The organism is Flavonifractor sp. An82 (assembly GCF_002159265.1).
Taxonomy (GTDB): Bacteria; Bacillota; Clostridia; order Oscillospirales; family Oscillospiraceae; genus Flavonifractor.
In genome coordinates, this window is sequence record NZ_NFHG01000022.1 from 1 (window position 1) to 47,546 (window position 47,546).

General features: G+C 62.5%; 43 protein-coding genes. 19 read left to right on the top strand and 24 right to left on the bottom strand.

Features of this window, described 5'->3' with window-relative positions:
* Window positions 1-66: 66 nt before the first annotated feature.
* The 11 genes from B5G34_RS15790 to B5G34_RS15840 all read right to left on the bottom strand — a co-directional run bounded on the left by B5G34_RS15790 (window position 67) and on the right by B5G34_RS15840 (window position 11,108).
* Window positions 67-1,101: an ABC transporter ATP-binding protein gene (locus tag B5G34_RS15790; RefSeq protein ID WP_087339753.1), complete on the bottom strand. Its 1,035-nt coding sequence runs from the start codon at window positions 1,099-1,101 to the stop codon at window positions 67-69.
* Window positions 1,094-2,167 carry an ABC transporter ATP-binding protein gene (locus tag B5G34_RS15795; protein ID WP_087339756.1) on the bottom strand — a complete coding sequence of 358 codons (1,074 nt, stop codon included), beginning with the start codon at window positions 2,165-2,167 and terminating at the stop codon, window positions 1,094-1,096. The genes B5G34_RS15790 and B5G34_RS15795 overlap by 8 nt, the downstream gene beginning before the upstream one ends.
* Window positions 2,168-2,183: 16 nt before the next feature.
* The gene (locus B5G34_RS15800) at window positions 2,184-3,488 is read right to left on the bottom strand and encodes an ABC transporter permease (RefSeq protein WP_087339759.1); all 1,305 of its coding nucleotides are present in this window, start codon (window positions 3,486-3,488) and stop codon (window positions 2,184-2,186) included.
* A gap of 1 nt (window position 3,489) precedes the next feature.
* Window positions 3,490-4,431: an ABC transporter permease gene (locus tag B5G34_RS15805; protein ID WP_087339761.1), complete on the bottom strand. Its 942-nt coding sequence runs from the start codon at window positions 4,429-4,431 to the stop codon at window positions 3,490-3,492.
* A 431-nt stretch (window positions 4,432-4,862) separates the two neighbouring features.
* The gene (locus B5G34_RS15810; protein ID WP_087339763.1) at window positions 4,863-5,741 is read right to left on the bottom strand and encodes a GNAT family N-acetyltransferase; all 879 of its coding nucleotides are present in this window, start codon (window positions 5,739-5,741) and stop codon (window positions 4,863-4,865) included.
* A gap of 252 nt (window positions 5,742-5,993) precedes the next feature.
* A complete protein-coding gene (locus B5G34_RS15815; protein ID WP_087339768.1) occupies window positions 5,994-6,908 on the bottom strand; it encodes a phosphatidylglycerol lysyltransferase domain-containing protein in 915 nt (304 codons plus the stop codon).
* Between the two features lie 161 nt (window positions 6,909-7,069).
* Window positions 7,070-7,282, bottom strand: a complete 213-nt coding sequence (locus B5G34_RS15820) for a PspC domain-containing protein (protein ID WP_087339772.1) — start codon at window positions 7,280-7,282, stop codon at window positions 7,070-7,072.
* A gap of 68 nt (window positions 7,283-7,350) precedes the next feature.
* Window positions 7,351-8,535 carry a DEAD/DEAH box helicase gene (locus B5G34_RS15825; RefSeq protein ID WP_087339776.1) on the bottom strand — a complete coding sequence of 395 codons (1,185 nt, stop codon included), beginning with the start codon at window positions 8,533-8,535 and terminating at the stop codon, window positions 7,351-7,353.
* A gap of 210 nt (window positions 8,536-8,745) precedes the next feature.
* Complete coding sequence (locus tag B5G34_RS15830) at window positions 8,746-9,468, bottom strand: amino acid ABC transporter ATP-binding protein (protein WP_087339779.1); 723 nt, start codon at window positions 9,466-9,468, stop codon at window positions 8,746-8,748.
* A complete protein-coding gene (locus B5G34_RS15835; protein ID WP_087339783.1) occupies window positions 9,455-10,177 on the bottom strand; it encodes an amino acid ABC transporter permease in 723 nt (240 codons plus the stop codon). Before B5G34_RS15835 ends, B5G34_RS15830 begins: the two co-directional genes overlap by 14 nt.
* Before the next feature lie 70 nt (window positions 10,178-10,247).
* Window positions 10,248-11,108: a transporter substrate-binding domain-containing protein gene (locus B5G34_RS15840; RefSeq protein ID WP_242957089.1), complete on the bottom strand. Its 861-nt coding sequence runs from the start codon at window positions 11,106-11,108 to the stop codon at window positions 10,248-10,250.
* Between the two features lie 314 nt (window positions 11,109-11,422).
* Here B5G34_RS15840 and B5G34_RS15845 point away from each other — a divergent pair, with 314 nt between their 5' ends.
* The 3 genes from B5G34_RS15845 to prmA are packed head-to-tail and all read left to right on the top strand — an operon-like array spanning window position 11,423 to window position 13,806.
* On the top strand, window positions 11,423-11,965 hold the full coding sequence (locus tag B5G34_RS15845; RefSeq protein ID WP_087339786.1) for a DUF1836 domain-containing protein: 543 nt from the start codon (window positions 11,423-11,425) through the stop codon (window positions 11,963-11,965).
* 24 nt (window positions 11,966-11,989) lie between these two features.
* Complete coding sequence (locus B5G34_RS15850) at window positions 11,990-12,862, top strand: DegV family protein (protein WP_087339789.1); 873 nt, start codon at window positions 11,990-11,992, stop codon at window positions 12,860-12,862.
* Complete coding sequence (gene prmA, locus B5G34_RS15855) at window positions 12,862-13,806, top strand: 50S ribosomal protein L11 methyltransferase (protein WP_087339793.1); 945 nt, start codon at window positions 12,862-12,864, stop codon at window positions 13,804-13,806. Before B5G34_RS15850 ends, prmA begins: the two co-directional genes overlap by 1 nt.
* 61 nt (window positions 13,807-13,867) lie before the next feature.
* Here the strand turns inward: prmA and B5G34_RS15860 are convergent, their stop codons facing one another.
* Window positions 13,868-14,047, bottom strand: a complete 180-nt coding sequence (locus tag B5G34_RS15860) for a YlcI/YnfO family protein (RefSeq protein ID WP_087339796.1) — start codon at window positions 14,045-14,047, stop codon at window positions 13,868-13,870.
* A 95-nt stretch (window positions 14,048-14,142) separates the two neighbouring features.
* On the opposite strand from B5G34_RS15860, the gene B5G34_RS15865 reads away from it, so the two are divergent.
* Window positions 14,143-14,430: a hypothetical protein gene (locus tag B5G34_RS15865; protein WP_087339801.1), complete on the top strand. Its 288-nt coding sequence runs from the start codon at window positions 14,143-14,145 to the stop codon at window positions 14,428-14,430.
* A 117-nt stretch (window positions 14,431-14,547) separates the two neighbouring features.
* Here B5G34_RS15865 and B5G34_RS15870 read toward each other — a convergent pair whose 3' ends face one another.
* The gene (locus tag B5G34_RS15870; protein ID WP_087339804.1) at window positions 14,548-16,224 is read right to left on the bottom strand and encodes a DAK2 domain-containing protein; all 1,677 of its coding nucleotides are present in this window, start codon (window positions 16,222-16,224) and stop codon (window positions 14,548-14,550) included.
* A gap of 35 nt (window positions 16,225-16,259) precedes the next feature.
* A complete protein-coding gene (locus B5G34_RS15875; protein ID WP_087339807.1) occupies window positions 16,260-16,610 on the bottom strand; it encodes an Asp23/Gls24 family envelope stress response protein in 351 nt (116 codons plus the stop codon).
* A 221-nt stretch (window positions 16,611-16,831) separates the two neighbouring features.
* Here B5G34_RS15875 and B5G34_RS15880 point away from each other — a divergent pair, with 221 nt between their 5' ends.
* A complete protein-coding gene (locus B5G34_RS15880) occupies window positions 16,832-17,020 on the top strand; it encodes a hypothetical protein (protein ID WP_087339812.1) in 189 nt (62 codons plus the stop codon).
* Window positions 17,021-17,253: 233 nt separating this feature from the next.
* Here the strand turns inward: B5G34_RS15880 and B5G34_RS15885 are convergent, their stop codons facing one another.
* The gene (locus tag B5G34_RS15885; RefSeq protein ID WP_087339816.1) at window positions 17,254-18,366 is read right to left on the bottom strand and encodes a metallophosphoesterase; all 1,113 of its coding nucleotides are present in this window, start codon (window positions 18,364-18,366) and stop codon (window positions 17,254-17,256) included.
* A gap of 15 nt (window positions 18,367-18,381) precedes the next feature.
* Window positions 18,382-20,139, bottom strand: a complete 1,758-nt coding sequence (locus B5G34_RS15890) for an ABC transporter ATP-binding protein (protein ID WP_087339820.1) — start codon at window positions 20,137-20,139, stop codon at window positions 18,382-18,384.
* Window positions 20,140-20,454: 315 nt separating this feature from the next.
* Here B5G34_RS15890 and B5G34_RS15895 point away from each other — a divergent pair, with 315 nt between their 5' ends.
* Together B5G34_RS15895 and B5G34_RS15900 are read left to right on the top strand one after the other, a co-directional pair.
* Window positions 20,455-22,011, top strand: a complete 1,557-nt coding sequence (locus B5G34_RS15895) for an S-layer homology domain-containing protein (RefSeq protein WP_162609501.1) — start codon at window positions 20,455-20,457, stop codon at window positions 22,009-22,011.
* Between the two features lie 125 nt (window positions 22,012-22,136).
* Complete coding sequence (locus B5G34_RS15900) at window positions 22,137-22,877, top strand: helix-turn-helix transcriptional regulator (RefSeq protein WP_242957091.1); 741 nt, start codon at window positions 22,137-22,139, stop codon at window positions 22,875-22,877.
* Between the two features lie 80 nt (window positions 22,878-22,957).
* Here B5G34_RS15900 and B5G34_RS15905 read toward each other — a convergent pair whose 3' ends face one another.
* Entirely contained in the window at window positions 22,958-23,410 is a 453-nt protein-coding gene (locus tag B5G34_RS15905; RefSeq protein WP_087339829.1) for a GNAT family N-acetyltransferase, read from the bottom strand.
* Between the two features lie 346 nt (window positions 23,411-23,756).
* Between B5G34_RS15905 and B5G34_RS15910 the strand changes: the two genes are divergently transcribed.
* The 10 genes from B5G34_RS15910 to B5G34_RS15955 all read left to right on the top strand — a co-directional run bounded on the left by B5G34_RS15910 (window position 23,757) and on the right by B5G34_RS15955 (window position 34,925).
* Entirely contained in the window at window positions 23,757-24,689 is a 933-nt protein-coding gene (locus B5G34_RS15910; protein ID WP_087339831.1) for an AEC family transporter, read from the top strand.
* Window positions 24,690-24,817: 128 nt separating this feature from the next.
* Window positions 24,818-25,642 carry a DUF4163 domain-containing protein gene (locus B5G34_RS15915; RefSeq protein WP_087339835.1) on the top strand — a complete coding sequence of 275 codons (825 nt, stop codon included), beginning with the start codon at window positions 24,818-24,820 and terminating at the stop codon, window positions 25,640-25,642.
* On the top strand, window positions 25,629-26,987 hold the full coding sequence (rlmD, locus tag B5G34_RS15920) for a 23S rRNA (uracil(1939)-C(5))-methyltransferase RlmD (RefSeq protein WP_204245968.1): 1,359 nt from the start codon (window positions 25,629-25,631) through the stop codon (window positions 26,985-26,987). Before B5G34_RS15915 ends, rlmD begins: the two co-directional genes overlap by 14 nt.
* Before the next feature lie 132 nt (window positions 26,988-27,119).
* Window positions 27,120-27,494 (top strand): BlaI/MecI/CopY family transcriptional regulator, encoded by a 375-nt coding sequence (locus B5G34_RS15925; RefSeq protein WP_087339837.1) that lies wholly within the window; start codon window positions 27,120-27,122, stop codon window positions 27,492-27,494.
* Window positions 27,487-28,986 carry a M56 family metallopeptidase gene (locus B5G34_RS19305; RefSeq protein WP_242957090.1) on the top strand — a complete coding sequence of 500 codons (1,500 nt, stop codon included), beginning with the start codon at window positions 27,487-27,489 and terminating at the stop codon, window positions 28,984-28,986. Before B5G34_RS15925 ends, B5G34_RS19305 begins: the two co-directional genes overlap by 8 nt.
* 167 nt (window positions 28,987-29,153) lie before the next feature.
* Window positions 29,154-29,594 (top strand): DUF1847 domain-containing protein, encoded by a 441-nt coding sequence (locus B5G34_RS15935; protein ID WP_343286578.1) that lies wholly within the window; start codon window positions 29,154-29,156, stop codon window positions 29,592-29,594.
* Window positions 29,595-29,683: 89 nt separating this feature from the next.
* A complete protein-coding gene (locus B5G34_RS15940) occupies window positions 29,684-30,637 on the top strand; it encodes a diguanylate cyclase (protein ID WP_087339840.1) in 954 nt (317 codons plus the stop codon).
* 130 nt (window positions 30,638-30,767) lie between these two features.
* The gene (locus B5G34_RS15945; RefSeq protein WP_087339843.1) at window positions 30,768-32,132 is read left to right on the top strand and encodes an MATE family efflux transporter; all 1,365 of its coding nucleotides are present in this window, start codon (window positions 30,768-30,770) and stop codon (window positions 32,130-32,132) included.
* Between the two features lie 201 nt (window positions 32,133-32,333).
* Entirely contained in the window at window positions 32,334-32,600 is a 267-nt protein-coding gene (gene rpsO, locus B5G34_RS15950; protein ID WP_087339845.1) for a 30S ribosomal protein S15, read from the top strand.
* Between the two features lie 174 nt (window positions 32,601-32,774).
* The gene (locus B5G34_RS15955; protein ID WP_087339848.1) at window positions 32,775-34,925 is read left to right on the top strand and encodes a polyribonucleotide nucleotidyltransferase; all 2,151 of its coding nucleotides are present in this window, start codon (window positions 32,775-32,777) and stop codon (window positions 34,923-34,925) included.
* 61 nt (window positions 34,926-34,986) lie between these two features.
* Here B5G34_RS15955 and ftsH read toward each other — a convergent pair whose 3' ends face one another.
* The 3 genes from ftsH to B5G34_RS15970 all read right to left on the bottom strand — a co-directional run bounded on the left by ftsH (window position 34,987) and on the right by B5G34_RS15970 (window position 40,171).
* Complete coding sequence (gene ftsH / locus B5G34_RS15960) at window positions 34,987-36,870, bottom strand: ATP-dependent zinc metalloprotease FtsH (RefSeq protein WP_087339850.1); 1,884 nt, start codon at window positions 36,868-36,870, stop codon at window positions 34,987-34,989.
* 153 nt (window positions 36,871-37,023) lie between these two features.
* A complete protein-coding gene (locus B5G34_RS15965; protein ID WP_087339853.1) occupies window positions 37,024-38,394 on the bottom strand; it encodes a penicillin-binding transpeptidase domain-containing protein in 1,371 nt (456 codons plus the stop codon).
* Window positions 38,381-40,171, bottom strand: coding sequence for an FtsW/RodA/SpoVE family cell cycle protein (locus B5G34_RS15970; RefSeq protein ID WP_087339856.1), 1,791 nt, complete (start codon window positions 40,169-40,171; stop codon window positions 38,381-38,383). Before B5G34_RS15970 ends, B5G34_RS15965 begins: the two co-directional genes overlap by 14 nt.
* 480 nt (window positions 40,172-40,651) lie before the next feature.
* Between B5G34_RS15970 and yedF the strand changes: the two genes are divergently transcribed.
* On the top strand, window positions 40,652-41,251 hold the full coding sequence (yedF, locus tag B5G34_RS15975) for a sulfurtransferase-like selenium metabolism protein YedF (protein WP_087339859.1): 600 nt from the start codon (window positions 40,652-40,654) through the stop codon (window positions 41,249-41,251).
* Complete coding sequence (locus B5G34_RS15980) at window positions 41,251-41,508, top strand: DUF3343 domain-containing protein (protein ID WP_087339863.1); 258 nt, start codon at window positions 41,251-41,253, stop codon at window positions 41,506-41,508. The genes yedF and B5G34_RS15980 overlap by 1 nt, the downstream gene beginning before the upstream one ends.
* 57 nt (window positions 41,509-41,565) lie before the next feature.
* On the opposite strand, the gene B5G34_RS15985 is transcribed toward B5G34_RS15980, so the two are convergent.
* The 4 genes from B5G34_RS15985 to B5G34_RS16000 form a co-directional block, all read right to left on the bottom strand.
* On the bottom strand, window positions 41,566-45,237 hold the full coding sequence (locus B5G34_RS15985; RefSeq protein WP_087339867.1) for a phosphoribosylformylglycinamidine synthase: 3,672 nt from the start codon (window positions 45,235-45,237) through the stop codon (window positions 41,566-41,568).
* Between the two features lie 255 nt (window positions 45,238-45,492).
* Complete coding sequence (locus B5G34_RS15990) at window positions 45,493-46,350, bottom strand: DUF3298 and DUF4163 domain-containing protein (RefSeq protein ID WP_087339870.1); 858 nt, start codon at window positions 46,348-46,350, stop codon at window positions 45,493-45,495.
* Window positions 46,347-46,838: a sigma-70 family RNA polymerase sigma factor gene (locus B5G34_RS15995; protein WP_087339873.1), complete on the bottom strand. Its 492-nt coding sequence runs from the start codon at window positions 46,836-46,838 to the stop codon at window positions 46,347-46,349. Before B5G34_RS15995 ends, B5G34_RS15990 begins: the two co-directional genes overlap by 4 nt.
* 19 nt (window positions 46,839-46,857) lie before the next feature.
* A partial coding sequence (locus B5G34_RS16000) for a GDSL-type esterase/lipase family protein (protein WP_087339875.1) occupies window positions 46,858-47,546 on the bottom strand: 689 nt, incomplete at its 5' end.

Sequence of the window (47,546 nt, forward strand, 5' to 3'; positions counted from 1 at the left end):
TGGGCAACGCCCAAAACGCTTGGACGCCGCTTGCGCGGCGGCTCGCCTGCGCTCGCAGGAGCACGCTTAGCCCAGCAGGTGACAGGCCGCGTAGTGACCCGGCGCGTGCTCCTTGAACTGGGGCACCTCCTGCTTGCACTTCTCAGTGGCATAGGGGCAGCGGGTATGGAACCGGCAGCCCGTGGGGGGATTCATGGGGGAGGGGATATCGCCCTGGAGGACGATCCGCTGCCGGGACCGGCTCACCTCGGGATCAGGCACAGGCACAGCGGACAGCAGGGTCTTGGTATAGGGGTGGATGGGGTTCTTGTTGAGCTCATAGCTCTCGGCCAGCTCCACCAGGGTGCCCAGGTACATGACGCCGATGCGGTTGGAGATGTGGCGCACCACGGACAGGTCGTGGGCGATGAACAGGTAGGTCAGGCCCAGGTCCTGCTGCATGTCCTCCAGCATATTGACCACCTGAGACTGGATGGACACGTCCAGAGCGGAGATGGGCTCGTCGCACACGATGAACTCGGGCTTAACCGCCAGGGCGCGGGCAATACCTACGCGCTGCTGCTGGCCGCCGGAGAACTCATGGGGATAGCGGTTGGCGTGCTCGGTGTTCAGACCCACCCGGGCCAGCAACTCCTTGATGCGGTCGGTGCGGTCCTTCTTGTTGGGGCACAGCTTATGGATGTCCAGAGCCTCGCCGATGATCTCGCCCACCGTCATACGGGGGTCCAGGGAGGCGGAGGGGTCCTGGAAGATGATCTGCATCTTCCGGCGGTAGGGCAGCATGTTGGCCACAGTGGGCTTGGGAGTCTTGACGTGGATCAGGTTGCCGTTTTCATCCTTCTGCCAGGGGTCCTCGCCCTCAAAGATGGGCTGACCGTCATAGACGATCTTGCCGGACGTGGGGGGATGGAGCTGGAGGATGGTACGGCCCAGGGTGGTCTTGCCGCAGCCGGACTCGCCCACCAGACCCAGGGTCTCGCCCCGTCTGATGAAGAGGGACACGTCCTCCACGGCCTGGACGCCGGGGCCCTTGACGCCCTTGACGCCAAAGTACTTCTTCAGGTGGTCCACCTGAACGAGGATATCATTTTTCTCACTCATGGTCGCCCGCCTCCTTGTTCTCGGTCTCTGCCGCGGGCTTGGCGTCCGTCTGGCCGGCCTTCTCCTTGGCCATCTGCTCCTGCACCCGCAGCCAGCAGGCGGAGCGGTGGTTGTCGCCCAGCTCCACATAGGGGGGCATCTTCTGCAGGCAGATCTTCATGGCGTACTCGCAGCGGGGGGCGAAGGGGCAGCCCTCGGGAGGATTGAGCATATCCACGGGGGTACCCTCGATGGGGATCAGGCGCTCGTAGCTCTCGGCGTCCACACGGGGCATGGACCGCAGCAGGCCCATGGTGTAGGGATGGCCGGGCTTGTAGAAGATGTCGTCCACGGGGCCCTGCTCCACCATCTTGCCGGCGTACATGACGGAGACCTTGTCGCAGATCTCGGCCACCACGCCCAGGTTGTGGGTGATGAAGATGATGCCCATGTGGGTCTTCTTCTGCAGCTCCTTCATAAGCTCCAGGATCTGAGCCTGGATGGTCACGTCCAGAGCGGTGGTGGGCTCGTCGGCGATGAGCAGCTGGGGATGGCAGATCAGGCCCATGGCGATCATGACGCGCTGACGCATACCGCCGGACAGCTCATGGGGATACTGCTTCATGCGCTTTTCCACGTTGTTGATGCCCACCAGCTCCAGCATCTCCATGGCCCGCTTGGCGGCCTCTTCCTTGGTGACCTTCTTGTCATGGGCCTTCAGGGCCTCCATGAGCTGGTTGCCGATGGTGTACACGGGGTTGAGGCAGGTCATGGGGTTCTGGAAGATCATGGCGATCTTGTTGCCCCGCAGGTCGATCATCTCGTCCTTGCTCTTGGCCAGCATGTCCTCACCCTCGAAGGTGATGGAACCGCCCACCACCTTGCCGGGGGACTGAAGCAGGCCGATGATGGAGTAGGCCTCCACGCTCTTGCCGGAGCCGGACTCGCCCACGATGCCCATGACCTCGTCATAGTTCAGATCATAGCTGATGCCGCCCACGGCCTTCACCTCGCCGGCGGGGGTGAAGAAGGAGACGTGGAGATCCTTGACTTCCAGCAGCTTGCCGCTCTTTTCGTTGTTTTCCATGATGTCTCCTCCTTTCTTACTTCTTCAGCCGGGGATCCAGGGCGTCCCGCAGGCCGTCGCCGAACAGGTTCAGGCACAGGATCATGACGCTCAGGATGGCGGCGGGGATAAACAGACGGTAGGGGTAGCTGGTCAGACCCTTCAGGGCGTCCGAGCACATGGAGCCCAGGCTGGTCATGGGGGCGGAAACGCCCATGCCCAGGAAGGACAGGAAGGACTCGGTGAAGATGGCGGAGGGGATCTGCAGGAAGGTGGTGGTCACGATCTGGCCCACGCAGTTGGGCAGCAGATGGCGCTTGATGATGCGCCCGCCCTTGGCGCCCAGGGCCCGGGCGGCGGTGACATACTCCTGCTGCTTGAGCTGGAGGATCTGGCCGCGGATGATGCGGCTCATGGTCACCCAGTACAGCAGACCGAAAGCGATGAAGATAGAGATCAGGTTGGGGCCCAGCACGGTGACCAGCTCCTGAAGGGGACCGTCACCCGAGTTCTGGAAGTCCTCAAACAGGGGCTTCAGGGTGGCGCCCAGCAGCAGGATGATGAGCACCTCGGGAATGGTGTAGATGATCTCCACGATGCGCTGCATGACAGCGTCCACCTTGCCGCCGAAGTAGCCGGAGATGGAGCCGTAGATGGCGCCGATGATGAGCACAATGATGGCGCAGCAGATACCCACGATCATGGACACACGGGCGCCGATCATGGTACGCACCATGATGTCACGGCCCTGGGTGTCACAGCCGAAGACGTGGGGGAAGACGGACTCGCCGTTGGCGATGCGCTCCAGCTCGTCGTTGGTATAGCCGAAGGGCTTGGCCTTGATGCCCAACTCCTTGCGCAGCTCGTTGACGTCAGTGCTGGCGCCGCTGGTCTTGGCCTGAGCGCGGATGGTGGCCTCCTCCACGCGGCTGAGCTCGCGGCCCTCGGCCGCGGCCTCGGCGCGGGCGGCCTCCACCGCCTCATCCGGGGTCATCTGGGCCTCGGCCAGCTTCTCCTGGTCCTCCAGGGAGTAGTGCCAGGGGTGGATGTTATTGGCGCCGGGGATCACCTGGTCATAGCTGTAGGGCACCAGCAGGGGACCCACAAAGGCGAACAGGCCGATGAGGATGACGATGACCATGGCCACCATGGCCACCTTGTTGTGGCGCAGACGCCGCCAGGCGTCCTTCCAGTAGGACACGCTCTTGCGGTCCTGAATGAAGCTCTCCTTCTCCTGGGTGGTAGCCGGCTCGAAGGCATTCTCCGGCAGGTCGTTCCAGTGCAGGATATCCTCCACGTCGGGCTGAAGGGAGCCGAGGACTTTCTTTCTCTTGTTCTCCAACTCAGTTCCCTCCCTTGCTCAGATTGATACGAGGATCCACCAGCTTGTACAGCAGGTCCACCACCAGGTTCATCACGATGATGAAGGCGGCCAGGAAAATGGTGGTGCCCATGATAATGGGGTAGTCACGGTTCTGGATGGACGAGACAAAGTAGCGGCCCAGGCCGGGGATGGAGAAGACGGTCTCCACCACGAAGCCGCCGCACAGGGTAAAGGCAATCTGGGGGCCCAGGTAGGTGATGACGGGGATCAGAGCGTTGCGCAGGGCATGCTTGAAGATGATCTTCTTGTTCTTCAGACCCTTGGCCCGGGCAGTCTTGATGTACTCCTGGTTGATGGAGTCCAGCATGGCGGTACGGGTCTGCCGGGACAGATAGCACATGGGATAGAAGCCCAGGGCCAGGCAGGGCAGCACATAGCTGCGTATGCTTCCGTCAAAGATGGTGGGGAAGAACTTCATCCCCTCGATGCCGCCTGCAAACACATAGAGCAGCATCGTGGCTACCACGAAGCCTGGCATGGATATGCCTATGGTACAAATGACCCGCAGCAGGCTGTCCACCCACGTTCCCCGCTTGTAGGCGGCCAGACAGCCCAATGGGACGCCCACCAAAATAGCCCACAAAATGGCGATGATACCGATGGTGGCGGAGACGGGGAACATGGTGGTGATGATCTCCAGCACGGGACGGTCCTTCTGCATCTTGATGGAGTTGCCGAAGTCGCCATGGACAATGTTCGCCAGATACTTGCCCAGCTGAACGATGACCGGCTGATCCAGGCCATACTTCTCATTCAGAGCATCGATGGTGGCCTGAGGCGGGGTCTTCTCAGACAGCCAGGGATTGCCCGGAATGGCGTTCATGAGCAAAAAGGTCAGGCAGGTCACGATAAACAGCGTGAGCACTGCCATCAACACTCTTTTCAAAATGTATTTTGCCATTTCTTCACTTCCTATACCATTCTCTGTGCATTCTCGTAAATTGCCCCACAATAAACGTCTGTTTATTTTATCGTAAATACCCCTTTCCGTCAAGAGTTCTACGGCCTGAATTTGATGGAATAGCCGTCAAATCTTGCAGCTGTCCTTGGTAAGAGGACACTTTTCTGCATAATTGTCCATTTTTTCTTTCGAAGGATGGTGCTTTTTTCCCTTGTACCGCCTGCTTTTCGACGCTTTTTCTCACTAGCGCGGTAAAATTCGCTAATAAATATTCATATAAAAGGCCACAATATTCATTTTAACGGAAATCCTGCAAAAGGGCGGCTTTGAATCCCGCCCCACCGCCCGGTTGCAAAACGACCCCGAGGGGATAAAAACGGGGCGGACAGACGCGGGAAACCGCGTCCGTCCGCCCCGTTGCATCTGCTCTTTTAGTCGAAGCCCAGGCCCATATAGCCCTGGGTCTCCTCGCCCCAGAGGGCCCCCTTCTCCCGGTTGTACCACTTGACCATGCCGAAGGGCTGGAGATAGCTGCCCTGCATGCCGTCCCACTGGGCGGGGGTACGCACAAAGCACCGCTGCCCGGGCATTTTGGCCGCCAGGGCGGCCAGCCCCCGGGGCATATGCTCCGGCGGCAGCAGCAGCTCCTTGAAGAGCACGCTCTCTTCATTCAGATACTCCGCGGCGGCGCAGCCCCGGAAATCCCCTACCATAATGCGGTACAGTCCGCCGCCTGACAGCTTGCCCATGCCCTCCTGGTAGCGGATGAGCTCCTCTCCGTAGAGCACAGAGGGGATGCCCTCCAGCGCGCTGCGGCGGATCTCGTTGTACTCCTCCGGTCCGATAGGCTCCACCTTGTCCTCCGGGCGGGAGGGCGTGGTCATGCTGCGCAGCAGCTCCACCTTTCGGGTGAAGAAGCCGGGCAGAAAGCCCACCATGGAGAAGAATTTGAACAGGCTGGCCTCGGCGGGCACCACGGTGACGCAGTCCGCCCCCCGCTGCCGGAGAAACTCGTCCGCATAGAGCAGCAGCTGCCGGCCGTAACCCTTGCTGCGGGCGGCGGGGTCGGTGGCCAGAGCATAGATATACCAGGCGGCGGCGGTACCGCCGCCGGGCAGGGTGACGGTCTGGGGCAGCAGGGCCAGCATGGAGGCCAGCTTTCCGTCCTCCAGCAGCAGGAGCATGTCCTCCGGCCGCCAGCAGCACTGGTAGAACCAGTCGATATAGCGGGGATCATCCCCAAAGGCCGCCTGCCACAGCTCCTTCTGGATCTGTACTTCATCCGGTCGGGACGGACGGATCTCTACCATGAGAACACTCCTCTCATTTCTTGTCCGCATTCACGCTTTCATAATGGCGGCGTACTTCTCCACCAGCAGGTCGGGGTAGTAGGACAGCTTGGCTTTTCTCAGGCCCTCCCACCGCACCTTCGGTGCGGCGGGTACCCCTTTCTTTTACTTCCTCGGGCGGAATCAATCCGCCCTGCGGCAAGCCGCCCTTCCGGGCAGCTTGTTCGCGCAATGCGCGTCCCGCTGCGCGGGTCCCTGTGGAGGGCCTGCCGGTCATTCCTTCATGACAGCGGCGTACTTCTCCACCAGCAGGTCGGGGTAGTAGGACAGCTTGGCTTTTCTCAGGCCCTCCACGCCCATGTCATCCTCCCGGTTGAGGTACTTCACCTCCGGGTGGCGCTGGCGCACCCACCGGGCAAACTCCCGGTTGATCATGGCATAGGCCCCCTGGAGCTCGCCGTAGGCCTTCTCAAAATGGACGTCGTAGGTGTCGGCAGACAGCTTGTCCCCCATGGTGAAGGCCACCACCTCGCCGTACACCCGGATCAGTCCCCCCTCCAGGCCCAGCTCCTGGTAGTGCTCCATGGCGGTACGCAGGGCAATGCCCTCGTCGCCCAGGTCCCGCTCTTCCGCCTCGCCCTCCCGCTGGAGGGAGCGGCGGTACCACTCCCGGTCCATCTCCAGGCACTCGGGCAGGCTCTCCGGGGTGATCTCCTCATAGGTCCAGGTGGGGTTGTTCTCCATGAAGCGGTTGATATGGTTGCGCTTGGCGTGGAGCTTCTTGCCCCCCAGGTCGGCCAGCCGGTCGATCTCATAGAGGTAGTCGTAGCCGTCCCGGTCGGCCACATAGTCAAACTGGTCGGGGAAGAACTCCTCCAGCTCGGCCATCTGGCCCCGGGTCAGGCACACCAGCCGCAGGGGCTGGCCCCGGCCGTCGGCCTCGGCCTTCAGCGTGCGGATGGCCCCGGCAATATCCCCCGCCCCGGCGGGGTACAGGTAGCTGCATCCCATCCGGCCGCAGAGGTGGGTGAACAAAAAGCCGTTCCCCTGGGCAATCTCCACGTTGAAGGCCTTTTTCCATACATAGATATTGGTAAAGTTATAGTCGCAGCCCCGGTAGTTGCCCCGGGCCAGCAGTCCGTCCACCCAGGCCTTGTCCGCCGGGGTGGGCGCTTTGAATTCGATCATGGGGTTTTTCTCTCCTAACCATTTCCCAGTATGCCGACATGATATCACGGCCTTGGGGAATTGGCAAGGGAAATCCGGCGAACGGGCCCGGAAGAGCAAAAACGGGCGGCCAAAAGGCCGCCCGTGGCTGTCTGATGTTGGGACCGGGTGGCAGTACACCCTTACAGCTCAGGATAGATCTGGCTTTTGCGGGGAAGCAGGACTGCTGCCGCCAGATAGATCATACTCCACAGCCCCACGGAGCAGAGGGTCAGGGCGATCCAGCCCAGCCGGACCAGAGTGGGGTCTATGTTCAGGCACTCCGCCAGACCACCGCACACGCCGGCCAGCTTGGCGCCCCGCTCCACACGATAGAACTTCTGATGCCAGTTCATAGACACCCCTCCTTTTTATTAAAATAGCACATCACGGTGCAAAAGTCCAGAATTTTTCCAAGAATCAGTTATGTCCCTTCCTCCACCAGCATGAGGCAGCCGTCGGCGTCATACTTGAGACGCTGGACCTCCGCCTTGGTGTTGCGGATGATGTCGTCCATACGCACACTCTCGGTGACGGTGGCCACAAAGGTATAGGCCACACCGTGGCGCTTGGCCCGGCCGGTACGGCCGATGCGGTGGGTGTAGTTCTCCATCTCGTCGGGCACATCGTAGTTGAACACCGCGTCCACGTCGTCGATGTCCAGGCCCCGGGCAGCCACGTCGGTGGCCACCAGCACCTTGATCTCGCCCTTCTTGAACTTTTCCAGGGTCTTTTCCCGCACCCGCTGCTGGATATCACCGTGGATGGCCTGGCAGGAGATGCCCCGCATCTGGAGCAGGCCGGCCAGCCGGTCGGTCATGTTCTTGGTGTTGCAGAAGGCGATGGCCCGCTCGTACTCCCCGTGGGTGATGAGGGCCACGATGGTGTCCAGCTTCTTCTCCCGGCCGTCCAGGTCGATACGGTACTGGGTGATATCGGGCTTGGACTCCTCCACCGGGCGGACGGTGATCTCAATGGGGTCACGCTGGTACACCCAGGAGATGTCCATGACCTCCCGGCTGATGGTGGCGGAGAACATGCCCAGGTTCTTCCGGTGCTTCAGCTGGTCCAGGATGCGGGTCACGTCCCGGACAAAGCCCATGTCAAGCATGCGGTCGGCCTCGTCCAGCACCACAGTCTCCACCTTGTCCAGGCGCACGGTGCGCCGCTTCATGTGGTCCATGAGCCGGCCGGGGGTGGCCACCACGATCTGGGGGCGTTTCTTCAGGGTGTTGATCTGCTTGTCGATGGGGGCGCCGCCGTAGAGGCACACGGTGCGCACCCCCTCCTTGAATTCGCACAGGTCCCGCAGCTCCTCCTGGATCTGCACCGCCAGCTCCCGGGTGGGGGCCAGCACCAGGGCCTGGACCTCCTCCCGCTCCGGGTCGATGTGCTCCACCATGGGGATGCCGAAGGCAAAGGTCTTGCCGGTGCCGGTGGGGGCCTTGGCAATGACGTCCTTCCACTGCATAAAGTAGGGGATGGCCCCGGCCTGCACCGGGGTGGCCTGGACGTAGCCCTTTTTGTCGATGGCCTTCATCACTTCAGGGGACAGGCCCAGGTCGGCGTAGTTGACGATCTCGTTGACCTGCTCGCCGTTGATTTCCATGGGTACAAAACTTCCTTTCCGTTTCAATCTGCCTGATTCAAGGTCCCCACAGGCATCGAAACTCCCTTTCGTACCCAACGCCCTCTTTCCCCGGGGCGCGACCTCAAATCGTACCGGAAAAGTGTATCATATTCCCCGAAAAATTGCAATCCTTTCCCCTCAGAGGCCAAAAAAGCCCCGGTCCGCCGTCAGGCGGGCCGGGGCTTGGGATCACAGAACCTTGGACAGGAACTCGATGGTGCGGGGCTCCTTGGGGTTGGCAAAGAAGGCGTGGGGCTCGTTCTGCTCCAGGATGTGGCCGCCGTCCATAAACAGGACCCGGCTGCCCACCTCCCGGGCAAAGCCCATCTCGTGGGTGACCACCACCATGGTCATACCCTCGTCAGCCAGCTGCTTCATGACCTCCAGCACCTCGCCCACCATCTCGGGGTCCAGGGCGGAGGTGGGCTCGTCGAACAGCATCACCTTGGGCTTCATGGCCAGGGCCCGGACGATGGCAATGCGCTGCTTCTGGCCGCCGGAGAGCTGGGCGGGGTAGGAATCCGCCTTCTCATCCAGGCCCACCCGCTTGAGCAGGGCGGTGGCCAGATCGTCGGCCTCAGCCTGGCTCATCAGCTTGGTGCGCACGGGAGCCAGGGTGATATTCTTCCGGATGGTCATATTGGGGAAGAGGTTGAAGTGCTGGAACACCATGCCCATGTGCTGGCGGATCTTGTCGATATCCGTCTTGGGATCGGTGATATTGGTACCCTCAAAGCTGATGGTACCGGCGGTGGGGGTCTCCAGCAGGTTGAGGCAGCGCAGGAAGGTGGACTTGCCCGAGCCGGAGGGGCCGATGATGACCACCTTTTCTCCGGGATAAATATGCTCGGAAATGTCGTCCAGCACCAGATGATCCCCAAAGGATTTGGTCAGATGTTTAACGTCGATCACTTTGACGCAGCCTCCTTTCCAGTTTGCCCTGGAGCCAGGTGAGAAGAATGACCACCACCAGATACATGATGGCGATGCCGATGTAGGGGGGCATGTAGTCAAACGTATTGCCGGCAATACGGGCCGCCCGGTAGGTCAGCTCGGTAAGGCCGATAGTGTTGACCAGGGAGGTGTCCTTGAACAGGGTGATGAACTCGTTGCCCAGGGAGGGCAGGATGTTCTTGAAGGCCTGGGGAATGACGATAAAGCGCATGGTATCCAGATAGCCCAGGCCCAGGGACCGGCCCGCCTCCGTCTGGCCCACGTCCACGCTCATCAGGCCGCCCCGGACGATTTCCGCCACGTAGGCGCCCGAGTTGATGCCCAGAGCCACCACGCCCACCATGAACTTGTTCCGGCTGGAAGCAAAGACCACAAAGCCCCAGATCAGGATCTGCACCAGCATGGGGGTACCCCGGATGACGGTGGTGTAGATCTTGCAGATGATGTTGAGGATGCCCAGAGGGATGCTCTTCCGGCGGCCGGGGCGCTGCTGGTCATGGGCGGTACGGATGACCGCCACCAGAACACCCAGGGCAACACCTACGATCAGGGATACCACCGTCAGCTCGATGGTGGTCAGCAGGCCCTGGAGGTAGAGCTGCCAGCGGTCCCCCTCCAAAAAGGCGGCATCCAGCCGGGGCCCCAAATTGTTCAGCCATTCAAACATAATTGCCTCCTTCTCTCAGGCTACGGGAAAAAAGGGCGGCCGGAAAGGCCGCCCTTTCTTGTAGTTGGATTTACTCAGCAGTGATGTACTTGTCCACGATGGACTGGACGGTACCGTCGGCGATCAGCTCGCTCAGAGCGGTGTTCACGGCATCCTTCAGAGCGGTGTTGCCCTTGGCAAAGGCGATGGCGTAGTCCTCCACGGCGAACTCAGTATCCAGGATCTTCAGGCCCTCGTTCTGAGCCACAAAGGACTTGGCGGGCTCGTTGTCGATGACCACAGCATCCACCTGGCCGTTGACCAGAGCCATGACGGCCAGAGCGCCGTTCTCATAGGCGGTGACGTGGTCCTCGCCGTAGCCGCCGTTCTCGGGGGTGTCGGAGCAGTAGATGTAGCCGGTGGTAGCGGTCTGGCAGCCGATCATGTCAGCGTTGGCCAGGTCGTCGATGGTCTGGATGGGGGAGTCCTCCTTGACGATGACCACCTGCACACCGGTGGCATAGCTGTCGGAGAAGTCCATGACCTCCAGGCGCTCATCGGTGACGGTGATGCCGGCCATGGCAATGTCGCTCTGGCCGGTCTGCACGGCGGTGAGAGCGGCGTCAAAGCCCATGTCGTCCACCACCAGCTCCAGGCCCAGCTTCTCGGCGATGGCCTGAGCCACCTCCACGTCGATGCCCTCGAAGCCGCCGTCGTCGGTGGTCATCTCATAGGGAGGGAAGGCGGCGTTGGTGGACATGTGGAGCTTGCCCTCTTCCACGGTGGTGAACTCACCGGTGGCGGCGGGAGTGTTGCTCTCAACAGAAGGGGTATTGCTGTTGCCGGAGGGAGTCTCGGCATTGCCGGCGTTGCCGCCGCCGCAGCCGGCCAGCAGGGACAGAGACATAACCGCGGTCAGGCCCATGAGGGCCAGCTTCTTGAAATTCTTCATACTGTATTCTCTCCTATTCATTGCGTTTGACGCGTTCCTCTTTGTGTTCCTTGAATTAGGTGACTCTTATTATACACCATATGCAAAAAAATGCAATATTTATTCATTCGTCAAACCCAACAAAAAACCGAAAGGTTTTCCCCCGTTCTCTCTCCGCGCTGCTGTGGAAGGGGGTGACAGTCACATAATGCTGTTATGTGAGCAAAGGGGCCTGTTTTCAGCGTTTGAAGGGGTTTACTTCCGGGAAAACAATGTGGTATAATGACGGCGATATGTTCACATATGGTTTTGAAAACCAGAAAGGAGGCATCCTTTTGGAAGAGATCCGCGCATTGAAAGAGCGGCTGGAGGGAGAGCGGCCGGTGGACTGGGAGGGTTTCCCGGATATCGGGCTGTATATGGACCAGCTCATCAGCTATATGCCCCGCCAGCTCATCCACTACGGGGAGGGTGAGGCCCTCACCTCCGCCATGGTGAATAATTATATTAAGGACGGGGCCATGCCCCGGGCGGAGGGCAAGCGGTACTCCCGCACCCACCTGGCCTATCTCACCGCCCTGTGCGCCCTCAAGCAGGTGCTGTCGGTGAAGGACGCCGGCCTGCTGCTGGCCTCGGCGGCCCAGGGCAGGGAGCCCAGCGAACTGTATGAGCAGTTCCGCATGGAGCTGGATCGGGCCCTGGACGTGACCGCCGGTTCCCTGGACCCCACCGCCGGGGAGGAGGACCTGCCCGGCCTGGCTATGGCCCTGGCCCTGCGCAGCTACGCCGACAAGCTGGCCTGCCAGCGCATTCTGGAGCTGCTGCGGGCCAAGCAGCCCCCCAATGAAAAAGAAAAGAAAAAACGCGAAAAAGACTGAATGATACAGGAGGTCCTCTGAACAATGGGAGATTATGTGATTCTGACTGATTCCTCCGCCGACCTGACGGCGGAACTGGTGAAGGAGCTGGGGGTAGAGGTAATCCCCCTGTCCTTCACCATGGAGGATAAGATCTACTACAACTGGCCGGACAACCGGGACATTGACCCGGCGGACTTCTACGCCCGCCTGCGGGGCGGGGCCATGGCCACCACCTCTGCCGTCAACGTGGCCACCTACACCGACGCCATCGAGCCCATGCTGAAGGAGGGCAAGGACGTGCTGGTGCTGGCCTTCTCCTCCGGCCTGTCCACCACCTGCAACTCGGCCCAGATCGCCGCCGGGGAGCTGATGGAGCAGTACCCCGACCGGAAGGTGGCCGTGGTGGATACCCTGTGCGCCTCCCTGGGCCAGGGCCTGCTGGTGTGGTATGCCGCCCGGATGAAGCAGCAGGGCAAGACCATGGAGGAGGTCCGGACCTGGACCGAGGAGCACAAGCTGAACCTGTGCCACTGGTTCACCGTGGACGACCTCCACTTCCTCAAGCGGGGCGGCCGTATCTCCGCCGCCACCGCCGTGCTGGGCACCATGCTGTCCATCAAGCCGGTGATGCATGTGGACAACGAAGGCCACCTCATCAAGGTTGGCACCGCCCGGGGCCGCAACGCCTCCCTGAAGGCCCTGGTGGACCACATGGAGGAGACCGTGCTGGACCTGAAAGACCAGGTCATCTTCATCAGTCACGGCGACTGTTTGGCCGACGCCCAGAAGGTGGCCGATGACGTGAAGAGCCGCTTTGGGGTGGAGACCGTCATCATCAACTACGTGGGTCCCGTCATCGGCGCCCACTCCGGCCCCGGCACCGTGGCCCTGTTCTTCCTGGGGAGTGAGCGGTGATGGAGGATATCAAGTGGCTGGAGGTGGTGCTGGACACCACCGAGGAGGAGCTGGACGGTCTGTGCGCCCGGCTCACCGCCAACGGCGTCACCGGCTTCGCCATTGAGGACGAGGAGGACTTCAAGACCTTCCTGGAGCAGAACCGTCAGTACTGGGACTATGTGGACGAGGACCTGATGGAGCAGATGAAGGGAGTGTGCCGGGTCAAGTTCTATGTCACCGACGACGACCACGGCAAGGCCCAGCTGAAGCAGTGGCTGGAGGGCATCGACAAGCCCTACACCACCGCGTCCCTGGGGGACAACGACTGGGCCCACTCCTGGCAGAAGTACTACAAGCCCATGACGGTGGGGGAGAAGTTGTGGATCGTCCCCGAGTGGGAGAAGGATCAGACCCCGCCGGAGGGCCGCACGCCGGTGTACCTCAACCCCGGCCTCACCTTCGGCACCGGCAACCACGCCTCCACCCAGCTGTGTCTCATGGGGCTGGAGGAATATGTGGTGCCCGGCCAGCCGGTGCTGGACCTGGGCTGCGGCAGCGGCATCCTGTCCATCGCCGCCATGGCCCTGGGGGCCTCCACCGCCGTGGCGGTGGACATTGATCCCAAGGCGGTGGATGTGGCCTATGAGAACGCCGGTCTCAACGGCATCGGCAGAGACCGGTACACCGTCCGGGCGGGGGATGTGCTCTCCGACCAGGCGCTGGTGAAGGAACTGGGGCAGCAGCGCTGCCCCCTGGTGCTGGCCAACATCGTGGCCGACGTCATCATGCCTCTGTCCGCCAAAGCGGGGGAGTGGATGACATCTGACGGCGTATTCCTGTGCTCCGGCATCATTGACACCCGGGCCGACGAGGTCCAGGCCGCTTTGGAGCGCAACGGCCTGCATATCATCCGCCGCCGGGAGCAGAACGGCTGGGTCTCCCTGGCCGCAAAGCTGGCATAATGTGCACGAAAAAGGACGTACCGCAGGCGGTACGTCCTTTTTTGCCTCTCAATGGGGGACTCTATTGGTCCGTCTCTTCCTTCAAATTTTCCAACGCCACCCGGGTGGCCTCGATGACGAACTGGGAGAAGTTGCAGTCCGTGCCCTGAATGGCCTTCTCCACCTCCTCCAGGATCTGATTGGGGAAGCGGATGGTCTTGGAGGTGGTCCCGGGAACGGCGGGCAGCTTGAATTTTGCCATACGATCACCCCGTCTTACATTTTGTCATTTACAATGTAATACGTGCTGTGTTATAAGTATGTAAGACAAAAAGTAAGACACCAGGAGGTAATAGGATGGATTGGGAGAGCGCCTATCAGCAGTGCCCGCCCTTCGGTGTTGGTAAAGGCCCTTATACCTGGGAGACCTGCCGGGTGATGGAGACCGTTCGACAGGACCTGGCGGCACTCCGTCAGGGGCTGACCGGAGAAAAAAGCCGTCTGCTGGAGCAATATCTGGAAAGCGCGGAGCAGTACCTGCACAGCTGTTGCCGCTACTATTATTACCGGGGCATGCTCCATGGAACCAGAGAAGCTCTGGAGATTTGGACGGAGGAATACTGCTCCGGAGGGGAAACCGGATAGGAGGACGGGGCCGCAGCCCGCGTAGGGGCGGCCCTTGCGGCCGCCCGCCGGTCTCCGCCCCATGAAAGCAAAAACCGGCGCCGCCCCAGACAGGGCGGCGCCGGTGTTCGTTTTGGATTACTCCGCGGAGATCATATAGTAGTACACGGGCTGACCACCGGAGAGCAGGGTGATCTCGGCCTTGGGGCAGCACTGGGTGAAGAGCTCCAGCGCCTTCTGGGCCTCTTCCTCAGTAACGTCCTCGCCGTAGAAGATGTTGATGAACTCGGCACTCTGCTGGGCGTCGGCCTCGGCCAGGCGGCGCAGCAGGGCGTCCAGATCGGTATCGGTACCGAAGAGCTGATGCTCGGTGAGGGCCAGATAGTCCCCCTGCTTGATGGCAAAGCCGTCAAAGTCGGAATCCCGGGCAGCATAGGTGATCTCGGAGGTGTGGACGTTGCCGATGGCCTCGGTCATGGCGGCCACGTTGTCCTCCTGGGAGGCCTCCAGGTCCATGACCATCAGGGCGGAAATGCCCTGGGGCACCGTCTTGGTGGGCAGCACCACAACCTGCTTGCCCTCGGCCAGAGGGACGCACTGCTGGGCAGCCATGATGATGTTGCCGTTGTTGGGCAGCACAAAGACGATCTCCGCCGGGGTGGCGTCGATCACCTTCATGATATCATCGGTGGAGGGGTTCATGGTCTGTCCGCCGCTGATGACGCCGTCGGCGCCCAGGTCCCGGAACACGGCGGCCAGGCCCTCGCCGGCGGCTACCGCCACCACGCCGTACTTCTTCTCGGGGGCGGCGATCTTCCGGCCGCCCTCCTGGTGGTCGTGGTCGTCTTCCAGATCGTCGGTGCTCTGGATGTGGCGCCCGGCGGCCAAATCCTCCGCCTGGGTGCGCATGTTCTCGATCTTGGCCAGCTCCAGGGTACCGTACTTCTGGGCCTCGGTCAGGGCGGCGCCGGGGATGTCGGTATGGACGTGGACCTTGAAGCAGTCGTCGTCCTCGCCGATAACCAGGCTGTCGCCGATGCTGTTCAAATAGGCCTCAAAGGACTCCAGGCCCTTGTCGGAGGTCTTGCGGACGATAAACACCGTGTCAAAGGTGAAGGTGATCTCCTCGGCGGCAATGGCGGCATAGTCGGTCTTGTTCTCCGACTTGGCGCTCTCCTCTCCGCCCTCAGGCAGGGGCAGACCCCGCAGGGAGTCCAGCATACCCTGGAGAATCACCAGGAAACCCTTGCCGCCGGCGTCCACCACCCCCGCCTTCTTGAGGACAGGGTTCATCTCGGTGGTGTGCTCCAGGGCCACCTGGCCCTCGGCAATGGCGGCCTCCAGCACGGCCTCGGGGTCGTTGGGGGTCTTGCGGGCGGCGTCGGCCGCCCGGGCGGCGGCCAGACGGGACACGGTAAGAATGGTGCCCTCGGCGGGCTTCATGACTGCCTTATAGGCGGCGGCCACGCCGAAATCCAGGGCGATGGCCAGATCCCGGCCGTCGATCTCGTCCTTGTCCTTCACGGCCTTGGAAAAGCCGCGGAAGAGCAGGGACAGGATGACGCCCGAGTTGCCCCGGGCCCCCCGCAGCAGAGCGGAGGCGGTGGTGCCCGCAGCTTCTCCCACGGTGCGGGGCTGCTTCTTGCGCAGCTCGGTGGCAGCGGTGGAGATGGTCAGGCCCATATTGGTGCCGGTGTCGCCGTCAGGCACGGGGAATACGTTCAGCTCGTTGATCTGCTGTTTCTCAAGATTGATGGAGGCTGCCGCATGGATGATAGCCTGGGCAAAGGACGCTCCGTCAATGCGCTCTCTCATGTCTGTGTTCCTTCCTTTCAATGGGCGGGCCGGCCTCAGCCGATGACCATGGAGTCAATGCAAACGTCCACATTGCGCACCTCTGCGCCGGTGGTACGCTGCACGATATAGCGGACCTCGCTCATGATGGAGCGGCTCACCGCCATCAGATTCACGCCGTTGTCTACGATGATGTGCAGTTCGATGGAGACCGTGGAATCCTCGTTATAGGTGACCTTGACGCCCTTGCCCATGGATTCCCTGCGCAGCAGGTGGACCAGGCCGTCGGTCTTGGAGCGCACAGCCATGCCCTTCACGCCGTAGCAGTTGGTGGCGGCGGCGCCGGTGATATTGGTAAACACTTCGCTGCTGATGGTGATATCGCCCCGTTCGGTTTGCAGCTTCATTGACTGATCCCTTCCTTTCGTGGGGTGTCTTCATGGCATCCCCGTCAAAGCGGGGGAAAAGGTTCCCTTGATTTGTCCTTCTATTGTATTCCATTTCACTCCAAATTACAAGGGAAAAAAGTTTCTGCAAAGTGGGAATGTACACTTGTAATTTCCCCCAAAACCGTGTACACTGTACCCATCGGTATTTTGTTTTTACCACAAAAGGAGGCTGTCGGACGATGAAAAAGTTTTTCTGCTGGATGGTGAAGATCCTGGCCGTACTGGCAATGCTGGGTGCGGTGATCTATGCCGCCGTGGCTTACTGGGATAAAATCATGGAGCTGGTGTGCAAGGTGAAGAGCCTGATCTCCGGCACTGACTGCGATTGCTCCATGGAGGACGTGGACTTCGCCGACTGGGAAGAGTAAAAGTCACCTCCCCAAAGCGGCCCTGCCGCTTTGGGGAACAGGTATTCAGCCCGCCGCGCGCAGAATCTGTCCGCTGTAAGCGGACAAATTCCACACTTGCAGGCTGAGAAGTGTTTTTGCCCACGCACATGTCGCGGTCAAAAACAGATTTGGACTTTTTTCGCGCCTGCGGGCGCGAACTCTGCGAGGCTTTTCAAGTACAAAAAGGCCGCTGCCGTAGGCAGCGGCCTTTTTTATTTCTGAGGCGGGCGGCACAGACGGCCGAAGTACCAGCCGGTGACCCCGTTTTTCTTCACCAGGGCCCGGTCTGCCAGCCGGCGGACGATGGACAAGATGTCCCCCGGCTCCACCGCCGGGCGGTAGTCGGTGGATTCCTTGCACAGGGTATCCTCCCCGGAGCGGTAGAGGTAGTCGGTGAGCACATCCACCTGCCGGCCGCTCTCCAGATGGCGGCAGCGGCACAGGGCCCCGCCCCGCAGCAGCACCTCCACCTGGCTGTGGCCCCAGCGGACGTTCACCGATTCCTTGGTCTCCTCCTGGGGGTCCAGCGCCATGGCGGTGGGCAGGCCGTCGCAGGCAAACCAGGAAAAGCCCTCTCCCGGTTTTTGGGGGAGCACCAGGGCGTTGAGCTGGGCGTCCCGCTGGAGGGCGCATCCCCCGTCGATGGAGACGATGTGCTGCTCCTCACACACCAGGGGATGGGTGGTGGGCACACAGGGGTTATAGAGGGTCACCGGGGTGTGACCCACGATGCACCACCGGCGGAACTTCACGCCCCGGTCCAAAAAGCTGTCGTTCTTCATGCAGTCCCAGGCGGACATATCCTCCAGCCGGTCCTCGTCCCACACCCCGCCGTGGACAAACAGGTAGTCCGGGGTGAGCAGGATCTCGGGCATGGCGTCCAGAAAGCGGAGCTCCGGCTGGAAGTGCTCCAGGATCACCTGCCGCAGGGCGGGCAGGTCGTCGGGGGAGCGGGTCTCAAAGCCCGCCTCCTGGCCCATCTGGAGCAGGGTGCACCGGCTGCGCCACACGTTGAGGTAGTGGTGGAAGAACTCGGGCCGCACCTGGGGGGACTCCACAAACTCGGTGACCAGGTCGTCGCAGTTGCCCCGGACGCAGTACACCGTCCGGCGTCGGGAGAGCTCCATCACATAGCGCAGCACCGACAGGCTGTCCGGGCCCTTTTCCACCAGATCCCCCAGCAGCACCAGGATATCGTCGGGGCCGTAGCCCGCCCGGTCCAGCGCCCCCTGGAACAGGGGCAGGCTGCCGTGGATATCACTGATCACCAGCACCCGCCGTCCGGCGGGGAACTCCAGCCGCTGTATCCGGGCCTTTCGTGCCATGGTGACCACCTCGCTTTATACGGAAACTGATTTCTGAGCCTGATACAACTTAGCGTATTCGCCGCCCTTGGCCATCAGCTCCTCATGGGTGCCCTCCTCGGCGATGCCGCAGCCGTCAATGACCACGATGCGCCCGGCGGAGCGGATGGTGGACAGCCGGTGGGCGATGATGAGGGTGGTGCGGCCCTGGGCCAGGGCGTCAAAGGCGGACTGGATGCGGGCCTCGGTGACGGTGTCCAGGGCGGAGGTGGCCTCATCCAGGATGAGGATGGGCGGGTTTTTCAGGAAGATCCGGGCAATGGACACCCGCTGCTTCTGGCCGCCGGAGAGCATGACGCCCCGCTCGCCCACCTGGGTCTGGAAGCCCTCGGGCATCTCCAGGATATCGTCGTAGATCTCGGCCCGCTTGGCGGCCTCGATGATCTCCGCCTCGGTGGCGTCGGGCCGGCCGTAGCGGATGTTGTCGTAGATGGTGCCGGCAAAGAGGAACACATCCTGCTGAACGATGCCGATGTGCTCCCGCAGGTCGTGCTGCTTGAGCTCCCGCACGTCCTGACCGTCCACCAGCACCCGGCCGTCGGTGACGTCATAGAACCGGGGAATGAGCTGGCACAGGGTGGACTTGCCGCCGCCGGAGGGGCCCACCACCGCCACGGTCTCGCCGGGGCTGACGTGGAGGGTGATGTGCTCCAGCACGGGCTCGGGGGAGGACTCGTACCGGAAGGTCACGTCGTCCACCAGGATGTCGCCCTTCACGTGGTCCAGGGTGCGGGCATCGGGGGCGTCCTGGATGTCAGGCTCCACCCGCATGAGCTCGGTGAACCGCTTGAAGCCTGCCATGCCCTGCATGAACTGCTCCACAAAGGCGGACAGCTTGCGGATGGGGGTAATAAAGGTAGTGACGTACAGGGCGAAGGTGGTCAGGTCGATGAAGTCCATCTGGCCCTCCATGATGAGGAAGCCGCCGAAGGCGATGACCAGCACCGACAGGATGCCCATGAAGAACTCCATACCCGACTGGTAGAAGGCCATGGTCTTGTAGTAGCCCCGCTTGGCCCCCCGGAACTGGTCGTTGGCGGCGTTGAACTTGGCGCTCTCAGCGTCCTCGTTGGCGAAGGCCTTGGCGGTGCGCATGCCGGAGATGGAGGACTCCACCTCGCCGTTGATACCGGCCAGCTTGGCCTTGACCTCGATGGAGGCCCGCATCATTTTCTTCCGGGTGAGAGCGGTGAAGGCGATGAAGATGGGGATGACGGCGAACACCACCAGGGCCAGCTGCCACTGGATGGTGAGCATGATGCAGAAGGCGCCCAGAATGGTCACCGAGGAGATGAACAGGTCCTCCGGGCCGTGGTGGGCCAGCTCGGTGATCTCAAAGAGGTCGCCGGTGACCCGGCTCATGAGCTGGCCGGTGCGGTTCTTGTCGTAGAAGGAGAAGGACAGGTCCTGCATGTGGGAGAACAGGTCCCGGCGGATATCCGCCTCCATGCGCACGCCCAGCAAGTGGCCCCAGTAGGTGACGATGAAGTAGAATACCCCCTTGAGCACATAGGCCAGGGCCAGGGCGGCCATGACCACAAAGAAGGCGGTAAACATCTGGTTGGGCAGCAGGTTCTGCATGGCCTCACGGGACACCATGGGGAAGAGCAGATCCACGATGCAGATCAGCAGGGCGCACACCATATCCAGCAGGAACAGCTTCCAGTGGGGCTTGTAATAGGAAGCGAATATCCGCAGATAGCCCCGGTTTTTAAAGTCTTTTTGGTTGGTCATGACTCTCTCCTCTCAAAAATCCGTTACCTTGTAGTATAGCCCGCCATGGTTGGCTTTGTCAACCGATGGCGCTCACGCAAAAGAAGGCCCAGAATGCCCCATCAACACCAGGGCCAGGAAAAACCGGTTGCACCCTTCCAAGCGTTGCAGTACAATAAAATCAAGCGAATGGAACGGGCGGGCGTGGGAGTATCGCACCCCCTGTCTCTATGGGGGAATACCCCCCACGCAGCAAATCATCCGCGCCATGCTTACTGCCCGCAGATCCATTCATTTTTTGCAAAGGAGTTGGTCCCAGTGGAAGGATGGAAACGAATGTTAGGCGCTTTGCTGGCAATCCTCCTGCTGACAGGCGCCGTCCCGGTCTATGCCGCGGAGCAGACAGAGATGCCGGACTATTTCGGCATTCAGTCTGACGCTGTGAAGACGACAACCGGCCACACCTTTACCCTCAGCTATGGACGGCCCGGCGAAGAGGTCTATGACAGTTTTGAAGTAACGGATGATTTCTATTACGCCATAGAACCAGACGGCCAAATTACAGTGACCAACACCAACCCCTCTGATACCGGGTTTGTGTACATGTACTGTGAGGTATACTATCCCAAGACCTCCATGACGGGCTATGACGGAAGCACGATCCAGATTCCCGGCGGATATTTCTGCGATGTGGATGAGGACCTTTATTATTTGGGCGAAAACGGCCAGTGGATCTCCGTCTGGTACGGCTACTGGCTCCTGGGCGCGGTGACGGAGGATGACCGTCCGGGCAAGCTGCTGGACTACGGGGAGTCCTGTACCTTCCGCCTGCCTGACGCCGGAACCGACGGGGCCTATCTGCTCCACTGCTTCTACTTTGACTCGGCAATCACCAACACCCAGCCCGGCGAGGATGCCGTCTATACCGAGTACCAGCGCAATCTCTACATGTATCAAGATACCGCCGACACTGTGGCCGGCTTTACCGACGTACACGAGAGCGACTATTACGCCGACGCGGTGGTATGGGCCAAGGAAAACGGCGTCACCGGCGGCACCTCCGCCACCACCTTCTCGCCTGCCGCCACCGTTACCCGGGCCGAGGCTGTGACCTTCCTGTGGCGGGCCGCCGGATCGCCGGAGCCCTCCTCCCTGGTCTCCCCCTATACGGACGTGACCAACAAGGGATCTTACTACTATAAGGCCGTCCTGTGGGCGGCGGAGCAGGGGATCACCGGCGGCATCGGCAACAACCAGTTCGGGCCCACCGTTACCCTGGCCTATGACCAGATCCTGACCATGCTCTGCCGGGCCATGGGAGAGAGCGCCGCCGGCAGCGACTGGTCCGCCGCGGCAGTTAGCTGGGCCTCCAAAAACGGCCTCACCGACGGGCTGACCTTCAGTGCCAAAGCAAACTGTCCCCGCTCCGATGTGGTCTACTGCCTGTGGAAGCAGCTGTCCGACGGCACGCCCATTCAGCCCGGCGGCCAGGACCAGACCTCCCAGGGTCCCACGGAGCAGGAGGTCTACAACACCATCGTGGCCCTCAAGGCAGACTATCCCGAGGGGATGCGCTGGACCAACGACAACTACTACCACTCTGACGCCATGCATTTAACCGGCTACGGCTGCGAAGGCTTTGCTCTGATTTGCAGCGATACGGCCTTTGGCGATCTGCCCGCCCGGACCCACACCTCCTTTGACCAGATCCGGGTGGGGGACCTGATCCGGGTGGGGAACTACCACACCATCGTGGTCCTGGAGAAAAAGAGCAACTCGGTGATCGTTACCGAGGGCAACTTCAACAGCTCCATCCACTGGGGGCGGGAAGTGACCCGAGCCAGTCTGGAGCAGTCCGGCTTCTCCGTGCGCACCCGCTATCCTGAGGCATAACACAGCTGCCCCATACACCGCCCCGGAGCTTCCGGGGCGGTTTTTTCCCCACTCTACCGCTGTTCGGTTGCCAAATTTCTGTCCATGAGCTATGCTGAAGAGGAGAGGTGATCCCTGTGTACGACATGGACAAACAGGCCTTTGGCGCCTTTGTGGCCGGGCTGCGGAAGGAAAAGGGCTGGACCCAGCGGGAGCTGGCCGACCAGCTCCACATCACCGACAAGGCGGTGAGCAAGTGGGAGACGGGCGCCAGCATCCCGGACACCGCCCTGCTCATCCCTCTGGCCGAGCTGCTGGGGGTGACGGTGACCGAGCTGCTGCTCTGCCAGCGGCAGGAGAAGCCCATGGAGCCGGAGGCGGTGGAGGATGTGGTCAAGACCGCCATCCGCTACGCCGGGGGCAAGCCCAAGCGGGCCTGGCAGGAGAAGGGGCGCTGGCCCCTGTGGTACGGCCTGTCTCTGGTCATGGGCGTGCTGGGGCTGTGGGCCAACTGGACCTGGACGGGCATCCCCGAGGTGCTGCTGACCCCCGTCCTGCTGGGGGCCATCTTTGGGGCCTGGTTCTGCTTCTTCACCCGGCTCACCCTGCCGGAGCTCTACGACCAGCATCCCATCGGCATGGTGGTGGACGGGCCCTTCCGCATGAACATGCCCGGTCTCACCTTCAACAACCGCAACTGGCCCCACATCGTTACGGCGGGGCGGGTGTGGTCCTGCACCGTCATGGCCGGGCTGCCTCTGCTGTCTCTGGCCCTGGGGCTGCTGGTTCCTGCCCTATGGGAAGTGATCCAGCTGTGGGTGATCCTGGTGCTCACCCTGGGCGGGCTGTTCATCCCCTTCTACCTGGTGGGCAAAAAGTATCAATGATACCGACCGGCAGCCTGTGAGACAGGCTGCCGGTCTTTTTTCCGCCCGAACAGGATGAGGTCCGCCGCTGGCTGGCTTGGCTATCTCTCCGATAAACGGAGCGTCAGCTCTATTTCATCCCCGTCCTCTGCTCCGGTCTCTGTAAAGCCTTTGCTTTTATACAGATTCAGTGCCCGGACATTCTCTCTGTTACAGGTCAAGGTTACCCGATTGGAAGCGCCAAAGGGTTTGGTCCCGATGTAATCCAGTACCCGGTCCAATGCAGCGCTGCCATAGCCCCGGCCCTGATAGGATTCATCCACAACCATATGCCATATGTCATATTCCGGGATATCATAGTCGTAAATCACCATAACATAGCCCACCATGGTGTCACCTTTATAAATTCCAAAAGGCTGGCATTGTTCCCGATAGACGTAGGCTTGTGCAAGGCTGCGGATCGGATGGGAGACAAAACGCTCCTGTCCCGGTGCAAGGTTCAGATGAAATGCGTCGATAAAGTTTTCTTCGGTAATGTTTCTGAGTTGAATCATAAATTCCTCCATAAATCGTCCTGTCTGGTTTGTATGAATATCTATGGAAGAACCAACGATTGCATCAAGACGCAAAAAAGCCGTGGTTGATCCACCACGGCAAAAGAAGTCTATCAAAAGCGATTATACTGCAGCCGAGGCCTTCAAAAGATATTCAGATTTCCTGTTCCCTCTGTTATTTCTCATAATGAAGCACCTCGCTTTCCTTTCAATTTGATATTATCATAATACCGCTCATCCATCCTGTCAATCACTGCTTTTTGCCCAAAACAGGCGGCCGGCTTGCTTCCGTTCCGGTTTGGTGATAGAATGGGCTGGATTTTTTACAGACAAAGAGGGAAAGTCAATGCTGGAATATCTGCTGATGGTGGCCTCCCAGGTGGGCACCATGTTTCTGATGATGGCGGTGGGCTTCGTGCTGGCCAAAATGGGCAAGCTGACCCAGGCGTCCATCCCCCAAATGACCAATCTGCTGCTCACCGTGGTGCTCCCCTGCATGCTCATCAATTCCCTGCAGCTGGAGCGCACCCCCGCCCTGCTGGGGGCCATGGAATACGCCTCTCTGCTGGTGATCGCCCTGTACGCCCTCTACTGCCTGCTGTCCATCCCCCTGTTCCGGAAGCAGCCCGAAGCCACCGCCAAGGCCCTCCGTTTCGGCACTCTGTACGGCAACGCCGGCTTTATGGGCCTGCCCCTGATCCAGCTGGTGCTGGGGGACCACGCCTTGGTGTACGGCGTCATCAATCTGGTCATCTTCAACGTGTATAACTGGAGCCACGGCGTGGTGCTCATGGGAGGCCGCAAGCAGGTCTCCCTGAAGCAGGCCGTCCTCAACCCCGGCATCATCGGCACCATCATCGCCCTGGCCCTCTTCCTGTGCGGCATCATCCTCCCGCCCATGGTGGGCAACGCTGTCAGCTTTCTGGGCAGCATGAACACCCCCCTGGCCATGGTCATCATCGGGGCTCAGATGGCGGCCGCCGACTGGAAGGCGGTCTTCCGCAACCGGTCCATCCTGGCCGCCGCCCTGCTGAAACTGGTGGCCATGCCCCTGCTCACCGCTCTGGTCCTCTTCCCCCTCCATCCCGAGCCCGACCTGTACTGCACTCTGGTGCTGCTGGCCGGGGTGCCCACCGCCAGCATCACCGCCATGTTCGCCCAAAAGTACGGTCAGGACGTGTCCACCAGCGCCCAGCTGGTCACCGTCACCACCCTTTTCTCCGTCCTCACCCTGCCCTGCTGCGGGGTGCTGGCCGCCATTCTCAGCGGGGCGGCCTGAGGGCGAAATAGTTTCAAATGCTTACAAAATGGCTTTTACCATTTACTTCACAGGCGGGCCAGTGTTAAAATATTGGAATCATCCCATACCCCGGGCGGACTGTCGCCCACAGCACAACGGAGGTTACCATGAGAAAGCAGACCATTCTGACCGGGGCGGCCGCCCTGGTTCTGGCCGTTTTTCTGGCCGCCTGCAGCGGACCGGCTCCGGAGGTCACACCCTCCCCCACCGCCGCGGCCACACCCACGGCTACCCCCACGCCCGAACCCACGCCTACCGCCACACCCGCCCCGCCTGCCGAGCCCCCTCAGTGGGGAGAGCAGGTCTTTACCCAGACCTACACCGCCGGAGACGGCACCCAGGTCATGAGCGTGCGCTACACCCTGCCCATGGTGCAGAACACCGATACCTGCCCTGCCGGCGAAGTCATCAACAACTGGTATAAGGAGGACGGCGCCAGCCGCATGGAGGGCGCCGAGGAAAACTACGAGCAGGTGGTGGCCGACTACGACGTGTCCAAGGCCGCCGGCTTTTCCTTCTCTCCCGTCACCGAGGAGATGAGCTACAAGGTGCTCCTCTCCACCGATCAGGTCATCAGTATCCGCCGCACCTGGTACATCAACAGCGGGGGAGCCTACCCCACCGTGTTTGAGCTGGCCGAGAATTTCGACCCCCAGACCGGCATCAAGCTGACCTTCACCGACTTCTTCACCGACGCCCAGGCCGTCCGGGAGCGGGTGGTGGACGCCTTCCTGGCCTCCTCCGAGATCTCCGCCGGCGGCTATACCTGGGCCCAGATCTCCGCCGCCTATCAGCCGGAGCAGTTCTGCCTGTCCTCCGATGGGTACACCTTCTGGATCCAGGGCAACACCCTGAACAATCTCCACTCCCCCGTGGAGGTCACGCTTCCCTATGACACACTGAAGGACGTGAGCTTGTATGCAGCCCAGTAAGCCCCTGGAAGGCCATACTTATCCCCTGCGCATCGAGGGCTACAGCAGCGACGGCGCCGGTGTGGCCCGGCTGGACGGCATGGTGGTGTTCGTCCAGGGGGGCGTCCGGGGAGAGCTGTGCCAGGTGCGGCTCACCCACGTGGGTCGCTCCGCCCTTTGGGGGGTAGTGAAGGAGATCACCGAGCCCGCTCCTGCCCGGATCGCCCCCGACTGCCCCTACTACGACCGGTGCGGCGGCTGCGCTTTCCGGCACATCACCTACGCCGAGGAGCTGGAGGCCAAACGCACCCGGGTGGAGGACTGCCTCCGCCGTCTGGGTGGCGCAGATATTCATGTCACCGAGATCCTGGGGGCCGCCCGGCCCGACCGCTACCGCAACAAGGCCCAATTCCCTGTGGCGCCCGGCCCCCGCATCGGCTTCTACCAGGCCCGCACCCACAAGGTGGTGGACGTACAGGACTGCCTGCTCCAGAGCCAGGCGGCCGCCCGCCTGCGGGGAGCGGTGAAAAGCTGGATGGTGGAATATTCCATTCCCGCCTACAACGAGAAGGCCCGCTCCGGTCTGGTGCGCCATGTGTATGTACGCACCAACCGCCGGGGGGCGAGCCTGTGCTGCCTGCTGGTCAACGGGGTGGGCGTGCCCCGTGAGGCCGAGCTGGTGCGCACCCTCCGCGCCGCCGAGCCGGGACTTATAGGTATCGTGCTGGGAGTCAACAAGAGCCACTCCAACGTGATTTTGGGGGACTCCTACCGCACCCTCTGGGGCCAGGACTTCCTGTCCGACACCCTGTGCGGCTCCCATTTCCGCCTGTCCGTCCCCTCCTTCTACCAGGTCAACCCCGACCAGACCGAGGTGCTCTACGGCAAGGCGGTGGAGCTGGCGGGGCTCACCGGCAAGGAGACCGTGCTGGACCTGTACTGCGGCATCGGCACCATTTCCCTGGTGATGGCCCGGCAGGCCGCCATGGTGTGGGGCGCCGAGGCGGTGCCCCAGGCGGTGGACGACGCCATCCAGAACGCCCGCCGCAGCGGCATCACCAACGCCCGCTTCCTGTGCGCCGACGCAGGGGAGGCCGCCCGGCAACTGGCCCGGGAGGGGGTGCGGCCCGACGTGATCTGCGTGGACCCGCCCCGAAAGGGGCTGGCGGAGGACGTGGTGGCTACCATCGCCCAGATGGCCCCCAGCCGGGTGGTCTATGTGTCCTGCGACCCGGCCACCCTGGGCCGGGACGTGAAGCGGTTCGCCGCTCTGGGCTACCGGCTGGACACCGCCACCGCCGTGGACCTCTTCCCCCGCACCGTCCATGTGGAGACCGCCGCCCGGCTGATCCGGACAGATGCTTGAATCCAATCCAACCAAACTGCACAGCCGTCCGTCGCTTTTGAAAAGCGGCGGGCGGCTTTTTTGCGCTTGACAGGTTTACTCTAATGTGTTAGATTAAACATGTACTCTAACAGATTAGAGAGGAGGTGCACCATGGAAATCCCCAAGGTATTTGAAAGCGAGTACCGGTTCTGCCGCATCCTGTGGGAAAACGAGCCGGTCAAGAGCAGCGATCTGGTGCGGCTGTGTCAGGAGCAGCTGGGGTGGAAGCCCACCACCACCTACACGGTGCTGCGGCGGCTGGGGGACCGGGGGGTTCTCAAGAATGAGAACACGGTGGTCCGTTCCCTGGTAAGCAGGGAACAGGTGGAGACCGCCCAGATCGACGAGATGGTGGAGAAGACCTTCGGCGGCTCCCTGCCCGCCTTTGTTGCCGCCTTCACCCGCAGCCACAAGCTCTCCCGGGCGGAGGTGGACGAGGTTCAGGCCATGATCGACCGGTTCCGGGAGGAGGAGCACCATGACTGAGCTGTTTTTGGAAGTGGCGGACCGGGCCGTGGCGGCAGGCTGGCTGATCCCGGCGGTGCTGCTGCGGGACAATATCTACCAGAGCGAGTATGTGACCTCCCCCTTTGTGCTGGGGCTGATCCGGCCCAAAATCTATCTGCCCTTCTCCCTTGGGGCGGACACCATGGGCCATGTGCTGGCCCACGAACAGGCCCACATCGCCCGCCGGGACCACTGGTGGAAGCCTCTGGGCTTTGCCCTTACCGCCGTATACTGGTTCCAACCCCTGATGTGGGTGGCCTATCTGCTGTTCTGCCGGGACATTGAGCTGGCCTGCGACCAGCGGGTGGTCCGGACCATGGACCCCATGGGGCGGGCAAACTACTCCCAGGCCCTCCTGGATTACAGCACAGGCCGGCGGCCCCCGGGGGCCTGCCCCCTGGCCTTTGGCGAGGCGGGGGTAAAGACCCGGGTCAGGGCCGCCCTGCACTACAAAAAGCCGGGATTCTGGGTGGTGCTGGTTGCGGTCCTCCTGTGCGCCGGTGCGGCGGCGGCCTTCCTCACAAACCCCGTCGACGCCAAAGAGGAGCCCGCCCAAACCACCGACGCCTTCATCGCCGACACGCTGTCCAGCCTTACCCTGGGCACCGACGGCACCCTATCCTTCACCGTGCCCGATCCCATCCCCACCCTGGAGGATGGCGCGGTCCGGCCCTTCATGACCCTGAGCGCCACCTTTTCCGATCAGGCGGGCAGCTTCTCGGTACAGAAGCTGCTGGACAGAGCTGTGGACTGGCAGCCCGGCCAGACCTACAGCGGCATGCTGGACGCCCAGCGGGGCCAGCTGGTGGGAATCACCTTTGTGGTCTCTCTGGAGTCTGAGGTGGAGCCCGGCGTATATCAGCAATACGCCATGGACCATCTGGAGCTGACCCCGCCCTTCCCCTATGACCGCCCGGCGGGGTACACCCAGCCCTCGGTGGCGGTATCCGCCCGGGGGCAGACCACCGATCTGCTGTACACCTTCTCTGACGGCCAGCAGGCCCGGCTCTCCCTGGCCCTGCCCGCCGGTCTGGAAGTGGGCGGTCAGCTGGAGGAGGACACCGGCCTGCCCGGCCTGGCCCTGCTGCGGGACGGGCAGCAGGTGGGCACGGTGCTGCTGTACGGCCTGGGAGCCACCGACGAGCCCACCCTGGCGGAGGTGGACACCGCCGCCCATGCCCTGCCCATGCAGATCTTCGCGGAGGTGGCCCTCTCCAACCACGCCGGATATGAGGATTACCATGTGGTGACCCACAGCGGCACCGGGGCGGCGGCCACCGCCCACTACGTCTGGCAGGAGCTGGGAACCACCGACGCGGCGGCCACCGATCCCTGGAACAGCATGGACTGCGTGCTGGCCTACGACTGGAGCGTCATGCCCTGTTTCGTCCAGCTGACCCTTCAGACCGGCGTCCTGGACGCCGCCGGCCTCACCGCCCTGGCAGAGAGCCTGACCCTGACCGCCGGCTGACCCTTCCACGCCCATCCCCCTGCTTCGGCAGGGGGATTTTTGTGTTTCCGCCCCCTTTCTCTTGCTTTAACAGGGCAAAGCATTTATAATATAAATATCGTATTCGGGTCCTTTTGACCGGAAGCATATGGAAATCCATTGACTTTAACCAAGAAGAAGGCTTTGCTATGGATATGGAAGAGGATACCTGCGCCCGCAGTTGTATTGACTGCGGGTCTGCCGCTTGCAACGATCTGAACCATTCCGACGCCTTTCCCCCCTTCTGCCTGTCCAAAAATCTGGAGCAGGAGGTGCTGGAGGAGGCGGTGGCCTGTTATCAGGAGGCGGATAACCACGCCGCCATGGTGGCAGCGGCCCAGGTGGAGTGTGAGCACTACTGCCAGTATACCCGGGTGCAGGAGATCGTGGAATTTGCCAAAAAGCTGGGCTTTCACAAGCTGGGCATCGCCACCTGCGTGGGCCACGACAGCATGTTCTACAAATACTCCGACGCACTGGTCACCACTCTGGTGGCCAAGGACCGGGTGCTGGGCCACAACCCCGCGGCCGCCCTGTACAACGCCGAGTCCTACTATAAATCCAAGTTGTTCGGGCCGGAAACGACCTGAGTCCCCGGTATCCCACCCGGGTCAGTCGGTCCGGCTCGTACAGCAAGCCCCTACCATCTCAGATTAACAGGGAAAGGTGGAGCGCGCTTATGTATGAGCAGCACATTCAATCGGCCATCGAACTGACCCGCAGCATGGTACATAGATACTATTGTGAAAACGATGTGGACGCGGTCATCGCCCTGATGGATGAGGATATCATCTGGCTGGGCATCGGCGAGCACGAATATGCCTCCGGCCGGGAGACTGTGGCCGGGATTTTTCGGCAGGTCCGGGGGCAGGTCCCCAAATGCACCATTTCCAATGAGGAATATCAGGCCCTTCCCCTGGGACCGGACGTCTGCCTGTGCGCGGGCCGCCTGTGGATCGCCACCGACGCCTCCACCCAGATCAGCCTCCGGGTCCATCAGCGTATCACCACGGTGTACCGCTGGGTGGACGGCACGCCCCGCTGCCGCCACATCCATATCTCCAATCCCTACGGAGAGATGGTGGAGGACGACGTGGGCTTCCCCACCAGAATGGCCCAGCAGTCCTACCTGTATTTGCAGGAGCATCTGGCGGCCCAGACCGCTCTGCTCCAGCGCATGAGTTACGAGGATTCCCTCACCGGGCTTTACAACCGCAACAAGTATAACGAGGTTATGGCCCGGGACTGGAGCGGCAGTCCACAGCTGGGGGTGGCCTGCTTTGATCTGAACGGGCTCAAGCAGGTCAATGACCACCGGGGCCACAGCGCCGGGGACACCCTGATCTGCCGTGCCGCCCGCCAGCTCCGGACGGTTTTTGACGGCAAGGCCTACCGCATGGGGGGCGACGAGTTCCTGGTCATCGACGACACCCTGGACGAGGCCGCCTTCCGCTCCGCTGTCTCCGCCGTTGAGGCGGGCATGGAGGCCGAGCACATCAGCTACTCCGTGGGGGTGTCCTGGCGGGCCGCCCCGTGCAGCATCAGCCAGCAGGTGGAGGAGGCCGATCAGCTGATGTACCAGAACAAACGGGAATTTTACAGCATCCGGGACAACGACCGCAGACAGCGGTAGCCGTTGGCCGGACATACAGTTCAATCCTTCCGGGGGCGGCGCTGCCGCCCCCTTGCCTTTTGTCCGCAAACCGTGTACAATCCTCTTGCGGCCTGGCCGCATCAGTTTACTTTTTCTGGAGGGATCTGTCATGCGTCTGGCCCGTCCGGTGGGCGATATTACCCAGGGCTCTATCTGGAAGCAGCTTCTGTCGCTCTTCTTTCCCCTGTGGTTCGGCACCTTTTTCCAACAGCTGTACAACACGGTGGATACCGTGGTGGTGGGCCGGTTTGTGGGCAAGGTGGCCCTGGCCGCCGTAGGCTCCACCGGTGTCATCGTCAACCTGACGGTGGGTATCTTCACCGGCCTGGCCGCCGGCGCGGTGGTGGTCATCGCCCAGCGCTACGGCGCCCGCATGGCCGAGGAGGTCCACAAGAGCGTCCACACCGCCATGCTGCTGTCCGTCATCATCGGCGCCATCTTCATGGTGGCAGGCTTTATTCTCACCCCCTGGGCCCTCCGGGCCATGGACACCACCGCCGACGCCCTGCCCGGGGCCATCCTCTACCAGCGGGTGTATTTCCTGGGCATGATCCCCAACGTGATCTACAACATAGGCACCGGCGTGCTCCGGGCGGTTGGAGACTCCAAGCGGCCCCTGTACTTCCTCATTGCCGCCTCTCTGTGCAACATCGTGTTGGATCTGCTGCTGGTGGTGGTCATTCCCCTGGGCGTGCTGGGGGTTGCCATTGCCACCGTGTCCTCCCAGGTGCTGTCGGCAGTCCTGGTGGTGGTTTCCCTGATGCGCTCCGAGGGAGCTCCCTTCCAGCTCTTCCCCACGGAGCTCAAACTCCACCGCCAGCCCCTGTCCGCCATCATGAAGGTAGGCGTGCCCACCGCCCTCCAGTCGGTGATGTACTCCGCCTCCAACATCGTCATCCAGTCGGCCATCAACTCCTTTGATACCGACGCGGTGGCCGCCTGGACGGCCTACGGCAAAATGGACATTCTGTTCTGGATGACCATTACCGCTCTGTCCCAGGCCCTCACCACCTTTGCCGGGCAGAACTACGGCGCAGGAAAGTACGACCGGCTGAAAAAGAGCGTGCGTATCTCGGTGGTCATGAGCGCCGCCATCACCATCGTCATGAGCGCCGTCCTGGTGCTCTTTGCCCGACCCATCCTGTCCATCTTCAGCCCCGACCCCGACGTGCTGGAAATCGGCGTGGAAATGGTGATTTTCCTGGCCCCCTGCTACATCACCTACATCCTGGTGGAGCTGCTGCCCGGCGCCATCCGGGGGGCGGGCAAGTCCCTGGTGCCTATGCTCATCTCGGTATTCGGCGTGTGCGGCCTGCGTCTGCTGTGGCTTTTCCTGGTGGTGCCCGTCCACCACACCATCGTCATGGTGGAGGCCAGCTACCCCATTACCTGGACCACCACCTCGGTGGCTCTGCTGCTCTACTATAAGTTCGGCAAGTGGCTGACCAAGCCGGAGGAGCTCTCCCTCCGCTGAGCGCCACGTCCTTCTTTTCCCCTAAAAGTACAAAAAATCGCCCTGTTTTTTGCGAATGAATCCTTTACAACCGGGCCAGACTATGGTAGAATATCTTGGTCTGTGAACAGACGCTATTTTTTACCCCGGACTTCGTCTCCCGGCTTACACCGGCCGGTCACGCAGCCCGCGGGCACATTGATTGAAAGGTGGAAACCAACCATGATCCGTAAGGACGAAAAGACCGCTGTTATCGAAGCCAACCGCACTCACCCCACTGACACCGGCTCTCCCGAGGTGCAGATCGCCATTCTGACTGCCCGCATCCAGGAGCTGACCGAGCACCTGAAGATCCACAAGCACGACAACCACAGCCGCCGCGGCCTGCTGAAGATGGTCGGTAGGCGCCGCAAGATGCTGGACTACCTGATGGACAAGGACATCGAGCGCTATCGTGCCATCATTGCCAAGCTGGGCATCCGTAAGTAATTACAGAATTGATAGGGGTGGCGCGGACCTCCGTGCCACCCCTTCTTCCCATCCGTCAGAGCACGCTTTTTAGCAGTTGAACCTGGGCCCGGCGGGCCGGACCTGGGTTCAAGTGCTAAAAAGAGCCTGGCTCTGATGTGTGGGAAACACCAATGAAAAGGAGGAACAACCTGCATGTCAACCATCATCAAGCACAAGGAATTTACCAACCGCAAGGTGTACAAGACTGAGGTCGCCGGCCGTCCCCTGACCATCGACGTGGGCAAGGTGGCTGAGCTGGCTACCGCTTCCGCCATGGTGACCTACGGCGAGACCACCGTGCTGGTGGCCGTCACCGTGTCCCCCCGTCCCCGGGACGGCGTGGACTTCTTCCCCCTGAGCGTGGACTTTGAGGAGAAGCTGTACGCTGTGGGCCGCATCCCCGGCTCCTTCATGCGCCGCGAGGGCCAGCCCTCCCTGCCCGCCGTGCTGGCTTCCCGCGTCATCGACCGGTCCATCCGCCCCCTGTTCCCCTATGACTTCCGCAACGACGTGGTGGTCACCGCCACCGTCATGAGCGTGGACCGGGACTGCTCTCCCGAGGTCACAGCCATGATCGGCGTTTCCGCCTGCCTGGCTTACTCCTGCATCCCCTGGGCCGGCCCCATCGGCTGCCTGGAGGTGGGCTATGTGGACGGCCAGATCGTCATGAACCCCACCAACGAGCAGAAGCACGCTTCCCAGCTGGACCTGACTGTGGCCGCCACCGACAAGAAGGTCATCATGATCGAGGCCGGCGCCAAGGAGCTGCCCGACGACATCATGTACGAGGCCATTGTGAAGGCCCACGAGGAGATCCGCGCTCAGGTGGCCTTCATCAACCAGATCGTCTCTGAGATCGGCAAGGAAAAGATGACCTACGACCACGCCGACTTCGACCAGGAGCTCTTTGACAAGATCGTGGAGGCCACCATGGACGAGGCCAAGGCCGCCATGGACACCGACGACAAGAACGTGCGTGAGGAGCGCTGGAACGCCCTCATCGAGCACTGGCATGAGCTCTTCCTGGAGGACTATCCCGAGATGGACAAGTACCTGGAGGAGATCACCTACAAGTTCCAGAAGAAGATCGTCAAGGCCTGGCTGCTGGAGGGCCACCGTGTGGACGGCCGCGCCAAGAACGAGATCCGTCCCCTGGCCGCCGAGGTGGGCGTGCTGCCCCGCGTCCACGGCTCCGGCCTGTTTACCCGCGGTCAGACCCAGGTGCTGAGCATCTGCACCCTGAACACCCTCTCCGCCGCCCAGAAGCTGGATACCATCTGGGAGGAGGAGGAGAAGCGGTACATGCACCACTATAACTTCCCCGCCTACTCCACCGGCGAGGCCCGTGCCGCCCGCTCCACCAACCGCCGCGAGAAGGGCCACGGCGCTCTGGCTGAGCGCGCTCTAGAGCCCGTCATTCCTCCCGTGGAGGAGTTCCCCTACGCCATCCGCGTGGTGTCCGAGGTCCTTTCTTCCAACGGCTCCACCTCTCAGGGCTCCATCTGCGGCTCCACTCTGGCCCTGATGGACGCCGGCGTGCCCATCTCCGCCCCCGTGGCCGGCATCTCCTGCGGCCTGATCCAGGACGACGACGGCGGCTTCACCACCTTCATCGACATCCAGGGCGTGGAGGACTTCCACGGCGAGATGGACTTCAAGGTGGCCGGCACCAAGGCCGGTATCACCGCCATCCAGATGGACATCAAGAACGACGGCCTGTCCCATGAGATCATCAAGGAGGCCCTGGCCATCACCAAGGACGCCCGGTACGCTATCCTGGATGAGATCATGCTGCCCTGCATCGACAAGCCCCGTGCCGACGTGGCCGACACCGCCCCCAAGATGGTGAAGATGAAGATCGACGTGGACAAGATCCGCGAGGTCATCGGCTCCGGCGGCAAGGTGATCCAGAAGATCTGTGCCGACACCGGCGCCAAGATCGACATCGAGGACGACGGCACCATCTATATTGCCGGTACCGACAAGGCCTCCTGCGACGCCGCCAAGAAGACCATCGAGACCATCGTGTTCGTGCCCGAGGTGGGTCAGCTGTACTACGGCAAGGTGGTGCGCATCCTGCAGTTCGGTGCCTTCGTGGAGCTGGCTCCCGGCAAGGACGGCATGGTCCACATCTCCAAGCTGGCTGACCGCCGTGTGGAGAAGGTGGAGGACGTGGTCAACATCGGCGATATGATCTGGGTCAAGGTCACCGATATCGACGAGAAGGGCCGTGTCAACCTGTCCTACCGCGATGCCCTCAAGGAGATCAAGGCCAAGAAAGAGGCCGGCGAGCCCATCAAGTAATTCCAAATAGGATAAAATCCCCGCTGCGAATTGCAGCGGGGATTTTTTGTGTTGTGGGGCCTTACCCCTGCTCCAGCAATTTCATGAACTCCTCGCCGGTGATGGTCTCCTTCTCCAGCAGGTAGGCTGCCAGATTGCGCAGCTGGTCCTCGTGGTCACGCAGCAGGGCCAGGGCTTTCTGATGGGCCTCCTTCACGGTGGCCACCACCTGCTTGTCGATCTGAGCCGCCGTCTCGGCAGAGCAGGCCAGAGAGGTGTCGCCCCCCAGGTACTGATTCTGTACCGTCTCCAGGGCCACCATGTCGAACTGCTCCGTCATGCCGTACCGGGTGATCATGGCCCGGGCCAGCTTGGTGGCCTGCTCGATGTCGTTGGAGGCGCCGGTGGTGATGTTGTCCTCGCCGAAGATCAGCTCCTCGGCGGCCCGGCCGCCGGTGAAGGTGGCGATCTTGTTGGTCAGCTCCGCCCGGCTCATCAGGTTATGCTGCCCCTCGTCCACCTGCATGGTGTAGCCCAGAGCCCCCGAGGTGCGGGGGACAATGGTGATCTTGGTCACCGGGGCGGAGTGAGTCTGGAGGGCGGCCACCAGGGCGTGGCCCACCTCGTGGAAGGCCACGATCTTCTTCTCCTGGGGGGAGATGACGGCGTTCTTCCGCTGGGCTCCGGCGATGACGGTCTCCACGCTCTCCTCCAGGTCGGCCTGGGTCACCGTCCTGCGGCCCTGCCGCACCGCACGGAGGGCAGCCTCGTTGACGATGTTGGCCAGCTCCGCGCCGGAGGCCCCGGCGGTGGCCCGGGCGATGGCGTTCCAGTCCACGTCGCCGTCGATGTGGACGTGCTTTCCATGGACCTTCAGAATGGCCACACGCCCCTGGAGGTCGGGCAGCTCCACCGGTACCCGCCGGTCGAACCGGCCGGGCCGCATGAGGGCGGGGTCCAGGCTCTCCGGCCGGTTGGTGGCCGCCAGCAGCACCACGCCCTTGCTGGAGTCAAAGCCGTCCATCTCGGCCAGCAGCTGGTTCAGGGTCTGCTCCCGCTCGTCATTGCCGCCATAGCCGCCGGTATCCCGCTTCTTGCCGATGGCGTCGATCTCATCGATGAACACGATGCAGGGGGCCTTCTCTCCCGCCTGCTTGAACAGGTCCCGAACCTTGGCGGCACCCATGCCCACAAACATTTCCACAAACTCCGAGCCGGAGATGGAAAAGAAGGGCACCTTGGCCTCGCCGGCCACGGCCTTGGCCAGCAGGGTCTTGCCGGTACCGGGAGGGCCCACCAGCAGCACGCCCTTGGGCAGGCGGGCGCCGATCTCCGCATACTTGTCCGGCTGATGGAGGAAGTCCACCACCTCCATCAGGGATTCCTTGGCCTCCTCCTGACCCGCTACGTCGGCAAAGGACACACCGGTGGAGGCCTCCTCCACATACACCTTGGCATTGGCCTTGCCGAAGGTCATGGCGTTGCCCATGCCGCCGGGCAGGCTGTTGCCCATGCGCTTCATCATGAAGCGGGAGAGCAGCTGACCAATGAGGATGAAGAGGAAAATGGGCAGCACCCAGCTGATCAGGGCGGCCAGGATGGGGTTGGCCTGGGTGGGGATCTCAGCGGTAAAGACGATATCCGGGTCCTCCCGCAGCTGACCCAGCAGCCGCTGCCCGTCGTCGGGCCAGATGCCGGTCTTATAGTAGCCCTCCTTGCCCGAGTCGTCGGTACCGATAAAGACGATCTCCCGGCTGTCCTCGTCCAGGGCCAGCTCGCTTACCTGGTTGTTGTCCACCATGGTGAGAAACTGGCTGTAAGGCACCTCAATGACCTGCCGCTCCAGCACAGTGGGGAAGAAGAAGGCATTGAGGAGCATCAGCACCACCAGGGCCACGGCGTAGTAGAAAATCAGCGGTTTTTTGGGCGGGCTGGGTTTTTTCCCGTCGTCTTTGATCTCTTGCATGACAAATTCCTCCGTAGTACGAACAATATTTCTTATGCTAAATAAATCATAGATTTTTTCCTTGGAAAGTCAATAGCTTTCCCCCAGGTTTTACACATTATTCATATAAGATGTGGAAAACCCGGAGCGGTTTCCCGCTCCGGGTTTTGTCATTCAATATCCGTTTACCAAAGCGTCCAGCACCTTGGCGGCCACCGAACCGGCCACGTCGGCGCCTGAGCCGCCGTTCTCCACCAGCACCACAAAGGCGTAGGGTGCGTCCTCGTTGCGGAGGAACCCGGCAAACCAGGCGTGGGGCGCATTGCCGCCCCCCACCTCGGCGGTGCCGCTCTTGGCGCAGATGTCCATGTTGGGGAAGCGGCTTGCGCCATAGGCGTCAATGACGTTGCGGGACATGATGTCCGCCAGGGTGGCAGCGGTGGACGACTCGATAAGGGTACCCGTCTTTTGGGTGAGCTGGGGCAGGGAGGGCAGGCCCAGCTGGTTTTCCACCTTCAGGATGAGCCGGGGGACGGCGGCCTGTCCGCCTCCGGCGATGGCTCCCATGTAGGTCATGATGGCGCAGGGATTGGCCAGGTCGTTGTACTGACCCACGCCCGCCCAGGCCAGCTGGCCGGTGGTGCCGGAGAAGTCGAACCGTCCGGCGGCGGAGGTAAGGCCGCTGACCTTGTAGGAGGAGGTGAGACCCGCCTTCTCGGTGTAGCTCTGCATAACCTCCGGTCCCAGCTCGGCGGCCAGCTGTCCAAACACTCCGTTGCAGGAGTTGGCCAGGGCCCCGTAGATATCCATGGTGCCGTGGGCGTGGGGGCAGGTGATGGCCTCGCCCCCCACGTCGGTGGAGCCGGTACAGGTCCAGGTCCGGTCAAAGAGGTCGGGGATGTTCTCGATGGCAGCGGCCAGGGTCACCGTCTTGAACACGGAGCCCGGAGGGAAGGTGCCCGACAGGAAGCGGTTCAAGTACACGCCGTCATAGGCCGGGTTGTCCTCCACGTTCTCCGGGGGATTCAGGGGGTCGTAGGTGGGGGAGGACACCATGCATAAAATCTCCCCCGTCTCATAGTTGTATACCCCCACCGCCCCCTTGCGGCCCCCCAGGGCCTGGTAGGCGATGTAGTTGAGCCGGGCGTCCAGGGTAAGGTAGAGGTCGTTGCCGTTGCCCAGGGGGGAGTAGGCCCCGGTGATCAGGTTGAAGCCGGACAGCTTGTCGGCAAAGGCGGTGAGGGCCCCGGTGCCGATCTTGCCCTGGGCATCCCCCACGGCGTGGAGGGTAGCCTTGCGGACGGTCTCATTCTCGTAGTAGTGGCGGCTGCCGTCCTCATCCGCCCAGGAGAGCACGTCCCCGTCCCGGTCCAGCACCCGGCCCACCGAGAGCTGGCCCTGGCTGTTGTACAGGTGGCGGTTGGCGGCGAAGGAGGCCCAGCGGTTTCCGTAGAGCACATAGCGCACCACATAGAACCCCAGCCCCAGCACCAGGGCGGCGGCCAGCAGCAGACAGAGGAAGGCCCTTCTTTCAATCTTCTTCATATTGGTCCTCCCATTGGTCGGTGCGTTTCATGGACAGCTCCGCGTTCTGCCGGTCCTCCTTCCGGGAGGGCAGACGGATGGCAAAGCTGGCGTTCTGGCGGGTATCGGTGGCCTTCAGGTAGGCCAGCAGGCCCCAGGAGGCAATCATGGCGGTGCCGCCGTTGGATACGAAGGGGAAGGTGACGCCGGTGAGGGGCAGGATATCCACCGCGCCGAACACGTTGAGGCAGGTCTGGAACACCATCATGGAGGTAGCGGCACAGGCGGCGATGATGTAGAAGGAGGACCGGCCCGCCCGGCAGGCCCGGACAGCAAACACCGCCAGGGTGACGATGGACAGGATGGCCAGCACCGCAATGATGAGGCCCCACTCCTCGCACAGCATACCGAAGACCAGGTCGGTGTCGCCTGCTCCCACGTTGTGGAGCCAGCCCTCGCCGGGGCCCACCCCCACCAGGCCGCCGGAGGCGGCGGCCGACATGGTGCGGGTCTGCTGGTAGCCGCTGCCCACCGAGGCGTTCTCCCAGGCGTGGCCCCAGGTGGCAAACCGACTCATGATGTAGGGCTTCACCGACAGCACGGTGAGTACGGCGAACACACCGCCGCCGCAGATGAGGGCCAGGGTGGCCCAGTCGCCGGAGCGGAGGTAGGCGATGACCAGGAAGGTGATGAAGAAGATAGCGGCGGTGCCGAAGTCGCTCATATAGGCCAGGCAGGCCAGGCACACGCCGGTGAGCACGATGAACAGGCCCAGGTTTCGCTTGCGGAAGAGCCGCTCCAGGGTGGCGGCACCGGCAAAGATGTAGCAGATTTTGGCGATCTCCGAGGGCTGCACGCTGATGCCGGCGATGGAGATCCAGTTGGCCGCGCCGTACTTGGGGTCGGCCAGACCCAGCTTGTACAGCACCACCGTCAGGCTGAGGAAGCCGATGGCCGCCCCCGCCATAAGCCAGCGGATCTTTCTGGCCCGGTCCAGATCCCGGAGAAACACCCCCAGAATGAGGAAGAGGATCAGCCCCAGCACCACACACAGAAACTGCTTGAACAGGGCTGCCGTGTTGGAGGAACAGGTCACCGACAGGGACAGGGTGGACAGGAAGAAAGCAATGGTCTCCATCTCAAAGCCCACCCGCCGGGTGGCCCGCAGCACCAGGAAGTAGAGCCACATAACCCCCGTGAAGCACAGGAAGGTAAAGGGGATCATGGGGGAGGCCCCGGGGCTCTCGCTGATGATGAGCTGGACGGCGGTAAGCACCTGGAACACGGTCAGCAGCACCAGACCCAGCCAGGGGGACACCGGGCGGGACCGGCGGCGGGAGCGCCGCCGCTTGGCCTTCTCCTCGGGGGAGAGGGGGAGGAGCACTGTCTCCACCCCGCCCACCGCCAGCACATCGCCGTACTGGACGGGAGTGGCGTCGTGGACCGGCTTGCCGTTGACGGTGACGCCTCCCTTGGAATTCAAGTCGTAGGCGGTCCAGGTGTCGTCCTCATTGCGGATGAGGGCGGCGTGCTGCCGGGACACCACCGGATAGTTGAGCACCACGTCGCAGCTACTCCCCCGGCCCAGAATGTTTTCCCAGTGGGTGAGGGGCTCGTTGGCCCCGTTGGGCAGGGTGAGGTAGGCCCACACCTCGGGCAGGCAGGGCACCGTCAGCAGGGAGCGGATGGTGCGGATGAGGATGAGCAGGGCCAGCACGGGAAACACAAAGCGCACGATGGAGGTAAACCAGGCGCACAGCACCTCGTTTTCCGCCAGCCAGCCGGTGATCAGTTCCATACCGCCCACCTCCTTTCGCATCAGAAGCATCCAAAATCGGGGGGCCTGGGCAGGCCCCCGGTCCCTACAGCAATGGCTGCTGAATAAACCGCGATGCGGTTTATTCGTGCGGCGGTAGCCGCGCAATTTCATAAAACGGCCTGAGGCGGCCGTTTTTATGAAATTCAGCCATTGCTGCAATGCGTAATTCCGCTGGTGCGTTGAGACGCACCAACGGAAGGTGCAAGGTTTTTGGGCGATTTAGTCCAAAAGCCTTGCACTTGAACAAAGCCACCCGACCTTAAAAGATGGTACTTTCAAGGCACTCGGCTTTGTTCAGTACGCATTACAGTATAGCACAACTTGTCCCGCCGAAAAAGCGCAAGGGCCGCCTTGTCCGGTATTTTTAAAGAATTTTTCACATTTTCCACCCGGTTTTCCACCACTTGCGGCGGCGGCCTGACGGGGGTATAATGAAAAAAAAGACAGGAGGATGATCAGATGGCATATCTTGTGGACGCCAGGGGCAAGCCCTGTCCCACCCCGGTGATCATGGCCAAAAAGGCCATGGCAGAGGGACATGAGACCTTTACCGTGCTGGTGGACAACCCCACCGCCGTGGAAAATCTGAAGCGCCTGGCGGACAACCAGGGCTTTACCGTTTCCGTCCGGGAGGACGGCGGCACCTTTGCCCTGGACTTTGCCAAGGGGGAGGGGTGCGCCGCCTGTGAGGAGGCGGTCAATTCCCCCCTGCCCGCCGCCGGAGGGGACTGGGCGGTCTTTGTGGGCCGGGACATCATCGGCGACGGGGACCGGGAGCTGGGCACCAACCTGATGCGCATGTTCTTCTATACCCTGGCCCAGGGGGAGGACAAGCCGGGAGCGGTGCTCTTCATGAACGCCGGGGTCAAGCTGCCCACCCTGGACGAGCAGGTGGCCGATCACCTGAAGGCCCTCAGCGACGCCGGGACGGAAATTTTGGTGTGCGGCACCTGCCTCAACTTCTACGGCATCGCCGATCAGCTGAAGGTGGGCACTGTCAGCAACATGTATGACATCGTCACCCGGATGCAGAAGGCCGGGAAGGTGATCTCCCTCTGATGGACTACGGCGTGATCACCTTTACCTCCACCTACGGGGCCATTTATGCCCAAAAAGTGCTCAAGGGGGTGGCCCCCGTCCAGGTCATGCCGGTACTGCGGGAGATCTCCCTGGGCTGCGGCATCGCCGTCCGGTTCAATCCGGAGGACCTGGAGGGGGTCAAAGCCGCCCTGGCCGCCTCCACCCTGAAGGAGGGGGAGTACGCTTTCTACGCAATTACCGGCAGCGGAAAGGACCTGACCGCGCAGCCCCTGTAACCAGCCAAACAGAAGCAGCCCCCCGCGCTGGCGGGGGGCTGCTTTTTGATGCCTGTCTTACTTGAAGTACTCGGCGCCGCTCTCGAAGAGGGGCTGATACTTGTCGCCGGGGATGTTGAGGGCAACGTGGTCGCCCCGCCGCTCGGAGTGGCCCATCTTGCCAAAGACCCGGCCGTCGGGGGAGAAGATACCCTCAATGGCGTACAGGGAACCGTTGGGGTTCACGTCGATGTCCATGGAGGGCACGCCCTGAGCGTCCACGTACTGGGTGGCCACCTGGCCGTTGGCCACCAGCTGGTCCAGCACCTCCTTGGGAGCCACAAAGCGGCCCTCGCCGTGGGAGATGGGGATGGTGTGGAGGTCGCCCACGTTGGATTTCAGCATCCAGGGGGAGTTGACGGAGGCCACCCGGGTGGTGACATACCGGCTCTGGTGGCGGCCGATCAGGTTGTAGGTCAGGGTGGGGCAGTTGGCGTCCATGTCCCGGATCTCACCGTAGGGCACCAGACCCAGCTTGACCAGGGCCTGGAAGCCGTTGCAGATACCCAGCATCAGGCCGTCCCGGTTCTTCAGCAGGTCGTGGACCGCGTCGGTGATGGCTCTATTGCGGAAGAAGGAGCAGATGAACTTGGCGGAGCCGTCGGGCTCGTCGCCGCCGGAGAAGCCGCCGGGAACAAAGACGATCTGAGCCTTGCGGATGGCCCCCTCCAGGGCCACGGTGGACTGGAGGAGATCGTCGGCAGTCAGGTTGCGGATGACCACCGTCTCGGCGTCCATGCCCGCCCGCAGGCAGGCCCGCACCGAGTCAAACTCGCAGTTGGTGCCGGGGAAGACGGGGATGACCACCCGGGGCCGGGCTATCTTAGACTTGCACACGGCGGGGGAGCGCTTGTCCCAGGAGATGGCCTCCACCGGAGCGGCCTTACCCGCCCGGGTGGGGTATACGTCCTCCAGCACGCTCTCGTTGAGGGAGAGCAGCTCGTCAATGGAGGCGGAGTCGCCGTTGACGTTGACCACAGCCTCGGCGGTGGTGTGGCCGATGAGCAGCCCGCCCTGGCACTCCTGGGTGAGCTGGGCCACAATGGCGCCGGGCATGGGAGCATCCCAGTCCAGGCTGTTCTCCACGGAGGTGAAACCGATAGAGTTGCCGAAGGCCATGTTCATGACGGCCTCGCCCAGGCCGTTCTCCACGGCCCAGGCCGCCTCCACCTTGCCCTCCTGATGGAGGGCGTGGAGGGTCTTCCAGGCGGACTTGCTGTCCTCAGAGGCAAAGAGATACACCGGCTTGCCCGCCGTCTTGAACTCGGGGGAGAGCACCTCACCGGCCTTCACCGGGGCGATGGCGAAGGAGATGAGGGTGGGAGGCACATCCAGGTCCAGGAAGGAGCCGGACATGGAGTCCTTGCCGCCGATGGCCGCGCATCCCAGCTCCAGCTGGGCATCCAGGGCGCCCAGCAGGGCGGCGAAGGGCTTGCCCCACCGCTGGGGCTCGGTGCGCAGCTTCTCAAAGAACTCCTGGAGGGTCAGGTAGGCCTTCTCATAGTCTGCGCCCGCCGCCACCAGCTTGGCCACTGAGGTGTACACCGCGCTGTGGGCGCCGGCGTAGGGGTGGTTGGACAGCTGGTCGGGGTCGCAGCCCCAGGCCATGACGCTGGCCTGGTCGGTCTCCTGGTTGGGCTCCACGGGGAAGAGGGCGGCCATGGCCTGGGCGGGAGTGCGCTGGCTCTTGCCGCCGAAGGGCATGAGCACGCTGCCCGCGCCGATGGAGCCGTCGAACCGCTCGGTGAGGCCCCGGCGGGAGGCGGACTTCAGGCTGGCAGCCATCTCCCGCAGGGTGCGGAACTTCTTGTCGCTCTCGGGGGCGGCGGCCTTTTTGTCCACCTGGACGCAGGCGTGCTTCACCGCGCCGTTGGTGTTGAGGAAGGCGCGGGACAGGTTGGCTACGGTCTGGCCCCGCCAGGTCATGACCATGCGGGGGCTCTGGGTGACGGTGGCCACCTGGTAGGCCTCCAGGTTTTCGGAGGCGGCAAAGTCCATCAGGGTCTGGGCGTCCTCGGGGGCCACCACCACCGCCATACGCTCCTGGGACTCGGAGATGGCCAGCTCGGTGCCGTCCAGGCCGTCGTACTTCTTGCGGACGGCGTCCAGGTCGATGGACAGGCCGTCGGCCAGCTCGCCGATGGCCACGGACACGCCGCCGGCGCCGAAGTCGTTGCACCGCTTGATGAGGCGGGTGACGCTGGGGTTGCGGAAGAGCCGCTGGAGCTTGCGCTCCTCGGGGGCGTTGCCCTTCTGGACCTCGGAGGCCATGGTGTCCAGGGAGGCCAGGTTGTGGCTCTTGGAGGAGCCGGTGGCGCCGCCGATGCCGTCACGGCCGGTACGGCCGCCCAGCAGGATGACCACGTCGCCGGGGGCGGGGGTCTCACGGCGGACATGGTCGGCGGGCGCGGCGCCCACCACCGCGCCGCACTCCAGGTGCTTGGCGATGTAGCCCTCGTGGTAGAGCTCGGCCACATGGCCGGTGGCCAGGCCGATCTGGTTGCCGTAGGAGGAGTAGCCGGCGGCGGCGGTCTGGGCGATCTTGCGCTGGGGCAGCTTGCCCTCCAGAGTCTCATTCACCGGCACCCGGGGATCGCCGCAGCCGGTGAGGCGCATGGCCTGATGGACATACACACGGCCGGACAGGGGGTCCCGGATGCAGCCGCCGATACAGGTGGCGGCGCCGCCGAAGGGCTCGATCTCGGTGGGGTGGTTGTGGGTCTCGTTCTTGAACATGAGCAGCCAGTCCTGCTCCCTGCCGTCCACCGTGGCGGGGACGTGGATGGAGCAGGCGTTGATCTCCTCGCTCTGGTCCAGCTCGGGCAGCAGGCCCCGCTTCTTCAGGGTCTTGGCGCCGATGGTGGCGATGTCCATGAGGGTCTGGGGCCGCTTTGCAGCTTTCTCCTCGCCGTACACCTCCACTCGGGCGGCCAGGTAGCGGTCATAGGCCGCCTTGACAGCGGGGTCGGTGATATCCACGCTGTCCAGATGGGTGGAGAAGGTGGTGTGGCGGCAGTGGTCGGACCAGTAGGTGTCCACCACCCGCACCTCAGTGAGGGTGGGGTCCCGCTTCTCTTCATCCCGGAAATAGGCCTGAAGGAAGGTCAGGTCGGCCAGGTCCATTGCCAGGCCGTACTGGTTGAGCAGGCTCTCCAGGCCCGCCTGATCCAGCGTGCAAAAGCCCTCCAGCACCGCCACGTCAGCGGGCTCGGGATACTGCTGGAGCAGGGTGGCGGGCTTGTCCAGTAGAGCCTGCCGGCTCTCCACCGGGTTGATCAGGTAGCCCTTGGCCTTATCCAGGTCGGCCCCGGACAACTGGCCGGAGAGCACATAGACGGTGGCGGAGCGGACGGTGGGCCGCTCGCCGCCGGTGAGCATCTGGATGCACTGGGCGCAGGAGTCGGCCCGCTGGTCGTACTGGCCCGGCAGGGCCTCCACCGCCAGCAGGGCGCCCTCCGCCTCGGGCATGGTCTCGTCCCACAGCTGATCCACCTGAGGCTCGGACAGGATGGTGGTGCGGGCGGCCTCATAGGCGCTCTGCTCCACACCCTCCACGTCGTAGCGGCGGATGACCCGCACGCCGGTGAGCCCGCTGAGCCCCAGGGTGCCCTTCAGCTCTCCCAGCAGGTGGCCGGCCTCCACATCGAAGCCCGGCTTTTTCTCCACAAAACAGCGAAATACCTTCCCCATAAGTTACCTCCCTTAAATTGCCCCGCGGATGGAGTGACCTCCATCCTGCCCCGCGGGTGCCGCCGTACAGCGGACGGCGCGCTTTTGACCCGGTCAGCGCGTCTTTCCGCTCTGCCGGGTGGTTCTCACCCATAACTATAGCACGGCGGCGCTGGCGGCGGCAACCCAAAATCAGCCTGCGGCGGGGCTTTTGGGAAAATTGCCGCAAAAAGGCCCTGCCGCGGTACGCGGCAGGGCCTATATTGTCCTGTTTTCTTATCCGTTGGGCAGGGGGATGGTGAATTCCTGCACCCCCATGAAGCCGGGGGCAATCTCGTACTTCTCAAAGAGGACCACCACATTCTTGTCGGCGTCCAGGTAGAAGGTCTGGTCGCCGGAGATGGAGGTGAAGCCCCCCTCCCCCTGGAGGAAGAAGATGTTGTCCGGGTCCTGGCTGCGGCGGGCGATCTCCTCAGAGATGGCGGCATTGGCGATCTCCTTGTAGTCGGGGCCCAGCAGGTCCTTCAGGGTAACCTCCCGGCCGGCCGTCAGGTCGATGTTGTAGGCATAGTGCTCGGTGTAGGCGCTGGCCAGGGTCTCGGTCTTGGTGATGACAAAGGAGAGGTACTGCTGGCTCTGGCACTTGATCTCATAGTCCACGCTGATGATGATGGGCATGAAATCGTCAGGGTCGCCACCGGTGGCCACATAGGCCTCCTTGGTCTCCCTGGCCCGGTCCTCCGCCTCCTGGAGGATCTGGTCGATGCGGGTGGAGATCTCGGTGTTGATCCGCTGCTCCAGGTCGGTGTCCCCGGCCAGATCCAGGGCGGGCAGGCGCACGTCGATCAGGTGATCCCGGTCCTCCACGGTGTACTGGGTGACGGTAAACACCCGGGCCAGGTCCCCCAGCACCGGCACCTCGGCCACAGCCTGGGCAAAGGTGGGGCTGGCGTTCACCAGCAGCACAAAGCAGGCGCAGGCGGCCAGAGAGGCGGACAGGCTCCGCCGCACGGTCCGCCGGTGGGTCCGCTTGCGTTCGCCCGCCCGCAGGGCGGAGGCCACGGCAAAGTTCAGTTCCTCCGGCGGCGGGGTCTCCCGGTACTGCTGCCGGGCCTGCTCCCATAGGTCCTTCATGTTGCAACCTCCTCCCCCGTGAGCTCCCGCAGCCGGCGCAGGCTCTTGTACAGGCGGGACTTCACGGTGTTCAGATTGGTCCCGGTCACCCGGGAGATCTCCTCCAGCTTCATGTCCTCAAAGAAGCGCAGGCGGATGATGGCCTGCTCCTTGGGGCCCAGGCGGTCAATGGCGGCATACAGGTCCAGCCGCTCCGCCGGGTCGCTGGCAGGGGCGGGGGAGTCGGCGTTGGAGTCCTCCAGGGACACCAGCCGCTTGCCCCGCCGGTAGTGGTTCATGCTCTCATTGAGCAGGATGCGGTAAAACCAGGTCTTCATATACTCCGGCTGACGGAGGGAATCGGATTTGGACAGGGCCCGGACGATGCTCTCCTGCACCACATCCAGGGCAGCGTCCCGATTTTTGACATAGCTGTACGCCAGGCGGTAGAAATCCTCCTGGTGGGCCACGATATACTCGCTCAGCTGCTGCCGGATGTTGGTGTCCAAAGCCGGGGTACGCTCCTTTTTACTGGGCCGCCGTCTGGGCCGCCTGATAGGCCTCGGGGGTGACGGTGTGGCACATGAGATATTCCAGCCACTTCTGATACCAGGCCTTGGTATAGTGGACGCCGTCCACGGTGGCTTCGGCGGGCAGGATGCCGTTTGCATCGCTGAGGGCGCTCTTCACGTCCACCAGCGCCACCTGGCACTCCTCCGCCAACTTGGGAAACACGCTGTTGAAGTCGGCCACCCGGTCGTTGTTCACGTAGGAGGGCTGCTTCTTCTGGGCGCAGATCTCCGGGTTGACGGGCACCAGATTCTGCAGATAGATGACGGCGTCAGGCTGGGCGGCCTTGACCTCCTCCAGGAAGGACTTGAAGGCCTTGTAAAAGCTGTCGGTGCCGGGGTAACCCAGCTCGTTGATGCCCAGGGAGATATAGATCTTCTTGTACTGGGGACCCCGCTGGAGGGCCTCCACCACGGTATACTTGCCGCCGTTCATCTCCACCACCTGGCGCTTGCTCATGTCAAAGATGTTCAGGCCCTTGTAGCAGTAGAAGGTGGCTCCCTTGATGCCGCTGTAGATCTGCAGGCCGTCGGTGCGGGAGTCGCCGATGAAGAGGGCGTCGGAGAAGTAGTCCATCTCCACCGCCTCGGACTGGGGCACCGGCTGGGTGAAGGAAAAAGCGGCCCCCTGGGTGTTGCCGGGGGTAG

Excerpts from the sequence above, each read along its gene's own strand:
- B5G34_RS15790 (WP_087339753.1), bottom strand. The coding sequence starts at position 1,101 with ATGAGTGAGAAAAATGATATCCTCGTTCAGGTGGACCACCTGAAGAAG.
- B5G34_RS15795 (WP_087339756.1), bottom strand. The coding sequence starts at position 2,167 with ATGGAAAACAACGAAAAGAGCGGCAAGCTGCTGGAAGTCAAGGATCTC.
- B5G34_RS15805 (WP_087339761.1), bottom strand. The coding sequence starts at position 4,431 with ATGGCAAAATACATTTTGAAAAGAGTGTTGATGGCAGTGCTCACGCTG.
- B5G34_RS15810 (WP_087339763.1), bottom strand. The coding sequence starts at position 5,741 with ATGGTAGAGATCCGTCCGTCCCGACCGGATGAAGTACAGATCCAGAAG.
- B5G34_RS15815 (WP_087339768.1), bottom strand. The coding sequence starts at position 6,908 with ATGATCGAATTCAAAGCGCCCACCCCGGCGGACAAGGCCTGGGTGGAC.
- B5G34_RS15820 (WP_087339772.1), bottom strand. The coding sequence starts at position 7,282 with ATGAACTGGCATCAGAAGTTCTATCGTGTGGAGCGGGGCGCCAAGCTG.
- B5G34_RS15825 (WP_087339776.1), bottom strand. The coding sequence starts at position 8,535 with ATGGAAATCAACGGCGAGCAGGTCAACGAGATCGTCAACTACGCCGAC.
- B5G34_RS15835 (WP_087339783.1), bottom strand. The coding sequence starts at position 10,177 with ATGTTTGAATGGCTGAACAATTTGGGGCCCCGGCTGGATGCCGCCTTT.
- B5G34_RS15840 (WP_242957089.1), bottom strand. The coding sequence starts at position 11,108 with ATGAAGAATTTCAAGAAGCTGGCCCTCATGGGCCTGACCGCGGTTATG.
- B5G34_RS15850 (WP_087339789.1), top strand. The coding sequence starts at position 11,990 with ATGGGAGATTATGTGATTCTGACTGATTCCTCCGCCGACCTGACGGCG.
- prmA (WP_087339793.1), top strand. The coding sequence starts at position 12,862 with ATGGAGGATATCAAGTGGCTGGAGGTGGTGCTGGACACCACCGAGGAG.
- B5G34_RS15860 (WP_087339796.1), bottom strand. The coding sequence starts at position 14,047 with ATGGCAAAATTCAAGCTGCCCGCCGTTCCCGGGACCACCTCCAAGACC.
- B5G34_RS15865 (WP_087339801.1), top strand. The coding sequence starts at position 14,143 with ATGGATTGGGAGAGCGCCTATCAGCAGTGCCCGCCCTTCGGTGTTGGT.
- B5G34_RS15870 (WP_087339804.1), bottom strand. The coding sequence starts at position 16,224 with ATGAGAGAGCGCATTGACGGAGCGTCCTTTGCCCAGGCTATCATCCAT.
- B5G34_RS15875 (WP_087339807.1), bottom strand. The coding sequence starts at position 16,610 with ATGAAGCTGCAAACCGAACGGGGCGATATCACCATCAGCAGCGAAGTG.
- B5G34_RS15880 (WP_087339812.1), top strand. The coding sequence starts at position 16,832 with ATGAAAAAGTTTTTCTGCTGGATGGTGAAGATCCTGGCCGTACTGGCA.
- B5G34_RS15885 (WP_087339816.1), bottom strand. The coding sequence starts at position 18,366 with ATGGCACGAAAGGCCCGGATACAGCGGCTGGAGTTCCCCGCCGGACGG.
- B5G34_RS15890 (WP_087339820.1), bottom strand. The coding sequence starts at position 20,139 with ATGACCAACCAAAAAGACTTTAAAAACCGGGGCTATCTGCGGATATTC.
- B5G34_RS15895 (WP_162609501.1), top strand. The coding sequence starts at position 20,455 with ATGTTAGGCGCTTTGCTGGCAATCCTCCTGCTGACAGGCGCCGTCCCG.
- B5G34_RS15900 (WP_242957091.1), top strand. The coding sequence starts at position 22,137 with ATGGACAAACAGGCCTTTGGCGCCTTTGTGGCCGGGCTGCGGAAGGAA.
- B5G34_RS15905 (WP_087339829.1), bottom strand. The coding sequence starts at position 23,410 with ATGATTCAACTCAGAAACATTACCGAAGAAAACTTTATCGACGCATTT.
- B5G34_RS15910 (WP_087339831.1), top strand. The coding sequence starts at position 23,757 with ATGCTGGAATATCTGCTGATGGTGGCCTCCCAGGTGGGCACCATGTTT.
- B5G34_RS15915 (WP_087339835.1), top strand. The coding sequence starts at position 24,818 with ATGAGAAAGCAGACCATTCTGACCGGGGCGGCCGCCCTGGTTCTGGCC.
- rlmD (WP_204245968.1), top strand. The coding sequence starts at position 25,629 with ATGCAGCCCAGTAAGCCCCTGGAAGGCCATACTTATCCCCTGCGCATC.
- B5G34_RS15925 (WP_087339837.1), top strand. The coding sequence starts at position 27,120 with ATGGAAATCCCCAAGGTATTTGAAAGCGAGTACCGGTTCTGCCGCATC.
- B5G34_RS19305 (WP_242957090.1), top strand. The coding sequence starts at position 27,487 with ATGACTGAGCTGTTTTTGGAAGTGGCGGACCGGGCCGTGGCGGCAGGC.
- B5G34_RS15935 (WP_343286578.1), top strand. The coding sequence starts at position 29,154 with ATGGATATGGAAGAGGATACCTGCGCCCGCAGTTGTATTGACTGCGGG.
- B5G34_RS15940 (WP_087339840.1), top strand. The coding sequence starts at position 29,684 with ATGTATGAGCAGCACATTCAATCGGCCATCGAACTGACCCGCAGCATG.
- B5G34_RS15945 (WP_087339843.1), top strand. The coding sequence starts at position 30,768 with ATGCGTCTGGCCCGTCCGGTGGGCGATATTACCCAGGGCTCTATCTGG.
- rpsO (WP_087339845.1), top strand. The coding sequence starts at position 32,334 with ATGATCCGTAAGGACGAAAAGACCGCTGTTATCGAAGCCAACCGCACT.
- B5G34_RS15955 (WP_087339848.1), top strand. The coding sequence starts at position 32,775 with ATGTCAACCATCATCAAGCACAAGGAATTTACCAACCGCAAGGTGTAC.
- ftsH (WP_087339850.1), bottom strand. The coding sequence starts at position 36,870 with ATGCAAGAGATCAAAGACGACGGGAAAAAACCCAGCCCGCCCAAAAAA.
- B5G34_RS15965 (WP_087339853.1), bottom strand. The coding sequence starts at position 38,394 with ATGAAGAAGATTGAAAGAAGGGCCTTCCTCTGTCTGCTGCTGGCCGCC.
- B5G34_RS15970 (WP_087339856.1), bottom strand. The coding sequence starts at position 40,171 with ATGGAACTGATCACCGGCTGGCTGGCGGAAAACGAGGTGCTGTGCGCC.
- yedF (WP_087339859.1), top strand. The coding sequence starts at position 40,652 with ATGGCATATCTTGTGGACGCCAGGGGCAAGCCCTGTCCCACCCCGGTG.
- B5G34_RS15980 (WP_087339863.1), top strand. The coding sequence starts at position 41,251 with ATGGACTACGGCGTGATCACCTTTACCTCCACCTACGGGGCCATTTAT.
- B5G34_RS15985 (WP_087339867.1), bottom strand. The coding sequence starts at position 45,237 with ATGGGGAAGGTATTTCGCTGTTTTGTGGAGAAAAAGCCGGGCTTCGAT.
- B5G34_RS15990 (WP_087339870.1), bottom strand. The coding sequence starts at position 46,350 with ATGAAGGACCTATGGGAGCAGGCCCGGCAGCAGTACCGGGAGACCCCG.